The sequence below is a fragment of the Sinorhizobium sp. CB7 genome, assembly GCF_041357635.1.
GTDB lineage: Bacteria > Pseudomonadota > Alphaproteobacteria > Rhizobiales > Rhizobiaceae > Rhizobium.
The window spans coordinates 1-57,671 of record NZ_JAULLL010000009.1; the positions used below are offsets into that span (position 1 = coordinate 1).

General features: G+C 58.5%; 46 protein-coding genes, 1 tRNA gene and 1 pseudogene (1 of these 48 running past the window's edge). 35 read left to right on the forward strand and 13 right to left on the reverse strand.

Going from position 1 to position 57,671, the window contains the following annotated elements:
* Positions 1 to 407 precede the first annotated feature (407 nt).
* The 6 genes from AAE029_RS17610 (at position 408) to AAE029_RS17635 (ending at position 7,401) form a co-directional block, all read left to right on the forward strand.
* Positions 408 to 1,769 (forward strand): ABC transporter substrate-binding protein, encoded by a 1,362-nt coding sequence (locus AAE029_RS17610; protein ID WP_371074173.1) that lies wholly within the window; start codon positions 408 to 410, stop codon positions 1,767 to 1,769.
* Positions 1,770 to 1,926: 157 nt separating this feature from the next.
* Positions 1,927 to 2,940: a carbohydrate ABC transporter permease gene (locus tag AAE029_RS17615; RefSeq protein WP_371074174.1), complete on the forward strand. Its 1,014-nt coding sequence runs from the start codon at positions 1,927 to 1,929 to the stop codon at positions 2,938 to 2,940.
* Positions 2,941 to 4,101 (forward strand): carbohydrate ABC transporter permease, encoded by a 1,161-nt coding sequence (locus AAE029_RS17620; protein ID WP_371074175.1) that lies wholly within the window; start codon positions 2,941 to 2,943, stop codon positions 4,099 to 4,101.
* A 30-nt stretch (positions 4,102 to 4,131) separates the two neighbouring features.
* On the forward strand, positions 4,132 to 5,784 hold the full coding sequence (locus AAE029_RS17625; RefSeq protein ID WP_371074176.1) for an alpha-glucosidase: 1,653 nt from the start codon (positions 4,132 to 4,134) through the stop codon (positions 5,782 to 5,784).
* A 21-nt stretch (positions 5,785 to 5,805) separates the two neighbouring features.
* The gene (locus AAE029_RS17630; protein WP_371074177.1) at positions 5,806 to 6,894 is read left to right on the forward strand and encodes an ABC transporter ATP-binding protein; all 1,089 of its coding nucleotides are present in this window, start codon (positions 5,806 to 5,808) and stop codon (positions 6,892 to 6,894) included.
* A gap of 153 nt (positions 6,895 to 7,047) precedes the next feature.
* Positions 7,048 to 7,401 (forward strand): hypothetical protein, encoded by a 354-nt coding sequence (locus tag AAE029_RS17635; protein WP_371074450.1) that lies wholly within the window; start codon positions 7,048 to 7,050, stop codon positions 7,399 to 7,401.
* An 18-nt stretch (positions 7,402 to 7,419) separates the two neighbouring features.
* On the opposite strand, the pseudogene AAE029_RS17640 reads toward AAE029_RS17635, so the two are convergent.
* A pseudogene (locus AAE029_RS17640) lies at positions 7,420 to 7,680 on the reverse strand (PIN domain-containing protein); the annotation flags it as partial.
* Between the two features lie 148 nt (positions 7,681 to 7,828).
* On the opposite strand from AAE029_RS17640, the gene AAE029_RS17645 reads away from it, so the two are divergent.
* The 5 genes from AAE029_RS17645 to AAE029_RS17665 all read left to right on the forward strand — a co-directional run bounded on the left by AAE029_RS17645 (position 7,829) and on the right by AAE029_RS17665 (position 13,338).
* On the forward strand, positions 7,829 to 8,833 hold the full coding sequence (locus AAE029_RS17645) for a LacI family DNA-binding transcriptional regulator (RefSeq protein WP_371074178.1): 1,005 nt from the start codon (positions 7,829 to 7,831) through the stop codon (positions 8,831 to 8,833).
* A 63-nt stretch (positions 8,834 to 8,896) separates the two neighbouring features.
* Complete coding sequence (locus tag AAE029_RS17650; RefSeq protein WP_371074179.1) at positions 8,897 to 10,258, forward strand: sugar ABC transporter substrate-binding protein; 1,362 nt, start codon at positions 8,897 to 8,899, stop codon at positions 10,256 to 10,258.
* A 65-nt stretch (positions 10,259 to 10,323) separates the two neighbouring features.
* On the forward strand, positions 10,324 to 11,256 hold the full coding sequence (locus AAE029_RS17655) for a carbohydrate ABC transporter permease (RefSeq protein WP_371074451.1): 933 nt from the start codon (positions 10,324 to 10,326) through the stop codon (positions 11,254 to 11,256).
* Positions 11,249 to 12,097, forward strand: a complete 849-nt coding sequence (locus AAE029_RS17660) for a carbohydrate ABC transporter permease (RefSeq protein ID WP_371074180.1) — start codon at positions 11,249 to 11,251, stop codon at positions 12,095 to 12,097. Before AAE029_RS17655 ends, AAE029_RS17660 begins: the two co-directional genes overlap by 8 nt.
* A 26-nt stretch (positions 12,098 to 12,123) precedes the next feature.
* Positions 12,124 to 13,338 carry a glycoside hydrolase family 172 protein gene (locus AAE029_RS17665; RefSeq protein ID WP_371074181.1) on the forward strand — a complete coding sequence of 405 codons (1,215 nt, stop codon included), beginning with the start codon at positions 12,124 to 12,126 and terminating at the stop codon, positions 13,336 to 13,338.
* A 160-nt stretch (positions 13,339 to 13,498) separates the two neighbouring features.
* On the opposite strand, the gene edd is transcribed toward AAE029_RS17665, so the two are convergent.
* The 5 genes from edd to AAE029_RS17690 all read right to left on the reverse strand — a co-directional run bounded on the left by edd (position 13,499) and on the right by AAE029_RS17690 (position 20,448).
* Entirely contained in the window at positions 13,499 to 15,319 is a 1,821-nt protein-coding gene (gene edd, locus AAE029_RS17670; protein ID WP_371074182.1) for a phosphogluconate dehydratase, read from the reverse strand.
* A gap of 65 nt (positions 15,320 to 15,384) precedes the next feature.
* Entirely contained in the window at positions 15,385 to 16,083 is a 699-nt protein-coding gene (gene pgl, locus AAE029_RS17675) for a 6-phosphogluconolactonase (protein ID WP_371074183.1), read from the reverse strand.
* A 9-nt stretch (positions 16,084 to 16,092) separates the two neighbouring features.
* Positions 16,093 to 17,568 (reverse strand): glucose-6-phosphate dehydrogenase, encoded by a 1,476-nt coding sequence (zwf, locus tag AAE029_RS17680; protein WP_371074184.1) that lies wholly within the window; start codon positions 17,566 to 17,568, stop codon positions 16,093 to 16,095.
* Positions 17,569 to 17,702: 134 nt separating this feature from the next.
* Positions 17,703 to 19,001, reverse strand: coding sequence for an NAD(P)/FAD-dependent oxidoreductase (locus tag AAE029_RS17685; protein ID WP_371074185.1), 1,299 nt, complete (start codon positions 18,999 to 19,001; stop codon positions 17,703 to 17,705).
* A gap of 13 nt (positions 19,002 to 19,014) precedes the next feature.
* Complete coding sequence (locus AAE029_RS17690) at positions 19,015 to 20,448, reverse strand: glutamine synthetase family protein (protein ID WP_371074186.1); 1,434 nt, start codon at positions 20,446 to 20,448, stop codon at positions 19,015 to 19,017.
* A gap of 127 nt (positions 20,449 to 20,575) precedes the next feature.
* Here AAE029_RS17690 and AAE029_RS17695 point away from each other — a divergent pair, with 127 nt between their 5' ends.
* The 7 genes from AAE029_RS17695 to AAE029_RS17725 all read left to right on the forward strand — a co-directional run bounded on the left by AAE029_RS17695 (position 20,576) and on the right by AAE029_RS17725 (position 29,095).
* On the forward strand, positions 20,576 to 21,757 hold the full coding sequence (locus tag AAE029_RS17695) for an NAD(P)/FAD-dependent oxidoreductase (protein WP_371074187.1): 1,182 nt from the start codon (positions 20,576 to 20,578) through the stop codon (positions 21,755 to 21,757).
* 152 nt (positions 21,758 to 21,909) lie between these two features.
* Positions 21,910 to 22,053 carry a hypothetical protein gene (locus AAE029_RS17700; protein ID WP_371074188.1) on the forward strand — a complete coding sequence of 48 codons (144 nt, stop codon included), beginning with the start codon at positions 21,910 to 21,912 and terminating at the stop codon, positions 22,051 to 22,053.
* A gap of 317 nt (positions 22,054 to 22,370) precedes the next feature.
* Entirely contained in the window at positions 22,371 to 24,902 is a 2,532-nt protein-coding gene (locus tag AAE029_RS17705; protein WP_371074189.1) for a methyl-accepting chemotaxis protein, read from the forward strand.
* Between the two features lie 268 nt (positions 24,903 to 25,170).
* A complete protein-coding gene (locus tag AAE029_RS17710; protein WP_371074190.1) occupies positions 25,171 to 27,018 on the forward strand; it encodes a methyl-accepting chemotaxis protein in 1,848 nt (615 codons plus the stop codon).
* A 113-nt stretch (positions 27,019 to 27,131) separates the two neighbouring features.
* Positions 27,132 to 27,260 carry a hypothetical protein gene (locus AAE029_RS17715; RefSeq protein ID WP_371074191.1) on the forward strand — a complete coding sequence of 43 codons (129 nt, stop codon included), beginning with the start codon at positions 27,132 to 27,134 and terminating at the stop codon, positions 27,258 to 27,260.
* 68 nt (positions 27,261 to 27,328) lie between these two features.
* Positions 27,329 to 28,201: a LysR family transcriptional regulator gene (locus AAE029_RS17720; protein WP_371074192.1), complete on the forward strand. Its 873-nt coding sequence runs from the start codon at positions 27,329 to 27,331 to the stop codon at positions 28,199 to 28,201.
* A gap of 123 nt (positions 28,202 to 28,324) precedes the next feature.
* Complete coding sequence (locus AAE029_RS17725; protein WP_371074193.1) at positions 28,325 to 29,095, forward strand: indole-3-glycerol-phosphate synthase TrpC; 771 nt, start codon at positions 28,325 to 28,327, stop codon at positions 29,093 to 29,095.
* A gap of 43 nt (positions 29,096 to 29,138) precedes the next feature.
* Here the strand turns inward: AAE029_RS17725 and AAE029_RS17730 are convergent, their stop codons facing one another.
* From AAE029_RS17730 to aceA, 3 genes are all read right to left on the reverse strand, one after another.
* Entirely contained in the window at positions 29,139 to 30,245 is a 1,107-nt protein-coding gene (locus AAE029_RS17730; protein WP_371074194.1) for a helix-turn-helix transcriptional regulator, read from the reverse strand.
* A gap of 134 nt (positions 30,246 to 30,379) precedes the next feature.
* Entirely contained in the window at positions 30,380 to 30,616 is a 237-nt protein-coding gene (locus tag AAE029_RS17735; RefSeq protein ID WP_371074195.1) for a hypothetical protein, read from the reverse strand.
* A 28-nt stretch (positions 30,617 to 30,644) separates the two neighbouring features.
* Positions 30,645 to 31,934 (reverse strand): isocitrate lyase, encoded by a 1,290-nt coding sequence (aceA, locus tag AAE029_RS17740; RefSeq protein ID WP_371074196.1) that lies wholly within the window; start codon positions 31,932 to 31,934, stop codon positions 30,645 to 30,647.
* Positions 31,935 to 32,131: 197 nt separating this feature from the next.
* Between aceA and AAE029_RS17745 the strand changes: the two genes are divergently transcribed.
* From AAE029_RS17745 to AAE029_RS17765, 5 genes are all read left to right on the forward strand, one after another.
* Entirely contained in the window at positions 32,132 to 33,547 is a 1,416-nt protein-coding gene (locus tag AAE029_RS17745; protein ID WP_371074197.1) for a short-chain fatty acyl-CoA regulator family protein, read from the forward strand.
* A 128-nt stretch (positions 33,548 to 33,675) separates the two neighbouring features.
* Complete coding sequence (locus AAE029_RS17750) at positions 33,676 to 34,773, forward strand: polyamine ABC transporter substrate-binding protein (RefSeq protein ID WP_371074198.1); 1,098 nt, start codon at positions 33,676 to 33,678, stop codon at positions 34,771 to 34,773.
* Positions 34,774 to 34,871: 98 nt separating this feature from the next.
* Positions 34,872 to 36,014 (forward strand): ABC transporter ATP-binding protein, encoded by a 1,143-nt coding sequence (locus AAE029_RS17755; protein WP_371074199.1) that lies wholly within the window; start codon positions 34,872 to 34,874, stop codon positions 36,012 to 36,014.
* A 4-nt stretch (positions 36,015 to 36,018) separates the two neighbouring features.
* Complete coding sequence (locus AAE029_RS17760; RefSeq protein WP_371074200.1) at positions 36,019 to 36,930, forward strand: ABC transporter permease subunit; 912 nt, start codon at positions 36,019 to 36,021, stop codon at positions 36,928 to 36,930.
* A 3-nt stretch (positions 36,931 to 36,933) separates the two neighbouring features.
* Positions 36,934 to 37,752, forward strand: a complete 819-nt coding sequence (locus AAE029_RS17765) for an ABC transporter permease (RefSeq protein WP_371074201.1) — start codon at positions 36,934 to 36,936, stop codon at positions 37,750 to 37,752.
* Between the two features lie 36 nt (positions 37,753 to 37,788).
* Here the strand turns inward: AAE029_RS17765 and AAE029_RS17770 are convergent, their stop codons facing one another.
* Complete coding sequence (locus AAE029_RS17770) at positions 37,789 to 39,681, reverse strand: AsmA family protein (RefSeq protein WP_371074202.1); 1,893 nt, start codon at positions 39,679 to 39,681, stop codon at positions 37,789 to 37,791.
* 172 nt (positions 39,682 to 39,853) lie between these two features.
* Here AAE029_RS17770 and AAE029_RS17775 point away from each other — a divergent pair, with 172 nt between their 5' ends.
* Positions 39,854 to 41,797 (forward strand): acetoacetate--CoA ligase, encoded by a 1,944-nt coding sequence (locus AAE029_RS17775; protein WP_371074203.1) that lies wholly within the window; start codon positions 39,854 to 39,856, stop codon positions 41,795 to 41,797.
* A 60-nt stretch (positions 41,798 to 41,857) separates the two neighbouring features.
* Here the strand turns inward: AAE029_RS17775 and AAE029_RS17780 are convergent, their stop codons facing one another.
* On the reverse strand, positions 41,858 to 45,637 hold the full coding sequence (locus AAE029_RS17780; protein ID WP_371074204.1) for an ATP-binding protein: 3,780 nt from the start codon (positions 45,635 to 45,637) through the stop codon (positions 41,858 to 41,860).
* Between the two features lie 220 nt (positions 45,638 to 45,857).
* Between AAE029_RS17780 and AAE029_RS17785 the strand changes: the two genes are divergently transcribed.
* On the forward strand, positions 45,858 to 46,307 hold the full coding sequence (locus tag AAE029_RS17785; protein WP_371074205.1) for a phasin: 450 nt from the start codon (positions 45,858 to 45,860) through the stop codon (positions 46,305 to 46,307).
* Between the two features lie 120 nt (positions 46,308 to 46,427).
* Here AAE029_RS17785 and AAE029_RS17790 read toward each other — a convergent pair whose 3' ends face one another.
* Positions 46,428 to 47,744: a nucleotide sugar dehydrogenase gene (locus tag AAE029_RS17790; protein ID WP_371074452.1), complete on the reverse strand. Its 1,317-nt coding sequence runs from the start codon at positions 47,742 to 47,744 to the stop codon at positions 46,428 to 46,430.
* A gap of 201 nt (positions 47,745 to 47,945) precedes the next feature.
* On the opposite strand from AAE029_RS17790, the gene AAE029_RS17795 reads away from it, so the two are divergent.
* The 3 genes from AAE029_RS17795 (at position 47,946) to AAE029_RS17805 (ending at position 48,786) form a co-directional block, all read left to right on the forward strand.
* Positions 47,946 to 48,022, forward strand: a tRNA-His gene (locus AAE029_RS17795).
* A 117-nt stretch (positions 48,023 to 48,139) separates the two neighbouring features.
* Complete coding sequence (locus AAE029_RS17800; RefSeq protein ID WP_371074206.1) at positions 48,140 to 48,577, forward strand: DUF4174 domain-containing protein; 438 nt, start codon at positions 48,140 to 48,142, stop codon at positions 48,575 to 48,577.
* Between the two features lie 53 nt (positions 48,578 to 48,630).
* On the forward strand, positions 48,631 to 48,786 hold the full coding sequence (locus tag AAE029_RS17805) for a hypothetical protein (protein ID WP_371074207.1): 156 nt from the start codon (positions 48,631 to 48,633) through the stop codon (positions 48,784 to 48,786).
* A 91-nt stretch (positions 48,787 to 48,877) separates the two neighbouring features.
* On the opposite strand, the gene AAE029_RS17810 is transcribed toward AAE029_RS17805, so the two are convergent.
* Complete coding sequence (locus AAE029_RS17810; RefSeq protein WP_371074208.1) at positions 48,878 to 49,759, reverse strand: LysR family transcriptional regulator; 882 nt, start codon at positions 49,757 to 49,759, stop codon at positions 48,878 to 48,880.
* Positions 49,760 to 49,866: 107 nt separating this feature from the next.
* On the opposite strand from AAE029_RS17810, the gene AAE029_RS17815 reads away from it, so the two are divergent.
* The 7 genes from AAE029_RS17815 to AAE029_RS17845 form a co-directional block, all read left to right on the forward strand.
* A complete protein-coding gene (locus tag AAE029_RS17815; protein WP_371074209.1) occupies positions 49,867 to 51,363 on the forward strand; it encodes a CoA-acylating methylmalonate-semialdehyde dehydrogenase in 1,497 nt (498 codons plus the stop codon).
* A gap of 185 nt (positions 51,364 to 51,548) precedes the next feature.
* On the forward strand, positions 51,549 to 52,031 hold the full coding sequence (gene rirA / locus AAE029_RS17820) for an iron-responsive transcriptional regulator RirA (protein ID WP_371074210.1): 483 nt from the start codon (positions 51,549 to 51,551) through the stop codon (positions 52,029 to 52,031).
* A 296-nt stretch (positions 52,032 to 52,327) separates the two neighbouring features.
* Positions 52,328 to 53,923, forward strand: a complete 1,596-nt coding sequence (locus tag AAE029_RS17825; protein WP_371074211.1) for an ABC transporter substrate-binding protein — start codon at positions 52,328 to 52,330, stop codon at positions 53,921 to 53,923.
* Positions 53,924 to 54,010: 87 nt separating this feature from the next.
* Positions 54,011 to 55,015, forward strand: coding sequence for an ABC transporter permease subunit (locus AAE029_RS17830; RefSeq protein ID WP_371074212.1), 1,005 nt, complete (start codon positions 54,011 to 54,013; stop codon positions 55,013 to 55,015).
* 9 nt (positions 55,016 to 55,024) lie between these two features.
* Positions 55,025 to 55,915 (forward strand): ABC transporter permease subunit, encoded by an 891-nt coding sequence (locus tag AAE029_RS17835; protein ID WP_371074213.1) that lies wholly within the window; start codon positions 55,025 to 55,027, stop codon positions 55,913 to 55,915.
* Entirely contained in the window at positions 55,915 to 56,931 is a 1,017-nt protein-coding gene (locus AAE029_RS17840) for an ABC transporter ATP-binding protein (RefSeq protein ID WP_371074214.1), read from the forward strand. The genes AAE029_RS17835 and AAE029_RS17840 overlap by 1 nt, the downstream gene beginning before the upstream one ends.
* A protein-coding gene (locus AAE029_RS17845) for a peptide ABC transporter ATP-binding protein (RefSeq protein ID WP_371074215.1) crosses the window boundary here: on the forward strand, positions 56,928 to 57,671 show its 5' portion. The gene runs 210 nt beyond the window's last position; only the first 744 of its 954 coding nucleotides appear in the window; the start codon lies at positions 56,928 to 56,930; its stop codon lies off the right edge, out of view. Before AAE029_RS17840 ends, AAE029_RS17845 begins: the two co-directional genes overlap by 4 nt.

Sequence of the window (57,671 nt, forward strand, 5' to 3'; positions counted from 1 at the left end):
CGATGACGATCGCCATGCTGATGGCCAACACCGCCATCGCCGCCCATCGCAAGGCAGGCAGGACGCCGCCGACGTTTTGAACGGGCTTCAGATCTCCAGATGACCTAAAGCTGTCGCGTGAATCGCTCTTCACGCGGCAAGCTTTAGGTTGTTGTTTTTTCATGCATGTCGTTTCCTGCACACTTTTGCGCAACATGCATTCGCCCGCTCGCAAGCGATGCTTGACGCATAAAAAATTGTTCCTAGTTCCCACTTGGAGCAGGTTTGCAGCGGTTTCCGCTTGCAGCCTTAAGTTTTACAATTAACCTGACCCTGAGCGTCACGGGAAAGGATCCGTTGATAAGCGCTTTGGGAGGAGCGCTGTCGTATCGGATTTCGACGCCGGGGAGTTGTGGGAGGTCAATAGAATGAAGAAGCGATTTCTGATGAGCGCTGCCGTCATCCTGATGATGGCGGGGAGCGTTGCCGCTGCGGATCTGAAGTTCGCCCCTGGCCAAGATTCGCGGTTCAACTGGAAAAGTTATGATGACTTCAAGGCCGCCCATGCGGATCTGAAGGGCGAGACGATGACCATCTTCGGGCCATGGCGCGGTGAGGATGAAGCCCTCTTCCGCAGCGTGCTTGCCTATTTTACCGAAGCGACGGGCGTAGACGCCAAATATTCGTCCTCTGAGAACTATGAGCAGCAGATCGTGATCGATACCCAGGCCGGTTCTCCGCCAAACGTCGCGATCCTTCCGCAGCCGGGTCTTCTCGCCGATCTCGCCAGTAAAGGTCTGCTCGTCCCCCTCGGAGACGATGTCGAGAACTGGATCAAGGAAAATTACGGTGCCGGCCAGTCCTGGGTCGATCTCGGTATCTACAAGGGCAAGGATGGAAATCCTGCCTTTTTTGCCTTTCCCTATAAGGCGGACGTCAAGTCGCTGGTCTGGTATGTGCCGGAGAATTTCGAGGAGGCCGGCTACAAGGTGCCGACCACCATGGAGGAGCTCTTCAAGCTCACCGACCAGATCGTGGCTGATGGCGGCGTTCCCTGGTGCATCGGTCTCGGTTCGGGTGGAGCGACGGGCTGGCCTGCGACCGACTGGGTCGAGGATCTGATGCTGCGCATGCAGCCGCCGGAAGCCTACGACAAATGGACCAGAAACGAGCTGAAATTCAACGATCCGTCCGTGGTCGCAGCCATCGAGGAGTTCGGCAAATTCGCGAAGAACAAGGATTACGTCGACGGTGGCGTGGCGGCGGTTGCCTCTACCGATTTCCGCGACAGTCCGAAGGGTCTCTTCTCTGTGCCGCCGAAATGTTATCTGCACCATCAGGCATCCTTCATCCCGTCCTTCTTCCCGACGGATGTGAAGCTTGGAGAGGACGCCGACTTCTTCTACATGCCGACTTACGCGTCGCATCCCGAGCTCGGCAAGCCGGTTCTCGGCGCTGGAACGTTCGTCACGATCACCAAGGACTCGAAGCCCGCCCGTGCCTTCATCGATTTCCTCAAGACGCCGATCGCTCATGAAGTGTGGATGGCGCAATCGAGTTTCCTGACGCCGTACAAGGGGGTCAACGTCGACGCCTATGCCAATGATCAGCTCAAGAAGGAAGGCGAGATCCTTACGTCAGCGACGACTTTCCGCTTCGACGGCTCTGATCTCATGCCGGGTAAGATCGGCGCAGGGGCCTTCTGGAGCGGAATGGTCGATTTCGTTGGCGGCAAGTCCGCGCAGCAGGCCGCAGATGAGATCCAGAACGCCTGGGACGCAATCAAATAATCTTGCTCGACAGCCCGTACCGCCGGTCCGACCGGCGGTACGGGTGATCGCGAATGATCGGGTGGTATAAGCCCGGCCATGGCGAATGCCGTGGCATCGGCCGTCGACTGAAACTCACTGGTCCCGTCAATGGGAACAGAAGCGCGGGGAGAATTGCATGCTGGCGCAGATCGTTTCGGCCATCGCTGTCGTGGTCCTCGGTGTTTTCGCCTGTGCTGCCTATTACCTGCTTTCCAACAAGCTCCTGGATATCGTCTTTCCTGCGAAGGATGATGACATCAAGATCGCCTCGCGCAACCTTCGCCGTCGAGCCATGATCCGGCCATGGCTTTTTCTTGGCCCGGCCCTGTTCCTGCTCGTGGTCTATCTCGTCTATCCTGTCGTCGCGACCCTCATCCTCTCCTTTTATAATCGTGCCGGAAATGAGTTCGTCGGCCTTTCGAACTATGGCTGGGCGATCAATGACCGGGAGTTCCGCCAGTCGATCTTCAACAATATACTATGGCTCGCCGTTGCCCCTGCCGCATGCACATTTTTCGGTTTGGTCATCGCCGTTTTGACGGACCGCATCTGGTGGGGCAACATGGCCAAGAGCATCGTCTTCATGCCGATGGCGATCTCCTTCGTTGGCGCCTCCGTTATCTGGAAATTCATCTACGAATATCGCGGTCAGAGCGAGACGCAGATTGGGTTGCTGAACGCCATCGTCCAGTTCTTCGGCGGAACGCCTCAGGTCTGGTTATCCATACCCCTCTGGAACAACTTCTTCCTGATGGTCATCCTCATCTGGATTCAGACGGGTTTCGCGATGGTCATTCTCTCCGCGGCGCTGCGTGGCATTCCGGAGGAGACGATCGAGGCGGCCGTCCTCGACGGCGCCAATGGCTGGCAGATCTTCTGGAAGATCATGGTGCCGCAGATCTGGGGCACGATAGCGGTGGTCTGGACGACGATCACGATCCTCGTGCTGAAGGTCTTCGATATCGTCCTCACCATGACCAATGGCCAATGGGGAACCATGGTGCTGGCCAATCTGATGTTCGACTGGATGTTCCGCGGCGGCGGCGATTCGGGCCGCAGCGCCGTCATCGCCATCGTGATCCTTCTCGCCGTCACCCCCATCATGGTCTGGAACATCCGCAGGGCCAACCGGCAAATGGGAGAACGGTAGATGACGCTCGCACAACGTCTTTCCCGCATCGGCCCGGCGCGCCTCCTTGTCCATCTGGCAGTCCTCGTGATCGTCGTCATCTGGCTGGTTCCGACGCTTGGCATCTTCGTCAGCGCGGTGCGCGACAAGGATCAGATCGTGGCTTCCGGCTGGTGGACCGCCTTTGCAGGTTCGTCGCAGACCATCGCGGTGCGTCTGGCGCCGGCGGAACAGCAGAAACAGGAGGGTGGCAGCTCCGTCATTTCAGGTTCCGTCCTCGATGGCGGCAGCGGAAGGACCGTGCAGGCCTTCGGTGTCCGTGTCCAGCAACCATCGGCGTTCGGCGCAGGTGAAACAGCCGATATCGGCGACGGCGAGACGCTGACGATCAACGAGGATGGCAGCTACCGCTATATGAAGAATACGCCCTTCGAAGACACTCGCGGCAAACGCGTCTATCTAACCGTGTCGGCCCCGCCGCAATTTACGCTCGAAAATTACAGGACCGTCCTGACCGGTGAAGGCATAGGGCAGTCCTTCCTCAATTCGCTGACTGTCGCGATCCCCTCGACCATCATTCCGATCCTGATAGCCGCCTTCGCGGCCTATGCGCTGGCCTGGATGGATTTCCCCGGAAGGACGCTGCTGATCGCTCTGATCGTCGGCCTTCTCGTCGTACCCCTGCAAATGACGCTGATCCCGCTTCTGCGAATGTACAACGAGATCGGCACCTATTTCGGCGTTCCATCGAAGACCTATGCCGGCATATGGGCGGCGCATACCGCTTTCGGAATGCCTCTCGCCATCTACCTCCTGCGCAATTATATCGCCGGGCTGCCGAAGGAGATTATCGAATCCGCGCGCGTGGATGGCGCCGGCGACTTTGAGATCTTCGTTCGCATCGTTCTTCCTCTTTCCATCCCGGCGCTGGCGTCCTTCGCGATTTTCCAGTTCCTGTGGGTTTGGAACGATCTGCTTGTCGCCATTGTCTTCCTTGGCACGAACCGGGATCAGCTCGTGTTGACCGGCGCCCTTAACGCGCTCCTCGGTTCGCGCGGCGGCAACTGGGAAATCCTGACGGCATCGGCCTTCGTATCCATCATCGTGCCGCTATTCGTCTTCTTCGGTCTGCAGCGTTACCTTGTCCGCGGTCTTTTGGCCGGATCGGTCAAGGGTGGCTGACGATCTCTGACATGATAACAGGAAAAATGAATGAGCCTTGCTTCGCAATCCGTTTTGAGCCCCGACAAGGACTGGTGGCGTGGTGCGGTGATCTATCAGATCTATCCGCGTTCCTATCAGGATTCCAATGGTGACGGTGTCGGCGACCTGAGGGGCATCGCCGCGCGTATGCCCCATGTCGCAGCGCTCGGCGTCGATGCGATCTGGATATCGCCCTTCTTCACCTCGCCCATGCGTGATTTTGGCTACGATGTCGCAGATTATGAAAACGTCGACGCGCTTTTCGGCACGCTCGTGGATTTCGACACGCTGATCGTCGAAGCCCATCGTCTCGGCATTCGAGTGCTCATCGATCTGGTCATCTCGCACAGTTCTGATCAGCATCCCTGGTTTATCGAGAGCCGGTCCAGCAAGAACAATCCAAAGGCCGATTGGTATGTCTGGGCCGATGCCAAGCCCGACGGAACGCCCCCAAGCAACTGGCTGTCCATCTTCGGTGGCTCTGCCTGGGCATGGGATCCGACCCGCATGCAGTATTATCTGCACAACTTCCTGAGTTCACAGCCGGACCTCAACCTTCACAATCCGGAGGTTCAGGACCGCTTGCTGGAAATCGTGCGTTTCTGGCTGAATCGCGGCGTCGATGGCTTCCGCCTGGATACGATCAATTTCTATTTTCACGACAAGCTCTTGCGCGACAATCCGGCACTTGAGCCGGCACGGCGCAACGCTTCCACGGCTCCGGCCGTCAATCCCTATAATTTTCAGGAACATATCTACGACAAGAACAGACCTGAAAATCTCGAATTCCTGAAGCGTCTCCGTTCGGTTTTGGAAGAGTTTCCGGCGATCACCGCAGTCGGCGAGGTCGGCGACAGTCAGCGCGGGCTTGAGATCGTCGGCGAATACACGTCCGGAAACGACAAAATGCATATGTGCTATGCCTTTGAGTTTCTGGCGCCCGACCCGCTTACACCCGAGCGTGTGGAAGACGTGATGGAGGATTTCGCCGCTGCCGCGCCCGACGGTTGGGCCTGCTGGGCCTTTTCGAACCATGACGTCATACGCCATGTCAGCCGTTGGGGTACATTGGTCGCCGATCGGGACGCATTCGCCAAGCAGTATGCGGCACTTCTGATGACGCTGCGGGGCTCCGTCTGCCTCTTTCAGGGCGAGGAACTGGGGCTTACCGAGGCCGATCTCGCCTATCAGGATCTGCGGGATCCCTACGGCATTCAGTTCTGGCCGGAATACAAGGGGCGGGACGGTTGCCGCACGCCCATGGTCTGGGATGCGCAGGTCGCGCAGGGAGGCTTCTCGACCGTGACGCCATGGTTGCCGGTGCCGGTGGAACATATTCTGCGGGCAGTCAGCGTTCAGCAGGGTGACGAAAACTCGGTGCTGGAGCACTACCGACGTTTCATCGCTTTCCGCAAGCAGCATCCGGCGTTTGCAAAGGGAACGATCGAATTCGAGTACCCACAGGACGAGGTGCTGCTATTCAAGCGCGAATTCGCGGGCGAAAAGCTCCTTTGCGTTTTCAATATGAGCCCGGTTGAACGCAGTGTGGTCCTGCCGGCGGGAGATTGGCAGGCGCTTTCGGGTCACGGTTTCATCAGCGACAATTACGGCGACAGGATCGATATTCCGGCATGGGGCGCGTATTTCGCCCGGCTTGCCTGACATTTTGGTAGGAGCGATGAAATGACGGGCCTTGTTCTCAAAGATATTCGCAAATCCTACGGCTCAATGGAGGTGCTGCATGGGATCGACCTGGAGATAGGGCAGGGGGAGTTCATCGTCTTCGTCGGCCCCTCCGGCTGCGGCAAGTCAACCCTCCTGCGCATGATCGCCGGTCTTGAAAATATAACGGGCGGGCAGATGGTAATCGGCGGACAATTGGTCAACGATATCCCGCCGGCAAAGCGCGGCATCGCCATGGTCTTCCAGTCCTACGCGCTCTATCCCCATATGACCGTCTATGACAACATGGCTTTCGGCATGCGCATCGCGGGCGAAAGCAGGGACGAGATTGACCGGCGCGTCCGCGCGGCCGCCGAAACGCTCCAGCTCTCGCAATTTCTGGGGCGCCTGCCGCGAGCCCTTTCCGGCGGCCAGCGTCAGCGCGTGGCCATCGGCCGTGCCATTTGCCGCAATCCGAAGGTCTTTCTCTTCGATGAGCCTCTGTCGAATCTTGATGCGGCACTGCGTGTCGCCACCCGCATCGAGATCGCAAGGTTGAGTGAGTCGATGCCGGATACGACGATGATATACGTCACGCACGACCAGGTGGAGGCCATGACGCTCGCCGACCGCATCGTCGTGCTGTCGTCCGGCCGCATCGAGCAGGTCGGCGCGCCCTTGGAGCTTTACGAGCGCCCGGCCAATCTCTTTGTTGCGAAGTTCATCGGCTCTCCGGCGATGAACATCTTTCCGGCGACGATTACGCAGACTGGAGACGCAACGACGGTCGCGCTCGAAAGCGGCAGGTCTGTGATGCTCGACATTCCGACCGCAGCATCGGAACAGGGAAAGACTGTGAGCCTGGGTGTCCGGCCGGAGGATCTGCGAGTATCGACCGCGGAAGACTATCTTTTCGAGGGGGAGGTTTTGATCGTCGAGGCGCTGGGCGAAGTGACGATGCTCTATGTCGGTGGTGTGCTCCAGGGCGAGCCGGTCAGTGTGAAACTGCAGGGCATTGTCGATGCGAAGAAGCACCAGACGATGCGCTTTGCGGCAGACCGCAGCAAGCTGCATCTCTTCGATGCGGCAGGGCAGTCCTACCGCAAATAATCCCCCTTTTTTGGGCCGGCTTCGGCGCTCTGGAAAAGGGCGGCTTCTACTTTCTGTTAAATTTCACCTGCTAGTGTTTGGAGGGACAGGCAAGCATAAAGGAAGAGTATCATGGGCGCGTCCAGCCACTTTCTGAACAAGGAAGAGTCCTTCATGTACGACCGCGAGGGTCGGTTCAAGATGGAGGATACGATGAACGCGGCGCGCATCGAATACACGGAAAAGGGTGTCATGAACATGGCATCCCGGCGTTGCGATATCATCCGCATCTCGGTTAGCGGGGCGATCCTGGCGATCTTGACCCAGTTCAACCTGCCAAAGCAGTTCTATCTCGATATTCCGGATGCCCGCATCATGAAGGTCGGCTGCATGCTGATGAAGGTCAACGCCAACAATACGATCGAGGTGCGTTTCCTGCGTCTTTTGACGCAGAAGGAGATGAACAAGATCTTCGTCTACAGCACCCATCCGGCCCATCGCGACCGCGTTCTGGACATCCGCGCCTAGTCTAGGAAAAGGTCGAGGTTAACGCGATCTATCTGTGAACACTAACCTTCTTCCGTCCGTCCAGTCGTCTATCTTTAAAGGCTCTGAAACGAGAGCGAATGCCTTGTCCCGAGTGACGAGGATCGCGTCGGTTGCGACGGCATGAGCAGCAATCATCATGTCAAGGGGCGCCAGGGTAACTCCTTTCGCCTCACAGGCGGCTCGCAGATCGCCATAGGTTCGCGTGCCATCGCGATCCCAGGGGAGCACATCGACCCGCAGCAGGAATTGCCTGACCCGAACAAACGCGCACGTGGGCTTGCAGATTGTGACAGGTGTGAAGTCGCTGGACGGATCGACAGGTGCTGCCAGCCCGCCGCGCTAATTGTTGCAAATCGATTTGCAAAACGATTTGCACATCGATTTTTAATATGATTTTATTCGTTTCATGAGCACGATCGCAAAGGTAGCAAAAAGAGCAGGGGTGTCGCCGACCACGGTCTCGCACGTCCTCAACCACGCAGATAGGGTCTCTCATTCGCTTCGCGAACGCGTTCTGGCCGCCATAGACGAACTTGGATACGTACCGAACCCTCAGGCCCAGAGCCTGAGAACGGGACGCACCAATCTCGTCGCGATGCTAATCCCGGATATCCGCAACCCGTTTTATCCCGAGCTCGTCAAGACGGCTCAATCGGAGCTGGAGGCGGTCGGCCTGGATATGCTGATCTTCAACACCGACGTTCCCGGCGGGCACTCGCAGGAACACGGTCGCGAATACATGCGACAGATCCGCAACCGCCGGATCGATGGTCTGATCGTCGGCGATTTCGCGTTGCACGGAATGCATGACGCCTTGATTGACATCGATATTCCAACCGTCTTCATCGGCGACTTGCCAAATCAGGCAGTCGACAATCTGAAGCTCGACGATTTCGGCGGTGGTCGGCTGATGGGGGAATATCTTGCATCCAAGGGCCACAGGCGGGTAGCGCATGTGACCGGACCATCCTTCTTTGCCGAGGCGATGGCACGTGCTGCGGGCTTCGAACAAGGATTGCGCAACGGCGGCGTCGACCCGATCGACGACCTTCGATTCGAGGGGACTTACCTAGGCCCTTCGGGCCAGGCGGCGGTCGAGTGGCTTCTCGACCGTCATGCGGGCGCCTTGCCCTCAGTGGTGTTTTTTGCAAACTTCCTGATGGCTTCGGCCGCGCTCGCCGAATTTTATGACCGAGGGATCAGCATCCCCCGTGACATGGCGGTGGCCGTCTTCGGCGATCAGACGCAGCTCGAATATGTCAGGCCGAGGTTGACTCGGGTCGGTCGCTCGCCGTCGGCGCTGGCTGAGCGCGCCACCGCCATGCTGCTTGAGCGTCTTTCTGGAAGATATGACGGGCCCCCGCGCTCGGAGGTCATCTCCTGCAATCTTCAGCCCTTCGATACCGCATGAGGAATTGCTTCACGCGGGCCGGATGAGGAGCCGGATCCGCCAGGTCATTATGGGAGGAAAGAAATGACTGACACCAAGAACGAACGACATGGTATTTCGCGCCGCCAGCTGATCAAGCGAGGTGCGCTGCTCGCCGGAACCGGCGTCGCTGCCGGCCTAACCGGCTTTCCGCACATTAATCGACTGGTGGTGCGTGCCCAGGATGCACCCCTGAAGTTCTGGCAGTTCTACGCTCCGGGCGGTCAGGTTGCTAGCCAAGTCGACTGGTTCACGAAGATGATCGCTGATTGGAATGACAGCCACGATCAGAAGGTCGAACTCGAATACGTTCCGAATGCCGAATACATCAATGGCCCAAAGCTCGCGACATCCTTCGCCTCCGGCGAAGGGCCCGATGTCTTTCTCATCTCCCCCGGCGATTTCCTTCGCTATTACAACGGCGGCGTCCTGCAGGACCTGACGCCTCACATCGATGATGCGACAAAGGCGGACTTCCCTGAAAGCGTGATCGCCAACCGCATGGTCGACGGCAAGATCTACGGCATCCCGATGGAAGTCGAACCGATGGCCATGTACTACTCGGTCAAGGCATTCGAGGAAGCCGGGCTCAACGAGAACGACATCCCGAAGACCTGGGACGAATTGCTGGAAGTTGCCAAAAAGCTGACGACGCCAAATCGGTATGGCGTTCTGTTCGAAACCCAGCCGGGCTACTATCAGAACTTCACCTGGTACCCCTTCCTTTGGCAAGGCGGCGGTGAGTTCCAAGCAAAGGATGGCAAGAGCGCGTTTGACTCACCGGCGACTGTGCAGGCGCTCAAATTCTGGCAAGATGCCGTCAAGAGTGGCGCTGCGCCTCGCCAAGTCCTGGGGAACGGCGCAAACGACACCGTCGCCAACCTTGCCGCCGGTTATTGCGCTATTCAGAACGTCGGCATCTGGGGCATTTCGCAGTTGGCCGGAAATGCCAAGGATTTCGAATACGGAGTCTTCAGGCTGCCGACGCCGGCAAACGGCAAATATGTGACGGTCGGTGGCGGTTGGGCCTTTGTCGCCAATGCCAAGGGCAAGAACCCGGATGCAGCAGCGCAGTTCTGCGCCTGGGCGCTGGCGTCGATGGACAAGGGGTCGGTCCAGCGCGTCGCTGATTGGTGCACCAAGGCAAAATCCGATATGCCGCCGCGCAACACCGCACTCAAGGCAGGTGGCGATGCCTTCGAAAAGGGCAACATCGGAACCTTTGCAAAGAACATCCACCCCGGTACGCGGGCAGAACCACGGGTGCCACCGGAAGTCTACAAGATCATCTCCGACGCCATCCAGCAAACTCAGCTTGGCGGTGCGGATCCGCAGCAGACCGCCAGTGCGGCATCGCAGCAGCTTGACGCGTTCCTCGCTTCCTACAGTGGCGCCCCGATCCTCTAGTCGAACCGGAATCGTCGTGCCCCTTCAAGGCGCACGACGGCCCTGAAGGGATGTTAATGATGGATATGGACACCAAGACAAATCATCGCCGGTCCACGGCACACAAGGGGCTGTCGACCAGGCACCGCGAGTGGATCGCCGGCTACCTTTTCGTCGCGCCCGATGCGATTGGCCTGCTACTGTTTCTCGGGCTGCCGATGGCATTGTCCTTGCTTCTTGCAGTCTACGAGGTCAACGGCTTTGGTGGCTACCGCTTTGTCGGCATGGCGAATTTCGTCAGGATGGCCCACGATCCGCTGTTCTGGTTAGCCGCGCGGGTGACGGCCCTTTATGCGGCGATCCTGGTGCCGCTTCTCTATGGGTGCGGCCTCGGACTTGCGCTTTTGGTTCAAAAGACGAACCGTTTCAATGCGGTCATGCGCTCGATGTTCTTCGCCCCGCACATGGTGAGCCTGGTCGTCGTGGCGTTGGTCTGGCAGTTCATGGTGGTCGACAAGATCGGCGTCATCAACAAGCTCATTCCTTTCCTCGGGATTGGCGGCATTTCCTTTCTCGGCGACCCGCAGTTCGCCTTGCTGACCGTCGTCGTCGTCAGCCTCTGGTTCCTGATGGGCTTCTACATGCTGATCTTTCTCGGCGGCCTGCAGGACATACCTCGGGAATATTATGAGGCTGCGACGATCGACGGCGCTGGCCCGATTGCCTGCTTCTGGTACATCACCTTGCCACTTCTGAAGCCAACGAGTTTCTTCGTTATCATGGTTTCGATGGTCGCAGCCGTCGCCGGTTCGCAAGCCTTCGATATCATTTATGTCATGACCAAGGGCGGTCCGGCCAACTCGACGTCGGTTCTGATCGTCTACATCTATCAGCAGGCTTTTGCGTTCGGCGCATTCGGCTACGCCGCGGCGATGTCGTCGATCCTCGTCGTGGTTCTGATGCTTGTGACGGCAATCTTCTTCGCCATGACGAAGGGAGGGCGCTTCAACTATGAGTAAGGACAGCGGGCACAGCTATTTCTCTCGTTCTCAGGTGACGCTCGTGCACATGGTCTGGATGGCCGTGACGGCGGTGCTGGCACTCATGACGCTCTTTCCTCTTCTATGGATGGTATCGATTGCCTTCAAGACGCCAGCTGAGTCCTTCTCGGCAAACCTTATTCCGTCTCAGCCGACACTCGAAAATTTCACCTATGTGCTGACCGGTGTTCCCTTCGTGCGCTACATGCTGAACAGCTTCTTCGTCTCGGCAACGGTGACTGTCGTTGCGTTGTTCTTCCACACGATGGCCGGTTACGCCCTTGCTCGGTTGCGGTTCCCGGGCCGCGAGATTATCTTCCTTGCGATCTTCTCGACCTTCCTGGTCTCCTTGCCTGTCATCATCGTGCCTTTGTTCGTCATTGTTCGCACGTTGGGCATGCTCAACACCTATGCGGGCCTGATTGTGCCGGCGATCTTCAACGCTTTCGGAATCTTCCTGTTGAGGCAGTACTACCTTTCGCTGCCGCGCGAGATCGAGGAAGCCGCCGTTGTCGATGGCGCCGGTTACTGGCGCATCTATTGGAGCATCATTCTACCGCTTAGCCGCCCGATCATGTCGGCATTGGCGATCCTCTTCTTCCTGGCAAACTGGAATGCCTTCTTGTGGCCGCTGACGATAGCCTCCAAGCCGGATCTCTGGGTCGTTCAGGTTGGCATCGCAAATTTCAAGAGCCAGTATTCCGCCTCGTGGAACTACATGATGGCGGCATCAACCATCGTGGCCATTCCGACACTCGTCCTCTTCATCGTCTTCCAGCGACAGATAATGGATTCGCTGAAGACGAGCGGCCTCAAATAGCTTTTTTATTCTAAAAGGAGACTTCAATGACCCAAGCCGGCATCTCGCCGCTCCGCGGCCTTGCGAAACTGAGAAAGGCCAAAACGCGGCGATTTTCGAGCTATGATCGAACGGGCGGAAACGACGACAGGCTGCATATCGAGCCGGGAAGAACGGTGGTGATCGCGGAGCATGCCGGCGCAGGGATCATTACGCATATCTGGGCAACGCTGGCCTGCGAAAGCGAAAGCTTCCTGCGCAAGATCGTCCTGCGCGCCTATTGGGACGGTGAAACAGATCCGAGCATCGAGGCGCCGATCGGCGACTTCTTTGGCATGGGTCATGGACGGACCGCTAACTATGCCAGCCTGCCGATGCAGGCGAGCCCCGAGGACGGCAAGGCGTTCAATTGCTATTTCCCCATGCCCTTCGCGAGCCACATGAAGTTCACCGTGACGAATGAAGCCGAGGATGATCTACTCTTCTACTACTACGTCGACCTGGAACTGCACGACGAGTTGGAAGAGGGGTTGGGGCGATTCCATGCCCAGTACCGGCAGGCAAGGCCGGAAGGGGAAAGCGAAAGCGGCCTCACCAACGAACAGTTTCTGTTTGGCGGGGAGACGACTGATGGCAAAAGGAACTACACCATTCTCGACGCAGAAGGCCAGGGCCATTATGTCGGCGTGCTCTTCAGCGTCTATTCCCGCCGCCGCTCGGATGTCTGGGATTGGTATGGTGAAGGCGACGACATGATCTTCATTGACGGTGAGCCGGGTATGTCCGTGCCCGACACTATTAGAAAACCGGATCCGCGGATCGGGCCGAAAGCAACGTTGATCGAGCCGCGCGACGTCACTTCGACTGGTGCCAACGATGCCTGGCCACCAACGCTTCACGGAACGGGGACGGAGGATTACTTCAACACGGCCTGGTGCCCGACGCAAGAATACAGTGCACCCTATCACGGCATCATTGCCGCCGGCGGACCGAACTGGACGGAGCCGGTGACGCTCTATCGCTGGCACATTGAAGATCCCGCAATCTTTCAGAAGCAGATCCGTGTGACGATCGAACACGGCCATGCCAACCGGCGGTCGGATGACATTTCTTCCGTAGCCTTCTGGTATCAATCCGAGCCACATATGCCCTTCGAAACGTTGCCAGCCGTCGAAGAGCGTGTGCCGACGTTCCGCCGCCCCTATCAGAACTGGGCCGCGGCTGCGGTGAAAGCTAAAGGTGATGCCGGCTCAGACGCCTAGACCAGAGCAATTCCAGGAAAAATGCGCAGCGGTTTTCCGTCCGCAATTGCGTAAGTCAAAAAGGACAGAAGTGGTTCCGCGGTAAAAAGCTGATCCAGACTGCGTAAAAGAAAACCCCGCGCACTCGATGCTGCGTAGGGTTTTCGTGTGACGCGACGGCCTACTGGAAAAGCACGCTCGCGCCGTGATCGGCAGGGCCTGCCACATGGCGGAACGGGGCGAAGAGTTCGCGTCCCATGCCGAATTCATTCTCCGAAAGATCGGCTTTCACCGGCTCCCGCTCGGCAAGCTCAGCAGCGTCGATCAGCAGTTCCAGCGTTCCCGCCACCGCGTCCAGGCGGATCATATCGCCATCCTGAATCCGGGCGATCGGCCCGCCCTCGACTGCTTCCGGCGTAACGTGAATGGCGGCGGGCACTTTGCCCGAGGCGCCCGACATGCGGCCGTCGGTCAAAAGCGCCACCCGGAAGCCGCGATCCTGCAGCACACCGAGCGATGGCGTCAGCTTGTGCAGCTCCGGCATGCCGTTCGCCTTCGGTCCCTGGAAGCGCACGACGGCAACGAAGTCGCGGTTGAGTTTACCTTGCTTGAAGGCGTCCTGCAGTTCCTGTTGACTATGGAAGACGATTGCCGGCGCCTCTATGACGTGGCGTTCCGGCTTGACCGCCGAAATCTTGATGACGGCTCTGCCGAGATTGCCCCGCAGCATCTTCAGGCCGCCATTTGCCTGGAACGGCTGCTCGATGCTGGCTAGAACCTTGGGATCGGCGCTTTTTTCCGGCGCCGGCTCGCGCAGCACCGTGCCGTTCTCGCCAAGCTTGATATCGACCGTATAGGCTTCGAGACCCTGACCGAAGACGGTGCGCACATCGTCGTGCAGCAGGCCTTGCTTCAGCAGTTCTTTGATCAGAAAGCCCATTCCGCCGGCCGCATGGAAATGGTTCACGTCGGCAAGCCCGTTCGGATAAACGCGGGCGAGCAGCGGCACGATCTCCGACAGCTCGGCAATATCCTGCCATGTCAGGACGATCCCTGCCGCCCGCGCCATGGCGACAAGGTGCAGCGTGTGGTTGGTGGAGCCGCCGGTGGCATGCAGGCCGACGACGCCGTTGACGACCGAGCGTTCGTCGATCATTTCGCCCGCGGGCGTGAATTCATTGCCCATCGCGGTAATGGCGAGCGCACGCTTGGCAGCTTCGCGGGTCAGTGCTTCGCGCAGCGGCGTGCCTGGATTGACGAAGGACGCGCCGGGCAGATGGAAGCCCATGATCTCCATCAGCATCTGGTTCGAGTTCGCCGTGCCGTAGAACGTGCAGGTGCCCGGACCGTGATAGGATTTGGATTCGGCTTCGAGCAGTTCGTCGCGTCCGACCTTGCCTTCGGCATAGAGCTGGCGCACGCGCGATTTCTCGTCGTTAGCAAGGCCCGAGGTCATTGGACCGGCGGGAACGAAGACGGCAGGCAGATGGCCGAAGGAGAGCGCCGCAATGACGAGACCGGGCACGATCTTGTCGCAGACCCCGAGAAAGACGGCTGCATCGAACATGTTGTGCGAGAGGCCGACCCCGGCCGCCATTGCGATCAGATCACGGGAAAAGAGCGAAAGCTCCATGCCCGGCTGGCCCTGGGTCACGCCGTCGCACATCGCGGGAACGCCGCCAGCAACCTGCGCCACGCCGCCGGCTTCATGCGCCGCCTCGCGTATGATTGCCGGATAGGTCTCGAACGGCTGGTGGGCCGAGAGCATGTCGTTGTAGGCGGTGATGATGCCGAGATTGGGGATGTGGTCACCGGCGAGCGCATCCTTCTCGGCGGGGGAACAGATGGCAAATCCGTGCGCGAGATTGGCGCAGCCGAGAACCGAGCGGTGCACACCCTTGGCTGCAGCGTTGCGGACACGTTCGACATAGCGCTCACGCGTTGGTTTCGAGCGTTCGACGATGCGTTTTGTAATCGCGGAAATGCGGGCGTCAGCGGACATGGCAAATCCTGCCTTCTCTTTTTCGCTTGGTATCTGGTTATGGTCGGGCTGGTCCTGAAGCGACGTCAGGGAGCCCAGTAAATCTCGACCGGAGAGGCAGCCCTGCGCAACACGGCGCGGATCGGCATCTCTGTCTCGTCTCCTGCGGCTTCGGCCTTTTCCAGGACGTCCTTCTTGCTCTCGCCCTCGATATGGAGCACGAGCAGTCTTGCATCCTGGAGGCTGGAGAATGTAAAGGTCAGCCGCTCTTCGCCGGCCCCTTCCGCTTCCATCGTGATGACGCCGCGGGGCGTCTTCGAATCGAGCGCAATCCTGAGATTGTTGCCGCCCGGGAAGAAGGACGCCGTGTGGCCGTCTCCACCCATGCCGAGGATCACGACATCGAAGGGGTCGCCGACTTCCTTCGTCTTCTCCGTGGCAAGTACCGCGGCATCCTCGACCGAAGCCACACCATGATAGAGCGGCACGAAGCGTGCGGCTTTCGCGTTCTCCTGCAACAGATTGGTGTCGACCAGAAGGTGGTTTGACCGAGGATTGTCGGCGGGAACGAAACGTTCGTCGACAAGTGTGATCGTCACCTTATTCCAGTCAAGCGGGCGGGTCGAAAGGTCCTGGAAGAAGACTTTCGGTGTCGAACCGCCCGAGACGGCAATACTCGCAGCACCGCGTGCAGCAATAGCGGCCGAAAGAGCTTCGGCCACCCGATCTGCCAGACTGCGCGCCAGTTCCGCACCATTGGCAAAAGCATGCATATTCGCCACCATGATCTTATCCTAAACGTCGTCGTGCCAGGTGCGGCCGTCCCGCTCTATGAGCGCGATGGCCTGGCTTGGACCCCAGGTGCCGGCCGTATAGCCCTGCACCTGTTGGCCGGCCTCCTCCCATCCCTTCAGAATGGGATCGATCCACTCCCATGCGGCCTCCACCTCGTCCCGGCGCATGAACAGCGTCTGGTTGGATCGGATCACGTCCAGCAAAAGCCGCTCATAGGCATCCGGATTGCGGACGGCGAAGGATTGAGCAAAGCTCATGTCCAGCGAGACGTTGCGCAGGCGCATGCCGCCCGGACCCGGGTCCTTGATCATGAGGGACTGCTTGACGCCTTCATCCGGCTGCAGGCGGATGATGAGCTGGTTCGCGACGATACGGCCGGCGGCCTGATCGAAAATCGAATGCGGGATCGGCTTGAAGGTGATGACGATTTCCGAGACGCGTGCTGCGAGCCGCTTGCCGGTGCGGATATAGAAGGGAACGCCCGCCCAGCGCCAGTTGCCGATCTCCGCCTTGATGGCGACGAAGGTCTCGGTATTGGAGGCGCCACCTTCAAGCTCGTCGAGGTACCCCTTGACCGCTCCGCCCGCCGAGGCGCCGGCGCGATATTGACCGCGCACCGTCATCTGCTCCACGTTTCTGCCGTTGATCGGCTTGAGCGCCCGCAGAACCTTGAGTTTTTCATCGCGGACGGCTTCGGAATCCATGGACGATGGTACTTCCATCGCGACCAGGCAGAGGAGCTGCATGATGTGGTTCTGAACCATGTCACGCAGCGCGCCGGCCGTATCGTAATAGCCGGCGCGGCCCTCAAGGCCGACCGATTCTGCAACCGTGATCTGCACGTGATCGATGTGGTTTGCATTCCAGAGCGGCTCATAGAGCGCATTCGCGAAGCGCAGCGCCATCAGGTTCTGCACCGTCTCCTTGCCGAGGTAATGGTCGATGCGGAAAATCTGATCTTCGTGGAAAACTCTGCCGATCGTATCGTTGAGGACTCCGGCGGAAGCGAGATCGCGGCCGATCGGCTTTTCGACGACAATGCGGGTCGATTTCGTAATGAGCTTGTGGTCGCGGATCTTGTCCGAAATTGCTCCGAAAAGGGCAGGCGCGACGGCGAGATAAAAGGCGCGGACACGATCCTTTCCGTCGTCCAGGGTTTTCTTCAGGTCGTCCCAGCCCTGATCGGATCGCGCGTCCACGGATACATAGGAAAGCCGGCCGCAGAATTTTTCGACCTCAGCCTCGTCATATTCGCCTTTCTTGAGGTGCTCCTTGAGCGCGTCCTTGGCGAACTTGCGGTATTCCTCGTTGGAAAGAGTGCTGCGCGAGGCGCCGATGATACGGGTCGGCTCAGTGAACTGGCCCTCGGCCTGACGATGGTAGAGCGCTGGCAGAAGCTTTCTTTCGGCAAGATCTCCACTGCCGCCGAAAACGACGTAATCAAACGGCTCAACAGGAATGAACTGGCTGCTCATGCGGGTTTCTCTCAATCATCTTGGTTGGTGGCCGTTTTAATCTAATCGATTTAAAAAAGCCAGTGTGCATCGCAATGAATCTCGTCCCGTCCGGTTTTAGAGCGAAATTCCGCGAGAGGAAATCCGCCATTTCATCAAAACTTGTCGCGCAGCGCAAACCAGGACAACGCGAGGAAAAGCAGCGGCGTGCGCAGGCGTGCTCCCCCCGGAAACGGCGGCACGTCGAGAGCCTTGAAGAGATCAAGATCCGCGCTCTTTCCGAGAACCGTTTCGGCGTAGAGCTTGCCACAGTAATTTGACAGCATGACGCCATGGCCGGAATAACCGCCGATCGAGGTGACACCTGGCCTGACCTCGCGCACGAAAGGCTGGCGCGGCATGGTGATACCGACCGTGCCGCCCCAGGCATGCGTGATTTCAATGTCCTTCAATGCCGGATAGATCTCGCGGATCTGACGACGAATGTGCTCAGATATGTCGCGTGGATTATCGGCCGTATAGGCCTCTCGCCCGCCGAAGAGCAGGCGGCCGTCCTTCGATTTGCGAAAATAGCGCACCACGAACCGGGAGTCGGCAACCGCTTCGCAGCCAGGCAGTACCTGCGGATACCGGTAGAGCGGAATAGTCGCTCCGATGAACGAGCGGATCGGCATGACATGATTAGCCGTCACGGGCTCGAGATCGCCAATATGGCCGTTGCAGGCGATCAGCGCCCGATCCGCCGTGATCGTTCCGCGATTGGTGTCGATCGTGACCTTTCCTGCCGATTGGCCGATGGAGACCGCCTTCGTCATTTCGAACAGCCTGGCGCCCGCGTGATCGGCCACGCGTGCGAGCCCAATCAGCAGCTTCAGCGGTTGGATATGGCCGGTCCCCACGTCCCGCACGCCGCAAAAATAGCGCTTTGAGCCAAGCCTCTCATGCGTTTCGGCCTCGTCCATGAAGCGCAGATGCGGATAATTGTAGCGCAGAGCCGCAATCTCCGCGTTTTCGACATAGGCGCGCTTGTAACCCGGCTTGTGCGCCACATTCATCTGGCCGGGCACGTATTCGATGTCGATCTGGTGTTGCGTGGCGAAATCGAGAAGATAGCGTTTGGCGCGTTCGGCGAGATCGAAGAGGGCCTTGGAGCGCTCGTAGCCGAGCGTCTCCTCCATCTCCTCAGGCCACCAGCGCTGCCCCGTCCCGAGCTGGCCGCCGTTGCGTCCCGAAGCCCCGTCGCCAAATCGGTTGGCATCGATGAGCACGACGTCTACGCCGGCTGCGGCGAGGTGGTAAGCCGCCTGCAGACCGGTGTAGCCGCCGCCGATGATGGCGACATCGGCGCTGCGCGAGCCCTCCAGCGAGGGATAGGTCGGCCGCTCGCCGACCGTTGCCTGGTACCAGGATACGCCCGGTGCAATCGGGCTCTGCCAGGTCTTCTGCAAGGTCATGCGCGGCGCTCCTTCACACGTTGAGCAGAAGGAATTCCCGCTCCCAGGGACTGATCACCTGCATGAAAGTCTCGAATTCGCCGCGTTTGACGCCGGCATAGATGTCGATGAAATCCTTGCCGAACATCTCCTCGAAGGCGTCCTCATCCTCCATGAGCGCAATTGCTTCCAGAAGTCCGCGCGGCAGATCGATCGATCCCTCATTGGCGGCCTCCTCCGTCGGCGCGGTCGGCTCGATCTCCTTCATGATGCCGAGAAGGCCGGAGGCAAGCGAGGCCGCGAGCGCCAGATAGGGATTGGCGTCCGAGCTCGGCAGCCGGTTTTCGACCCGGCGGGCCTGGGGATCGGACACCGGCACGCGGAAAGCGGTGGTTCGGTTGTCGTAACCCCAGGCGTTGTTGACCGGGCAGGACATGTCCGGCGTCAGTCGGCGATAGGAGTTGACATAGGGCGCAAGCATGGAAAGCGCGCTCGGTACATATTTCTGCATGCCGCCGATGAAATGGAAGAACTCGCGCGAAGCCGATCCGTCTGGGTTGGAAAAGACATTCTTTCCCGTCTCGATATTCACCACGGACTGGTGGATATGCATCGCTGAGCCGGGCTGGCCCTGCATCGGCTTGGCCATGAAGGTTGCGTAAATGTCGTGCTTCAGGGCGGCCTCGCGAATGGTGCGCTTGAAGAGGAAGACCTGGTCGGCGAGTTCGATGGGATCGCCATGGCGCAGATTGATTTCGAGCTGTGCAGGGCCCTCTTCGTGGATCAGTGTGTCGATCTCCAGGCCCTGCTTTTCCGAAAAGTGATAGATGTCGTCTATCAGTTCGTCGAATTCGTTGATACCGGCAATCGAATATCCCTGTCCGCCCAGGATGGATCGGCCGGAGCGCCCTTTCGGAGGGCGCAGCGGATAGTCGGGATCGTCGTTCTTGGCGACCAGATAGAATTCGATCTCCGGTGCGACGACCGGCTTCCAGCCGCGCGCGCGGTAGAGCGACATGACGTGCTTCAGCACATTGCGCGGTGTGTAGGGCACTTCCTTGCCCTCGGAATTGACGACGTCGCAGATGACCTGCGCCGTCGGGTCGGTTTCCCACGGTACCACCGAAAGCGTGGAAAGATCGGGCATGAGCTTCAGGTCGCTGTCGCGCGGTTCGTAGCGGAAGCTTTCCGTCTCTTCCGGGTATTCGCCGGAAATCGTATGCCTGTAGATCGCAGAAGGCAGGGCAAGTGACGTGTTGGAGGTGAACTTCGACGTCGGCATCATTTTGCCGCGCGGCACGCCCGCAAGGTCCGGCGTGATGCACTCTATGTCCTCGATGCCGCGCGCGCGCAGCCATTGCGCTGCTTCCTTCCAGCTTGCCACGCCGCGTGCGGATCCGGGGTCCGGGGGTATCAGCGATTTGGCGAGAGTTCTGGCAGGCTTCAGCGTCGTTTTTTTCGGAGACATAAAACACCGATTTGCGTTGATCGTAATCGCCATCATAGCCGGAGTTTGGCAATTGGCGAGGGGAGGCGTCGTTGACTTTCACGGTTCGATAGAAAAGAAAGCGCCGTTTGCATGAAGGAAATGCGTTTTGATCAAGAGAAGCGATGTGATCGTCATCGGCGCGGGCGCCGCAGGCATGATGTGCGCCATTCGCGCGGGTAAGCGCGGGCGTTCCGTTACTGTCATCGATCATGCCGAGGCCCCGGGAGAAAAGATCCGCATTTCCGGGGGCGGCCGCTGCAACTTCACCAACATCCATACAAATCCGAAAAGCTTCCTTTCCGACAATCCGCATTTCTGCAAATCGGCATTGGCACGCTACACGCCGAAGGACTTCATTGCCCTTGTGGACCGTCATGGCATCGCCTGGCATGAAAAGACGCTTGGTCAGCTCTTTTGCGACAACAGTGCCAGGGACATCATCCGCATGCTCACCGACGAAATGCGGGCGGCAGGTGCGGCCCTTGCTCTGCGGACGAACGTCGAGACCGTGGAAAAGAGTGTCGACGGCTTTCGCGTGATGACATCGCAGGGGATCTACGAGTCCACATCGCTGGTGATCGCGACCGGCGGCAAGTCGATACCCAAGATGGGCGCCACCGGGTTTGCCTATCGCATCGCCGAACAGTTTTCCTTGTCACTCGTCGAGACGCGGCCCGGCCTGGTGCCGTTGACGCTCGAGCCGACATTGCTGCAGCGTCTGGCACCGCTCGCAGGCATTGCTGCATCGGCCGAGATCCGCCATGGCAAGACGGCCTTTCGGGAAGCGCTGCTTTTCACGCATCGCGGATTGAGCGGTCCGGCCATCCTTCAGATTTCGTCCTATTGGCGGGAAGGTGATGCGATCTCAATCTCCATCGAGCCCGAGCTCGACCTGTTCTCGCTGCTGAGGTCGGCGCGGCAGGCGAATGGTCGTCAATCGGTACAGACCGTGCTCGCCGAAACTCTGCCGAAGCGTCTCGCCCAATATTTCGTCGAAGGCGGTTCGGTTTCCGGCAATCTGGCCGATCAGCCGGACAAGGTCCTGCAACGGGTGGCGGCGGCCGTGCAGGACTGGTCGATCAAGCCCTCCGGGTCGGAAGGCTACCGCACGGCGGAGGTGACGCTTGGCGGGGTCGACACCGGCTGCCTCGATTCGCGCACGATGGAGGCTAAAGCCGTTCCAGGTCTCTTTTTTGTCGGCGAATGCATCGATGTGACGGGCTGGCTCGGTGGCTACAATTTCCAATGGGCGTGGTCGTCGGGATTCGTCGCCGGAGAATCTTTGTAAAAAGACACAAACTTCATTTTGAATATTCAAGACTTCTTAATAGAGCTGCGCCATCGTGTCTCAATGCCGGTGGTTTTTATCCTTCCTATATTAGTGCCATCGGCAGCCATTTGGACGGCATGTCGTAGTGAATTTTGAGTGAGATAAAGCAGATGAACAGGAATACTCGTCGCGCCCGCGCCATCGCAATTGCTGCAACACAGTCGAATGTAAAAGTCGCGATGTACCGTTTCCTGATGCTCGCGACGGGTGCGACCGCTGCCTGCATCGCCTTCCTTGCTCTTCGCGCAGTCTAATCGCCGACGCTTGTTTCGAGCCCGTGAACCATTTCGGTTCCGGGCGCGCTTGATCCCTGCAAGCTTGCGTTGTTCGAACGCGTTTGGCCGGACTTTGAAGTCTTCATTTCCCGCTACAATCGCTTATCTGAATATTAAGATATCCCCATCAGAATCCATGTCGAATAATCGGGCGACCTGACAATCAGGTCGACTGGCAATGACTGCCGCCTGACGTCAGGCCCCGATCTGGAAAATCATAGGTTGAGGAATTATGCACTCGGTCTGGGTCTATCGGACGCCGGAGGAGGAGTGGTGTCTGAAAGGCCATAACTGCGATGTTCATCGACAAGATTCTGTCCCGCTTCAAGATCAAGACGAAGGTGCTGATTTTTGTGGCGCCTTTCGTCGTCAGCATTTCCGCTGTCGGGCTCACCGGTCTTTATGCTTCAGGGCTCTTGCAGGGGCGGATGGAAATTTCCAACAGCGTGCTGCAGTCGCTGAGCGGGTTCAAGGATCTCTACTCGTCCATGGACGACTTTCTCCAGGTGACCAACGAGGAAGCCAGGGACAAGCTCTATGGCGATCTGAAGACGCAGAACGGCGTTCTCGATGCCACGCTGGCGCAGATCGGCACCGATGCTGCCGGCCGCGAGAGCCTTTCCGAGGCTTCCAGTCGCACGAAGAACATTTCCGATGTCGTGGGCAAGCTGTGGACGCTTCATGAGCAGGAAGTCGCACTCAACAAATCCATTGATGACCAGCAGAAGATTCTGATCGGCGGGCGGTTCAATCTCGATTTCGAGACAGAACAGCTTCAGGAATCGGTCCGCACCGATCAGGGCGCTGCAACGTCGAGCCTGAGATCCGCAGATCGCCTCCTGAAGGGCGGAGATCTTTTGGCAGCGGTTGCCGATGGCTATGACAAGGCTGGCACCGTCGCCGACAAGATGAGCCTCATCAAGCAGCAGCTGCCCGATATCGTGAAAACGCAGCGAACGATGACAAGCTTGCTTCCGAACACCCAGAAGACCATCAAGGACGCGTTCGTTTCCGGGGTCAAAAATCTGAAGACACTTTCCGAAACGCCGGAGCCGTCAGATGTTACGATGGCCCAGATTGCCGGCGTGCTGGCGGATTTCCGTCAGATCTCCGAAGCGGCCGAAAAGGCGGCAATCCAGAAGATGCGCGAGGCCACGCAGGCATTTGCCGTTCTTGATGCTCGGGTTATCCAGACAAACACCGTGATCGAGGATCGCCGACGCGTCGAGGAAGCCGTCTACACGCTTCAGCTCGTCCTCGCCGACTTCAAGGCCAAGCCCGACAAGAATAATCTGATCCGCCTGACCCAGGAAGTCCGCAGGCTGAATCAGAACCTGTCGATCATGCGCACCAGCGCGAACGGCATGGATTTCGCACCGCGCATCGCCGACACCATCCAGCCGGCCATCGATCGGATGCTGAGTGATGGCACGAAAGTCGTTGAGGCGATCAAACAGCGGGTAAGCGCCTATGCATCCGCTCGGCAGGAACTCGACACTATCTGGGCCAAGCTCACCGAGTTTGCCGAACTGCAGAAGCAGACGGCCGGCACCGAGCGGGTACAGGCCAATTCCATCTCCGTTCTCGCCACCGCAATCGGCATCGTCCTGTCGATCATCGGCGGCATCGCGCTGGTCCTCACGCTGCAGCGTCCGATCGGTCAGATTACCGGTGCAATGCGCCGTATTGCCGACGGCCTTCTGGAGACCTCGATTTCCGGCGAGCAGCGCCGCGATGAAATCGGAGACATCGCCCGTGCCTTGGGCGTCTTCAAGGAAAATGCGCTCGCCAAGATCCGCATCGAAGAAGAGAGCGAGGAGGAGCGCACCGCCGCAGACCATGAACGTCAGCGCAACGATGCGGAAAAGCGCGATCTCGATCGCCAGATCGATTTCGCCGTCAATCAGCTGGCAGCAGGCCTCGATCGCCTCGCACAGGGTGACATTTCCGTCACGATCGAAACACCTTTCACAGGCCGGCTGGAGCGGCTGCGGCAGGACTTCAACAGCTCGATGTCGCGTCTGCAGGGGACGATGCGACAGATCCGCGGCAACGTGGAAATGATCCAGGGCAACGGCAATCAGATGGCGCAGTCCGCCGAAGACCTGTCACGCCGCACCGAGCAGCAGGCTGCCTCGCTCGAGGAGACCGCCGCCGCCGTCGACCAGATCACCGTCACGGTTCGCTCGTCCGCCGAACGTGCCAAGGATGCCGATGTGATCGTTCGCGAGGCCAAGCGCAGTGCCGATGACTCCTCCTCCGTCGTAAGCAACGCGGTCGAAGCGATGGGGCGCATCGAGGAAGCTTCCCGTCAGATCGAGCAGATCATCGGCGTGATCGATGAAATCGCCTTCCAGACCAACCTGCTGGCGCTCAATGCCGGTATCGAGGCCGCACGCGCCGGTGAGGCCGGAAAGGGCTTTGCCGTCGTTGCCATGGAAGTGCGCGAACTGGCGCAGCGCTCCGCCGCTGCCGCCCAGGAGATCAAGGGGCTGATCAACAAGTCCAGCCGCGAAGTGACCTCCGGCTCTCAGTTCGTCCAGGAGGCGGGTACGGTTCTCGCGCATATCAGCCAGCAGATCGTCACCATCAGCCAGCATGTCGAGATGATTTCGCGCGCAAGCCAGGATCAGTCGAGCGCGCTGCAGGAGGTCAATGCCAGCGTCAACCAGATGGACCAGATGACCCAGAAGAACGCAGCCATGGTCGAGGAAACCACGGCTGCGAGCCGTGAACTCGCGGGCGAAGCCGATGCTCTCCTGGCGCTCATCCAGCAGTTCAGGATCGACGGTGATGGCGAGGATACGTCCTTCTATCGGGCGGCATAGATGCAGGCACCCCGCATCAAGTGAATTGACTTGGACGCAGCGGTCTGGCCGCTTTTGTATCAGGATCAAATAGATGACGGCTCCGGACATCCGGAGCCGTTGCTATATATAGACATCCGCTCGATGAATAAAACGAGTTTGCCAAAGTCTCGGAAAGCATGGCTGAACAACAGGATCCTTGATATATTTAAGGAGATCCTTTTGAAAGAAAATATTCCTTAACGCTTTCTCTTTAGTATGCATTAACTGACTTTGCTAAGGGAAAAATATGCGGCATTTTCTTTCGGGATCCATCGTGCGCCAAATCGTTGCGATTACGCTCGCCCTGCTCGTAATCAGCACGGCAGCCATCGTCGCCGTAACCTATTACAAACTCAGCGCCTATGTGATGGAAAGCGCGGTCTCCGATGCACGTGATGCAAGCCGCAGCATGGCGGTTCTCTATACGGCGGAAAATCAGGACGCCAAGCTCGAGATCCGCGACAACGTGCTTTCCGCTGTAACGGAAGAAAAGATTCCGACTTTTGCCAATCATTCGTTGGTTGATCGGACTGCCTTGTCGATTGCAGGCGTAGCCACGGTCTTCGAGAAGCAGGGCAATGATTACGTCCGCATGTCGACAAACCTCAAAAAGGAAAATGGCGACCGTGCCACGGGGACCAAGCTCGCCCCCGACCATCCTGCCCAAGCCGTGCTTGCGAGGGGAGACGCCTATTACGGTCCCGCGGATCTCTTCGGGCGCAAATACATGACCGGCTATTTCCCGCTCAAGAATGCAGCGGGTGCCAATACCGGCATTCTGTTCATCGGCATTCCGATGGAGGTCTATTTCGAGCGGCTGACCCATCTTCAGGTCATGGTGATTGGTGCAGGCATCAGCGTCATGCTTCTTGTCTGTCTCCTTGGCTTCTTTGCGATCCGCGCCTCCATCAGACCGCTCGGGGTGCTGACCGGAACCGTAAACCGGATGGCCGCAGGGGATCTTTCAAGCGATATTCCCTATACCGGAAAGCGGAACGAATTCGGCGACATCGCCCGCGCCCTCTCGCTGTTTCGCGACAACGCGCAAGCCAAGCTGGAGATCGAGGCCCGCAGCGCCGCTCAGCGTCTCGAAGCCGATGAAGAGCGCGCCCGCAACGATGCCGAAAAGCAGTCGCTCGACGACCAAATCAACTTCGCGGTCGGTCAGCTGGGCGCGGGTCTTAAACGGCTGGCGCATGGCGATCTCTCGGAGACCATCGATACGCCCTTTGCCGGCCGGCTGGAGCAATTGCGCTCGGACTTCAACGGTTCGCTCCTGCGCCTTCAGGATAGCCTCGGCCGCATTCGCGAGAACGCCCGCTCGATCCAGGACAACAGCGGCGAGATGCTGAATTCGGCCGCCGAACTGTCGAAGCGCACCGAGGCTCAGGCGGCCTCGCTGGAAGAGACTGCAGCCGCCGTAGACGAGATCACCGCCACTGTCCGATCTTCGGCCGGGCGTGCCCGTGAAGCCAATGACGCGGTTGCCGCCACCAAGAAGACGGCTGACAATTCGGGTACGGTTGTCGGCAAGGCCGTCGACGCGATGAACCGTATCGAAGAGGCGTCGCAGAAGATCGAGCAGATCATCGAGGTGATCGACGACATCGCTTTCCAGACCAACCTGTTGGCGCTGAATGCAGGCATCGAAGCTGCCCGCGCTGGTGAGGCGGGCAAGGGCTTCGCGGTCGTGGCCCAGGAGGTGCGCGAACTGGCGCAGCGCTCCGCCGAAGCCGCCCGCGAGATCAAGGACCTCATCAATCGCTCGACCGCCGAGGTGACCGCCGGATCCGAGCTGGTTCGCGAAACCGGCAGCGTGCTTGCATCGATCAGCAATGAGATCACCGCTGTCAGCAAGCACGTCGAAACCATCGCAACGGCAAGCCACGACCAGTCGGCGGCCCTGCAGGAGATCAACGGATCCGTGAATGCCATGGATCAGATGACGCAGAAGAACGCCTCGATGGTGGAGCAGACGACGGAGGCAAGCCGCCGGCTCGCGAGCGATGCGGATGCCCTGATGACTCTGGTAGCGCAGTTCCGATTGCAGGCGTCATCGAATTCCTATGTCCGACGGGCAAGTGCTGCAGCCTGATCACAGCGCGAGCAGCAATCTTCGCTGCTTCGTTGAAGAAGCTTCGCTGCGCCCCGTCGGAGGCGCCCCCACGCGAGCAGGCGATTCAAAGCTGAGCGGTAGAGTAACGCGAGATGCGGTTCGCCGAAATCCTCGTAGAAGGCATCGTCACTTTTTTGCCAGCGGCTCTGGGCGATATGGTGCTGCAATTGCATGAGCTGGAGAAACATGAGCTGATCAAACATGGGATGTCCTTTTTTTGAGACATCTCTCCAACTACACATCAAAATCGTATTTATAAACGCTGAAAATCGCGCTACCTTTTTCAGAAATGAAAAGCGCAGATTGGGATCTTTATCAACTGTTCATGGCGGTTGCGCGCGGCGGCGGGCTGTCAGCCGCAGCATCAATGAGCGGCCCCAGCCCGGCGACCGTCGGTCGACGCATGCTCGACCTCGAGCAACAGATCGGACGTCCGCTCTTTCTGCGCAGCCAGACCGGCTACCGCCTCACCAGAGACGGGCAAGCCCTGTTTGATCAACTGCTTGAAATGGAGGCGGCAGCCCGCAGGATCGATGCATGGCAGCGGGGCGCATCCGGTTCGGCGATCGTGCGCATCGCCACGGGAACATGGGTCGGCTGGCTGCTCAGCCAGAACATGCCGGCAATCTGCTCCGAGCGTGACGACTTCCGCCTGGATCTCTTTCTTGCCGAACGCCGGGCACTTCTGGCCCATCGCGAAAGCGATATCGGCATTCGCGCTTTCGAACCGGAAGAAACCAATCTCGCTTCAGTCAAGACAGGCGACGTTGCCTATGCCGCATATCGAGCCCGCAATTCAAGACCGGCCGGCGAAGAGCGATGGATCGCCGTGAGCGAGGACGAGGCGATATCAGCTTATCTGCGCTGGCCATACGAAAACCGTCGCAATCAGATGGCGCTGACCGTCAATCGGCCCCGCTCCCTGCGTGACCTCGTCCTCGCCGGTGGGGGCGTTGCGGTGCTGCCTTGCTTTGTGGGTGATATCGAGCCGCGGCTGGAGTGCGCAGGAGAGGAGATTGCCAGCCTCCGTCACCAGCAATGGATCGTGACGAACAACGAGGATCGGCACCGACGCGAAATCAGGACGGTGCTCGACCGCATGACAAAGCTCCTGAAAAGCTATGCCGATCTATTTGCCGGAAAGCGCCCGAATCCGAGTTGAATCCGTTTCCTGCTCCTGCCGTTTGTTATGGCCGTAACCAAATGGCAGCCTCTTGTAAGACAGCGATAATCCTGCGGGCGATAGATCAAAGCTCGGTGGATTGGTTAGAGGGCGGGCATCTCGATGATGACAGGTCTCAATGAGGCTAAGGCATTCTGGTCCAAACGCATCGCCGATGCGAAAGCACGCATAAGCGGTGATGAATTGAAGGAGCGCGTCAGCGACTACCCTGCTCCCCTGGAATTTCTTGCGCGCTTGCAGTCAAAACAAGACAAAGACGGGTTTGCGGTGATCGGTGAGATCGGTAAACCCGATATAGCGATATCGCTGTTCGACCCCACGGAACTGGCAAGGGCCTATGAATTAGGCGGGGCGGCCGGCCTTGCAATCATCTCGGATTGTGCAACGAGCGAGCGTGACCTGTGGCAACTGCAGTTGGCGAGAGGGGCGACCAGGCTCCCCGTCTTGTGCGGTGATCTCATGCTTGATCCCTATCAGATTTACCAGGCGCGTAGTTGGGGCGCTGATTGCATTTGCCTCAACGTGGATGCTGTCGCTGATCCCGTTGCACAACTCCTCGAGCGGGAAGCCCGTGACCTTGCAATGGAAATTATTGTCGAAATAAGCAATCAGCAGGGCCTGGCTCGTGCCGTGCAGCTGGGCGCGCGCCTGCTATGCATCAATCAAGTGGACCTCGCGGTTTCGGAGCGCCTGACCAAGGACGCGCCAAGCCGCTTCTTCGTCGTGAGCAGGGGAGCGAACTACAACCACATGGGCTGCCTGCGTCTAGCGCAGTCCGATATCGGCGCGATTGTGATGAACGAGAGCCGTGCACTTCCGCGCGATGCCGCAATCGCAATGGAAAGGGTAATTCAGGGTCATCTGGCCGGCTGAATGCGATGGCGCCGTGTGTCTTGCAAGGCGCACCAAGATCGTCTCAGGAAATCAGCAGCCGCACGAGACCGACCTGGCTGTTGACGCCGAGTTTGCCATAGGCGCTCTTCAATTGGGAGCGAGCCGTTTCGTAGCTGACTTCGTTGGCGATGGCGATTTCGCGCAGGGAAAGCCCCGCGGCGATACCGGAGGCGACCCGGATCTCGGCGGCCGTAAGCCGATATCGCTGTGCGAGATTATGCTCCTGCTGTGGGGACACGCATCCGCTCATGGGCTCGATAATGAGGGCCACGGTCGGTCCCTCGATGAAATCCAGGATCAGATCCGACTGCAGCCTGACGAGCGTGCATTTGAAAGCGCCCTTTATGCCTTTGACGATCTCGGTCAGCAAGCCTGAGGTCCTCGGCGCTGTCCGCGATGTCAGTGCTGCCAGGGCCGCATTGATAGTCTCGTTGCGAAATATCAGGCGGTTCGTCTGCGTGATCGTGACGTCGGTCAGCACAGGAAGCAATTGCTGAGCGGCCGCATTCATCGAACGGATCTTCTGCTCCTCGGTAAGGTAGACCAGACCGACGCCGATCGCGTCGAACAGGGCGCTGCCCATTTCGCAGCTCTGCGACGCGTTCCTATCCTCACGCAGAAAATTGAAGGCGCGCCTCAAATGCGGCGCCAGGTCGGATAGAAGCTCCGCATTGACGCGGTTGAATTCCAGGTCGTTTGAGGATGTGAGGACCGCCAGATTGAAGGAGCGGGCCTGCTCGCGCATGACCGTGACGCCGACGCTGTTTTCGCAGCCGATGCCTCGGATGAAATCCTGATAGAACTCGGTCTTGGTAAGAGCCTTCCGATCAAGCATCTGCTCGGCGATGACACCAACTCCGATCGGGCGTACAGCCGCACGCGGCATCCAGGGATTAAGCCTGTAATAGTATTGGTTGTAGTTTTCGACATCCTCGGGTTCAAAGCCGGACGTCAAGGAGAGGCCGCCTGCCTGCGCAACAGAATCATGAAAGAAAAGCGTCGATTTTCCGTTCGGCATCGTGGCGGTGAGCGCATCGAGAAAATGCTGCCAGGTGGTTTCGCCGAACAATGCGCTATAGATCAGATCCTTCAGCGGTTCGAACTGTTCATCGGATGAAATTGCCGACATGCCCTGCGCCCCCTGGGCCATAATGACCGCAGGAGTAGAACTATATCATTTGGCTGACACTTTGTCGCTCGGGCTGCGCGAAACTTTGCCTCTGATCGGGCGGTTGCCCGCCCGATCAATAGCGCAGGACGCGATCAACGCGTGTGGGTTACAATCACCGGCACCAGCAGATCACCCCAGTTACCGTCGCCGCCGTGGTGTCGGGCAGAGCGAATGAGCTCCACGGAGACACCGGCCTCGACAGCCTTCATGACCGACTGGTTGAGCCGGTGAAGATCGTTGGCGAGCATGCGGACCATTGTCTGCTGATCCGCGTTCATGCTGGTTGCCTGCTCTTCCGTGCGTTCCTTGACTCTGACGATGGATGTCATGGTCGTTCTCCTCTCATGGATTCCGGCACTACTCCGCAGCCGGTTTGAATTGGGTATGCTCGGTGGATTCAGTCATGGCTGTCGTCGAGGACAGGCCGCCGGTAATGGCAAGCGAGACCGCATCGAAATAGCCGGTGCCGACCTCCCGCTGATGCCGCGTTGCCGTGTAGCCATTGGCTTCGGCGGCGAATTCGGCTTCCTGCAGCTCGGAATAGGCCGCCATCTGCCGGCTCCGGTAGCCGCGTGCCAGTTCGAACATGCCGTAGTTCAGCTGGTGGAAGCCGGCGAGCGTGATGAACTGGAACTTGTAGCCCATGGCGCCGAGCTCCCGCTGGAACTTGGCGATGGTCGCGTCGTCCAGATTTTTCTTCCAGTTGAAGGAGGGCGAGCAATTATAGGCGAGCAGCTTGCCGGGATAGGCCTTGCGCACACCCTCTGCAAACCTGCGCGCCTGCTGCAGATCCGGCTTCGACGTTTCGCACCAGATGAGATCGCAATGCGGCGCATAGGCGATGGCGCGGGCAATGCAGGGCTCCAGACCATTTCGGACCCGATAGAAGCCCTCAACCGTGCGCCCTGCATCATAATCGACGAAAGGCTGGTCACGCTCGTCGATGTCGGAGGTCAGCAGCTTTGCGGCCTCCGCATCGGTGCGGGCGACGACGAGTGTCGGCACGCCCATGACATCGGCAGCAAGCCGCGCGGCGTTGAGATTGCGGATATGAGCAGCGGTCGAGATCAGTACCTTGCCACCGAGATGGCCGCACTTCTTCTCCGAAGCAAGCTGATCCTCGAAGTGAACGCCGGCCGCACCCGCCTCGATATAGGCCTTCATGATCTCGAAGGCATTGAGCGGGCCGCCGAAACCTGCTTCGGCGTCGGCAACGATCGGCGCAAACCAGGTTTCGACCGAAAGGCCACCGCCCTCCGCCGTCTCGATCTGGTCGGCGCGCTGCAGCGTGCGGTTGATGCGCCTGGCAAGCTCGGGGCCGGCATTGGCCGGATAGAGCGATTGATCCGGATACATCGCAGACGCCGTGTTGGCGTCGGCCGCGACCTGCCAGCCGGAGAGATAGATGGCTTTCAGGCCGGCACGAACCATCTGCATCGCCTGATTGCCGGAGAGGGCTCCGAGCGCGTTGACGAAATCCTCTTGGTGAACGAGCTCCCAGAGCCGATTTGCACCCATTTCCGCAAGCGAATGGCGCAGTTCCACCGATCCGCGCAGCCGCTTCACGTCCTCGGCTGTATAGGGACGTTCGATGCCGTCAAAACGTCCGGCGGGAGCAGTCGGTATCAGTTTGTAAAAATCTGTCATTCGGCTCGTTCCTCACTAAGTGGAGCAGGAATATTGCTGTGACTGAATTTACAAAACTGAATGCGCAGAGGCTAGGGAAAGCTCAGGTCTCGCGGATATAAAAGGGTTAGCATGTATTGAGTTTTACGAGGCTGCTGTGTAAATTTGTAAAAGATGTAAAAGCACCAGCTCGATCACGTTTGTAAAAGGAATGACAGATGGTGGAGCGCAAAATATTTGCTGGGCCGCGTATCCGGCACATAAGAAGGACCCTCGGCCTGACGCAGACGACAATGGCCGAGGCGCTCGCCATCTCGCCTTCCTACCTTAATCTGATTGAACGCAACCAGCGTCCGCTGACGGTGCAGCTTCTGCTCAAGCTTTCCTCCGTCTACAGGATTGATCCGGATGAACTGCAGGAAGAGTCGCTCGGCAATGTCGGCCGCTTGCGTGAGATTTTCGCCGATCCGCTGCTCGCTGGCGAAATATCCGGAGACCAGGAACTGCTTGAAATGACGGAGGCAGTGCCGAACGCCGCGCGCGCCATGGTCAAGCTCTACAGTGCCTATCGCGAGCAGGCGGCCCGGCTGAAGGACCTGACCGAGCTTCTGGTGAGGGAAGGGCGGGCGCCCCTCCTTTCAGGCGCGAGGCTCCCTATGGACGAGGTCCGGGAGAAATTCGAGGGACGGCCGAATTTCTTCTCCCGCCTTGAGGATGCCGCCGAAAGCTTCATCGAAAAACTGTCGCCCGGCGACGAATTGGCGACCGCGCTGAAAGCCTGGCTGCGGAGCGAACACGGGATTGCGATGCGCATATTGCCGGTTCATGCGATGCCAACCCTGCGTCGCCGCTTCGATCGTCACTCCATGCGGCTTTTTCTCTCCGAGAGGCTTTCGGCTGCCGATCAGCTTCACGAAATGGCGGTGGAAATCGCTCTCCTCGCATTTCGAGACGAAATCGCCGCGGAACTGGAGGCGCTGGTTCTGACGACTCCCGAGGCAAAGCGCATCGCCCGCTTCGAGCTGGCGCGCTATGCCGCCCATGCGCTGGTCATGCCCTATGGCGTCTTCCTGGCGGCCGCTCAGCGCACGCATTACGATATCGATGTCTTGCGATCGCGCTTTTCCTCCTCCTTCGAGCGGGTGGCAAGCAGGCTCGTCGCGCTGCAACGGCCGGGCAGCGCCGGCATACCGTTCTTCGTGATGGAAATTGATGCTGCCGGAAACAGGCTGAGGAAAGCCGGCGCTGAAGGGTTTCCGCAGATACGCTTTGGCGGCGGCTGCCCTAAATTGAATATTCATACGGCCTTCGCCGAGCCCGGGCAGGTTCTCGTCGACGCGGTGGAAATGCCCGACGGCGACAGTTTTATCATCCTGTCCCGTACGATCGAAGGACCCATGGCAGGTTTCGGTGAGAGAGTGCGCCGGAAGGCTTTGCTGCTCGGCTGCGATATCGGCTTTCGCGACGATATCGTCTATGGCGCGGCCGTTGCCGGCCGTTTGCCTGTCGGCATCGGCGCCTCCTGTCGCCTGTGCGAAAGGCAGGGCTGTCTAGCCCGGGCGGAGCCGCCTGTCACCCGGCCCCTGGGGCTCGGCGAAGCGCCCGCAGGACTGAGCGAATTTGATTTTCAATGAACGTGTAAAACCTGTCGGCATCAGGATTTTTTTCCTTGTCGGTACCGAAAATCCTTTCTAGTCTGCAAGAAAAAAACAGCGGGAATGTTCTCAAGCGTCGCACGGCTTGAGACGGAACAGGAGATAAGATGAAACCCCTTATTGCTCGCTTTGCGGTCACGGCTCTGGCCGCCGTCTCGTTTGCCGTTTCGGCATCGGCGCAGGAACGCGTGGTCAATGTTTATAACTGGTCGGATTATATCGACGATTCCATTCTTGCCGATTTCACCAAGGAAACCGGGATCAAGGTTGTCTACGATACTTTCGACTCCAACGAGACGCTGGAGACCAAGCTTCTCGCCGGTGGCACGGGTTATGACGTCGTCGTTCCGACAGCGGACTTCCTGCAGCGTCAGATCCAGGCGGGTGTTTTCCAGAAGCTCGACAAGTCCAAATTGCCGAACATTTCCAACATGTGGGACTTGGTTCAGGAACGTACTGCGCAGTACGATCCCGGCAACCAGTATGCGGTCGATTATATGTGGGGCACGAACGGCATCGGTTATAATGTCGCCAAGCTGAAAGAAATCCTCGGGACCGATGCCAGCCCCGGCTTGGAGATAATCTTCGATCCCAAGGTGGCCGCGAAATTCAAGGATTGCGGTATCTACGTCCTGGACGCTCCCAAGGATGTTATTCCTTCTGCGCTCACCTATTTGGGCCTCGACCCAAATTCGACATCGCAGGAGGACTTCAAGAAGGCGGAAGATCTGCTGACCTCCATTCGGCCCTATGTCCGAAAGTTCCATTCCTCCGAATACATCAACGCGCTCGCCAACGGCGATATCTGCGTCGCCTTTGGATATTCCGGCGACCTCCTTCAGGCACGCGACCGCGCAGAGGAAGCCAATAACGGTGTGGAAATCAAGTATTCGATCCCGCCTCAGGGTGCGCAGATGTGGTTCGACATGATGGCTATCCCCGCCGATGCACCGCATGTCGAGGAGGCGCACCAGTTTCTCAATTATCTCATGAAGCCCGAGGTCATCGCCAAGGCCAGCAACTCCGTCTTCTACGCGAACGGCAACAAGGCATCGCAGCAGTTCGTCGACAAGGAAGTGCTTGACGATCCGTCCATTTATCCAACCGAGGATGTGATGAAGAAGCTTTACAGCGTAAAGCCCTGGGATCCGAAGACGCAGCGAATAGCGACACGACTTTGGACCAAAGTGGTCACAGGTCAATAAGACGACAGCTAAGCCCGGACTTCGGTTCGGGCTTTTCCTTGACGGGAGCCGGTGATCGGGAAAGCATCGGCGAAGATTGCTTCTTTCGGGGATCAGTGATGAAGTCTCTCGGCAATATCCGGCGTTCCTTTGCGCCTTGGGCGGACGCGACTGCCAAGCCATTCATTTCTTTCAAGAGCGTGACCAAGAAGTTCGGTGATTTCACCGCCGTGAACGATCTTTCGCTGGACATTTATCATCGCGAGTTCTTTGCGCTTCTCGGCGCTTCCGGTTGCGGCAAATCCACCTTGTTGCGCATGCTGGCCGGTTTCGAGCAGCCGACCGCGGGAGAAATTGTCCTCGACGGCCAGGATCTTGCAGGCACCCCGCCCTACAGGCGCCCGGTGAACATGATGTTTCAATCCTACGCGCTCTTCCCGCATATGACGGTGGAGAAAAACATCGCCTTCGGCCTCAAGCAGGACGGCATGCCGAAGGACGAGATGGCGGACCGTGTCGCCCAAATGCTGAAACTGGTGAAGCTGGAGCAATTTGCGTCCCGCAAGCCCAACCAGCTTTCCGGCGGCCAAAGACAGCGCGTGGCGCTCGCGCGCTCACTTGCCAAGCGCCCCAAGGTGCTTCTGCTCGATGAGCCGCTCGGTGCGCTCGACAAGAAGCTGCGCGAGGAGACGCAGTTTGAATTGATGGACCTTCAACAGAACCTCGGCCTTACCTTCGTGGTTGTCACCCATGACCAGGAAGAGGCGATGACCATGGCCGACCGCATTGCCGTCATGAGCCATGGGAAGGTGGTGCAGGTTGCCACACCCGCCGAAATCTATGAGGCGCCGAACTGCCGTTTCGTCGCCGATTTCATTGGCGACGTGAATATTCTGGACGGCAACGTCGCCGCCATGAAGCCAGATGCCGTCGAAATCGCCGTGGATAGCGGTTTTACACTGCGTGTTGCGACGGCCGAGGCGCCGGCGGTCGGAAGTCGCGCCGGTTTTGCCATCCGCCCGGAAAAGCTGCGGGTTACACGTCGCGCGCCGGCCGATCCGTCCGCTAACGCAGCTCAGGGCGAGCTCTGGGATATCGGCTATCTTGGCGATATGACCATCTTTCACGTAAAGCTGAAAAGCGGACAGGTGGTAAAGGCGTCGTCTTTGAACGCCGTTCGCGCGGTTGAAGATCCATTCACCTACGACGAAGAAGTTTGGGTTTCCTTCGACGAAAATGCCGGCGTTCTCTTGAAGGACTGAGACCATGCGATCCCTCGGCTCCTTCCTCTACCAGCGTATCGTGATCATCGTCCCCTATGCGTGGTTGCTGCTTTTCTTTCTCATACCATTCTTCATCGTCTTCCGGATCTCGCTGTCGACGACGGCGATCGCCATGCCGCCCTACACGCCCCTCTTTTCCTTTGCCGACGGCTGGTCTGGCCTATGGAGCAAGCTTGGAGAGCTCTCCTTCGACAATTACAGCTATCTCATCGATGACCCGCTTTATTTCAACGCCTATGTATCCAGTGTCGTCATCGCGGCCATCTCGACCTTTCTGACCCTGCTCGTCGCCTATCCGATCGCCTACGGTATGGCGCAAGCCCCGCGCAGCATCCGTCCGACGCTGCTGATGCTGGTCATACTTCCGTTCTGGACGAGCTTTCTAATCCGCGTTTACGCATGGATCGCGATCCTGAAACCCGAAGGATTGCTCAATCAGCTTCTGCTTTCCATCGGCGTCATTCATGAGCCCTTGGTCATCCTCAACACCACGACGGCCGTCTACATCGGCATCGTCTATTCCTACCTGCCGTTCATGGTGCTGCCGCTCTATTCGTCGCTCGAGAAAATGGACGGTTCTTTGATCGAGGCCGCCCAGGATCTCGGCTGCACGCCGATCAAGGCCTTTTGGCGTGTGACATTTCCCCTGTCTCTCCCAGGGGTCGTTGCCGGCTGCATGCTGGTTTTCATTCCGGCCGTTGGCGAGTTCGTCATTCCGGACCTGCTCGGCGGGTCGCAAACGCTCATGATCGGTAAGACGCTGTGGAACGAATTCAATTCAAACCGTGATTGGCCGGTGTCCTCGGCGGTGGCGATCATTCTGCTCCTGATCCTCGTCATCCCGATCGTGTATTTCCAGAACGTGCAGGCCAAAGCCGATGGCGAAGGGAAATAAGCCATGCTGAAATGGACGCGCTTCAATATTGTTTCCATCACCCTCGGCTTCGCTTTCCTCTATTTGCCGATCGTTCTTCTCGTCATCTATTCCTTCAATCAATCGAAGCTTGTAACGGTCTGGGGCGGCTTCTCGACCCATTGGTATGTTCAGCTCCTGCAAAACCAGGCCCTGCTCGACGCAGCCTGGGTGACGATCCGGGTCGCTCTCCTCTCGGCGACGGTTGCCACCGTCCTCGGCACGATGGCGGCGCTAACGCTGGTGCGGTACACGCGTTTTCGTGGCCGTATGCTGTTTTCCGGGATGATTTACGCGCCGCTCGTCATGCCGGAGGTCATCACCGGCCTGTCGATGCTGCTTCTATTCGTGGCGATGGGCATTGACCGCGGATTCTGGACGATCACGCTGGCCCACATAACCTTCACCATGTGCTTCGTCGCGGTTGTGGTGCGCTCGCGGCTCCTGAGTTTCGATCGCTCAATCGAAGAGGCGGCGATGGATCTCGGCGCTCCGCCGGTTCGCACCTTCTTCGAGGTGACGCTGCCGATCATTGCGCCGGCGGTTTTTTCCGGCTGGATTCTGGCCTTCACCCTGTCGCTCGATGATCTTGTGATTACGAGCTTTACCTCAGGTCCGGGCGCGACCACACTGCCGATGAAAATCTACAGTCAGGTGCGTCTCGGCGTGACGCCTGAAATCAACGCCGTATCGACAATTCTGATCGCGATCGTCACGATCGGTGTCATATGCGCATCGATCATTACCAATCGCCAGGAATTGCAGCGTGAAAGGGACGAACGGGCCGCCGCGGCTAACGCTTAAAATAATCCCCGCTCTGCACTGAAAAGGCGAGTGGGCTTACTGCGCCGCGGGCTTCTGCAGGATTCCCGAAAGCGAGGATATGACTGGATCAGGCCAGGAGCCGCCGATGAAGAAGGGCAGAAGCGGCAGTTCGTCGGCCCTGGAATCGTCCGTTGCTTCGAGCGCGCCCGAAAGAGCCAGTCCGTTCGTTCGGTAAGGAATGACGCCCGAAAGCACCATCGTCTCATCACGGCCCTGGACGCGCGCCGTGCGGACTTCGGCCGAGCCGTTCGCCACACGTGCATCAACAGCGATGCTGTCGAAATCGAAGGGCCGGCTCCCCGCCTCACTCAAGGGGAAAAAATCCTTCTGGGTCGCAAGCGTACGCAGTGCAGTTAGATCGAAATTCCGCAATGAGCCGGGTCCGGCGGAAAACCGGACACTGCCGGTTACGTCGCCGGCACCTGCCGCCCATATCGGCTTGGACGTGCTGAGCGACAGTTCGAGGGAACCCGCGTTGGTGAGCGGCAGCGGACCCTGCAGTTTCAGTTGATCGATCAAGCGCGCGAAATCGGCATTTTGAATGGAAACCTGCAATTTCCCGCCGGCATCAAAGTCTCTGTCGGTGACCTGGAGACGGGCATTGAGATCTCCACCTTCGAACTGGCTGTCGCTGATATCGAATTTTGCCTGGCCGGCTGAAACAAGAACGCTGGCCGCCACGTCGTCGAGGTGAAACGGTGTGAAATCGGCCTGCTTGGCCGAAAACCGCAAATCCAGCTCCAACCGTTGCAGTAGATCGCCTTGCGAAACCTGCGGCGTTTTCTCGTCTGCCGCAAGGCGCAGCGAGAAAGCTGCCCAGACCGGGCTGAGGTTCATCCGGTCAAAAGCCAGTGTTCCTCCTACCTTCGGCTTGCCGGAAGCGGTGTAACTCAAATCCATGTAGCCGGTAGCACTTGCGTCATTGAGAGTGAAATTGAGGTCGTTGAAGCGCAGACCATAGTCTGCGGTGATCACATCCGCATCCAGCGAAACATTCTTCAGATCGCGTGCGACCGGCAGATGCTTGCCACTCCACGCCAGCAGGGCTGGTACATCGGGGGCGTTGAGCTCCAGCCGGCCGGACATCGTGGACACGTTCGAAATGTTCGCATTTCCCGTGAAGCTTGAATTAATCAGTTTCGACGTTAGCGTCGCCTTGACGTCGGCATTCTTGCCGGCAAACAGGAGCAGTGGTTGAGCCGATGCGAAGTCGAGTTTCAGATCCTGCTGGTTGAGACGGGCGATCACAACCGCACTGAGTGCCTGCGAAAGCCGTGGCCAGGTGATATCGGCGGTAATGCCGTCGAGCCTGTAGACATTCCCGCTTGCCTGGTCAGTCAGATCGAGCATGCCGTCTTCGACGGTAAGGGAGCCGATCTCCGCATCAAGTTTTGTATTCAGCGTTTCTCCCGGTCCGGCGGCCCGGGCTTCGCCAATGGCCTTGGCCAACTGCCCCTGATTGGTCCAGTCGATCAGCCCCTTGTCGTCGCGTATCAGATGGAGGTTCGGACGGATGAAATGAAATTCGTGAAAAACGGCCTGTCCCCGCAAGGCGGCGACAAGGCTGAAATCGGCCGAAAGACTATCGACTTGGCCAAGCACCGTATCGCCATTTGGCGAAGGCCGGCGGATGGTAACCTGATTGAGCGTTATGCGTGGAGTCGGCCAGAACTCGAGGGTGGGAGTACCTTCGATATTGGCCTGATATCCGGTCCATTTTGATAGCACATCCTCGATGCCGGAGCGTACCAGCCCCGTCGAAATCAGGAAGGGAGCCGCGACGCGGAAGGCCACGAAAATGGCAACGGCGGTCGCCACGATATAAGCGGAAATACGTGCGGTGGGCGGAAGCCAACGAGAGACGTCCCGTAATGCCCGCCGCCATCTTCTGTTGCGTGACGCTCTCATGATTTCCGTCGATGTTTCTTCCGATTGCGCAGCATTTTTCCCGCGACTTGCCGGATATAGGAAATGCCGCGCAGATGCAAATGCGCGAGCCGATCAGCGTGCTATTGGTTCTGCTTTATAATGCATTGCAGCATGATATACAGGCCAAGCCGGAAAAACAGTGGAGGAACGAATGCAGGATAAGGAACCGCTCTGGACACCCACGGACACGTCGATCCGAAACAGTCCGATGTATCTCTTCATGCAAGAATGCAACCGCGACTTCAACCTCTCCCTTTCCGGTTTCGGAGACCTTCATTCCTGGTCGATCGCACATCGGGAGGAATTCTGGACCGCTTTGTGGGATTTTTGCGGCGTCAAAGGCAGCCGGGGAGAGCGCATCCTTGTTGACGGCGATAACATGCTTGCGGCCCGGTTCTTTCCGGATGCCACGCTGAACTTTGCGGAGAATCTGCTGTCGCGCGGCGGGACCGGCGATGCCATCGTCTTCTGGGGGGAGGACAAAGTAAAGGATCGCTGGTCCTGGGATCGACTTTCCGCGCTGGTGTCGCAGTTGCAACAGGCCTATAGGACCCTTGGCATCGGTGAGGGCGATCGCATCGCCGCCATGATGCCCAATATGCCGGAAACAATCGCCTGCATGCTTGCCGCCGCATCGATCGGGGCCATCTGGTCGTCCTGTTCGCCTGATTTCGGTGAGCAGGGAGCGCTCGACCGCTTCGGACAGATTGCTCCCAAGCTCTTCATTGCTTGCGATGGTTACTGGTATGGCGGCAAGCTGCAGGATGTGACGGAAAAGGTCGGTGCGATTGCCCGGCACCTCGGCGTACCCTCCGTGATCGTTCCCTATGCCGGAAATGGGCAAGTCGCGTCAGAGGGAGCAAAGGCACTTGCGAATTTCATCGCCCCCTATGCCGCAAGGCCCGTCGAATATACGCCTCTGTCGTTTTCGCATCCTCTTTATATCCTGTTTTCCTCGGGAACCACGGGTGTACCGAAATGCATCGTACATTCCGCCGGCGGCACGTTGCTGCAGCATTTGAAGGAGCACCGCCTGCATTGCGGAGTAAGACCCGGAGAAAAGCTCTTCTATTTCACCACCTGCGGCTGGATGATGTGGAATTGGCTGGTCAGCGGGCTTGCTTCCGGGGTGACGCTCTGCCTCTATGACGGCTCGCCCTTCGCCCCCGATGGCAATGTGCTGTTCGACTATGCCCAGGCAGAAAAATTTGCCGTTTTCGGCACCTCGGCGAAATATATCGACGCGGTGCGCAAGAGCGGCCTGACGCCGATTGCGACCCACGACCTTTCGAGCCTGAGGCTGATGACCTCCACCGGCTCGCCGCTTTCTCCGGAAGGCTTTTCCTTCGTTTACGAAGGGATCAAAAGCGACGTCCAACTGGCTTCTATCTCAGGGGGAACGGATATCGTCTCATGTTTTGTGCTCGGCAATCCGCTGCAACCGGTTTGGCGCGGTGAGATCCAGGGACCGGGTCTTGCGCTTGCCATGGACGTTTGGGACGATGACGGCAAACCGATCCGCGGTGAAAAGGGCGAACTGGTTTGCACCAAGGCCTTCCCTTCCATGCCCGTCATGTTCTGGAACGACCCGGATGGTGCCAAATATCGCGCCGCCTACTTCGAACGTTTCGAGAATGTCTGGTGCCATGGCGATTTCGCGGAATGGACGGAGCATGGCGGCCTCATCATCCACGGCCGGTCCGATGCGACGCTCAATCCCGGCGGCGTGCGTATCGGCACGGCGGAAATCTATAACCAGGTCGAACAGATGCCCGAAGTGGCGGAGGCAATCTGCATCGGACAGGACTGGGACAACGATGTGCGGGTCATCCTTTTCGTCCGTCTCGCACCTGGCGCGACACTGAGCGAGGATCTCCTGAAGGCGATCAAGGCCCGCATTCGCACCGGCGCATCCCCGCGTCATGTCCCTGCCAAGATCATCGCTGTCACCGATATTCCCCGAACGAAGTCCGGCAAGATCGTTGAGCTCGCGGTTCGCGAGGTGGTGCATGGGCGGCCCGTCAAGAACAAGGAGGCGCTGGCCAATCCCGAGGCGCTCGAACTCTTTGCAGACCTGGAAGAACTTCAGAGCTGACAGCAAGAAGGCTTCAACGGAAGCCTTCTTGAGATTGCACTGTTGTTAGCCTCTATCGGATCAATCTGCCAGCACGCGCTGGGAGGGGAAGGTGATCTCCACCAGCGTTCCTTCATTCGGTGCTGAATGGATGGCGAAAACCGCTCTGTTCGCATCCACCATCGCTTTTGTGAGCGGCAGGCCGAGACCGGTACCGTCCCCGCGATGATGGGTGTGCGTTGCAACCTGCCGGAAGGGCTTCATCGCCTGCTCCAGCTCCGTGCGCGTCATGCCGATGCCGGTGTCGCGGACACGCAGGACGACGCTTCCATTCGCCTCATAGGAGGTCGACACGACGATCTGTCCGCCAGAGGGCGTGAAGCGGATGGCGTTGGACAGGATATTCAGTGCGATCTGCTTGATGGAACGCAGGTCGGCAACGACATTGGGAACCGATTGCGACAGCGCCGTGCGAATGATGACGCGTTGACCGTTTGCCTGCGGCTGAACGAGGGAGACCGCTTCCGAAATCGCCTCATTGAGCCCGACGGAGGAGAATTCCAGATCCATCTCGCCGGCTTCGATCTTGGAAATATCCAGCAGATCGTTGACGATATCGAGCACGTGGCGTCCGGAGCGGCCGATGTCGTTGGCATATTCGATGTAGCGTGAATGCCCGATCGGTCCAAAGCGCTCGCTCGCCATGATGTCGGAAAAGCCGATGATGGCATTGAGCGGGGTGCGGATTTCGTGGCTGACGCGCGCAAGAAAGTCGGTCTTGTGCGCATTTGCAGTTTCCGCGGACCGCTTGGCATTGCGCAACTCTTCCTCAGTCCGCTTCCACTGTGTGATGTCGCGGATGACAGCGCAATAGCCATTCGAGGAAGTCAGCCGGCCCATCGTCATAAAGAGCGGCACGAAACCACCGGAGGCTTCGCGGCCGATCACTTCGCGGCCGTCATTCAGCACGCTGGCAACACCATGTCCGGAAAGTCCGTTCAGATAATCGAGCACAGCCTTCTGGCTTTCATGGGCAAAAAGCATGACGAAGGGTTTGCCGCGCGTTTCGCTCTCGTCATAGTTAAAAAGGGCGCTCGCGGAGCGGTTCATCGAGCGGATGTCGCCTTCCGAACCGATGATGACCACGCCATCTGTCGCGGTTTCCAGGATGGATTGGAGCTCCTCCACTTCCACTTGCAGTTTGGCAACCTTTTCGATCATGCGGTCGCCGCGCTGTGCGGCAGGCAGGCTTTCATGCTCGGAGGTCGCGACTGTGCGGCGGCTATCGACAGGCATCAACGCCAGCATCAGGGCATTCGTCTCTTCCCATCGGATCGACTGCAACCGTGCGGTCACCGGCAGCAGGCTGTCGTCGGCCCGGACCACCATCATCGTCGTGCCGGGATGATCGGTCTTATCCTCGAGGTCGTGCCGTTGCAACAGTGCATCGAGCCCGCCGACTTCCGCCAGCGCATCCAGCGAGCGATAGCCGGTTATGCGCAGGAACTCGGCATTGGCGTGAATGAGTGCGTCACCGGTATGGATCACGATAGCGACCGGCAACTGGTCGATAACCTCAGGCGATAGCCCGTTCGTCATTTTAACGCGCGGAGGAATGGCGGTCGTCAGGACTTCCAGGGGATTGAAATGCTCTTCTGGTTCGCTGACCGCTTCCGGTTCTTTGGTGCTCGGTTCGCCCTCTTCGCCGTCTGCATCCGGGGCTTGATTTTCCACAACGGGCTCCGCTTCCACGTCCGGCGTATGATCGGATACCGCAACTTCCGTCACATCGGGCGTGGTTTCGCCGGCGGTGAGGTTCTCCAACTGGTCCTGGGAGATCGGCTCCGCAGCAACGACATCCGGCTCTTCATTTCTCTGCCCGAAAGGTGCGAGCCGTTTGGCGATTTCCTGAAATGCCGCCTGTTCGGATGCAGAGAGACCCTCTCCAAGGCTGAGGCGACGTTCATGGAGCTGAATGATCTTGTCGGAAAGGCGTCGGTTGGGCGTTTCTGCAAAGCGCAGCGGTGGACGGTCGTCGAAGGGCGCATCCGCAACGTCGTCAGCTGCAATATCCGCAGGCTCGGCTTCTGTCTCCGCGGAAGACGTCTCCTGCGACGGCACCTCGTGCTTATCCGTCGTCGGCGCCTCTTCTTCCACATAAGGCGCAGGTTCGGGTTCAGATCCGATGGCGATTTCGGCTTTGTCGACAACCGCTTCCGATGCCGTCTCATCCTTCGGCTTAGGTGCGCCGAGTGTCAGCCCGAGCCGCAGGGGGTCTTCCGTCGCATCCGCCAGCCGCACGACACCAAAACCCCGGAAACCATCGAATTCGCGTGATCGCGTATAGGTCGGCAGGGCGGCCAGATCGACGGGCACCATGAGGGTGGTCCCTTCCACCGGCCAGTGGATGGTCTTGCCCGACCATGTGTCGCGCTTTGCCAGCAGCTCCGCGATCTTGCCTTCCGGATCCAGATTGAAGCGTGTGGCGATATCGGCGAAGGCGACGCCGATCACTTTCGTGGCGTGCGGACCGACAGCCTCGGCAAATTCATGGGAGACTTCACTGAAGCATCCCTGAGCGTCGATTTTCCAGACGAAGCGTGTTGCCCGGCCCGTCGGCCGGAACACGAAGTCGCTGTCTGTCCCGGGAACCTGCTCCACCGGTTTATCCGATATCGCGGCGATCGCTTCCGAAGGAGTTACTTCGGACAACCCGTTCCTCGCAGCTTCAGCTTTTTCCGGAATGGCCGTTTCCTGCGGATTTTCGGCGACTTCCGCGTCGGCGGAAATCGATGTTTCCGCACTTACACCGTCTTCTTCATGGATGTCGACGTCCAGCTTACTTTCCTGGTCCCCGACGGCAGGCGCCGGCGGCTCTGCTTCAGTAGCGGTGACTGACGCTTCATCGGACGGAGTAACGCCCTGCGGAGGATCATGCCTGAAGGATTGATCCTCGTAACCGGCATGCTGCTGGCTGTCGGTCGGTTCCGGGTCGCCCGCCTCCTCGACGAGCTCATCCGGGGCCTCCTCGACCTCCTCGATCCCGGTCATGGCATCGATGACCAGAGAATAATCCGGCACGGGAGCGACGGTCATTCCGGACCGCTCGCGGTCGATATCTTGAGGCGGGATCAACGGCGCGGCGGGTGCGATTACCTCTTCGTCCTCCTCAAAATCTTCCACGGAATCGGGATGATCGACAACCGTTTCCACCGCAAAGAGGAGATTGAGGTCCTCCGAAAGCTTGCCGACGGCGGCGGGCAGATAGCCCTTTCCGGTCGAGACCGGTCGCTTCACCAATCTGTCCGGATGAGCGGTCGCCATGGTCACCAGCATCTTAGCGGTCTGCTGCGTCATCTCGAGGGAGGCGAAGCGCGCCGAGGAAGCGAGGATTTCCCCGTCGGCGCCGATGACAGCCATATGGATATCGGGATCATCAAAGCCTTGCAGCATGCGCGCGGCGCATTTTTCGATGGCAAGCGGCTTGCTGGAAACCGGCGCCGAGAAAAGAATCGCGTCCACGCCGGGATGCACACGAATGATTTCGACGGACGCCTGTACTGTCACCCGTTGGAAGCCGGAGGTGATGCGGATCAGAAAGGTCCGGCGGCCGTCGCTGGCGGAAGCGAGCTGGCGTGCAGCCGTCTCAATCTGCCGGAAGGAAACATCGCTACGATTTACGCCTTGATCGAGAAAATCATAAATCGCGTCATGGCCGAAAAGCTCCGCGCCCGCACCGTTTGCCCAGAGCACGCGTTCCATGTCCGCCGAAAAGAGCACCATGGCCTCGCCGCGTGCGAAGCGCTCCCGGACACGCGCATGCACGGCGATATCGATAAACGGATACTGGATCGCGGGCATTTTCCAACCTGTCGTTCGGGATAAGGTCTCTCAACGATTTAACATTTTATTAATAACGGGGCGTTGACAGCAGGTCCAGAACGAGCCCGGCGCTTTTGCTTCGGAAGGTTAATCTTGTGCATCGCACAAAACATGTTGCAATGCACAATAAATTGCCCTATATAAGCATCATCCAATGAACCGGCGCCGGTGAAGAGCCCGCCCCCTAAGGAGTGCTGACATGGCTACCATAAAGACAGACGACGTTTTTTCAATGGCCTCTTTCGACCCGGCCAAATTCACTGAAACCTTCCGCGAGTTCACGGAAAAGGGCGTACAGCAGTCGAAGGACGCCTATGCCAAATTGAAGGTCGCAACTGAAGAGGCAGGCAAGACGGTCGAAGCCACCGTGCAGAACGCCCAGGCCGGTTCGGTGGAAATCGGCCTCAAGGCGATCGATGCCCTTCGCACCAACGCTGAAAACTCGCTTTCCCACATGGAAGCGCTGTTGGGCGTCAAGTCCGTCGCCGAACTCTTCGAGCTTCAGACGACCTTCTTCCGCAAGCAGGCCGAGCTGACTGTCGAACAGGCAAAGTCCATGCAGGAAACGTCCCGCAAGGTTGTCGAGACGCTGGCAAAGCCCGCAAAGGACGCCGCCGAAAAGGCCATGGCCTCCTTCAAGGCAGCCTAACGTCAATTACCCATTGCAAGATGGAGGCCGGGTACTTGCCCGGCCTTTGTTTTTTGGCCCCTAGGGATGCGGGCGGAAAATCGCACGGTTTCTCTCATCCCACTCCAGTGGAATTGAAGGTCACAGACCCCAGACCAGATGGTCCTGCAGTCGGGAGTCGGAGGCTTTCAGCACTGATTTCACATCGATCACGACACCTGGGTCCTTTAGCAGGCCGAGGATGAAACCTGCATCGTCGATCAGGTAATGCTTGTGTGGGACAGCGAGGACGACTGCATCGAGCGCATCGAATTCATCGAGTGGGACAAGCCTGACGCCGTATTCCTTCTGTGCCTCAATCGGAGAGGCCATTGGATCATGAACCAATGGATCAATACCGAATTGCTGCAATTCACGGATAACATCCGGTACCCGGCTGTTGCGCAGGTCCGGCACATTTTCCTTAAAAGTCAGGCCGAATATTCCAACCCTGGCGGTATCTAAGGATTTGCCCGCGGCAACGAGCATTTTGACGAGTTTCTGGCCAATAAAGCTTCCCATTCCATCATTAATTCGCCGCCCGGACAGAATGACCTCTGGGTGGTAGCCAAGTGCTTCAGCCTTCGCTGTCAGATAATATGGATCGACGCCAATGCAGTGCCCGCCGACGAGACCCGGCGTGAAAGACAAGAAGTTCCACTTCGTCCTGGCGGCAGCCAGGACATCGGCCGTCCGGATGTTCATCCGTTCAAAAATGATGGAAAGTTCATTCATCAGCGCGATGTTCACGTCGCGCTGGGTATTTTCAATGACCTTGGCTGCTTCGGCGACCTTGATGCTCGGTGCCCTGTAAATCCCAGCCTTCACAACGGCGCCGTATATGGCGGCGATCTCGTCCAAAACCTCTGGGGTGTCACCCGCAACAACCTTGATGATGTTTTCGAATGTATGTTCAGAGTCGCCGGGATTGATTCGCTCGGGCGAGTAGCCAAGGTGAAAGTCTTCGCCTTGTCTAAGACCTGAGGCTTCCGCAAGAACTGGACCGCAAATTTCCTCCGTTACGCCGGGGAAGACCGTTGACTCGTAAACAACGATAGCCCCTCTTTTCAGCACTCCGCCCACTGTCTGCGACGCTGAGATAAGAGGTTTCAAATCGGGTTGATGCTTGTCATCGATTGGCGTCGGTACAGCAACGATGAAAAAATCGCGATCCGTCAGATCCTGTGTGTTGCTCGAAAATCTGAGAGTTGTTTGCTGAAGTCGGTCTGCTGAAACTTCCAGCGTCTCGTCATGCCCGGCCTCAAGTGCGGCAACACGAGATTCCTTGATATCGAAGCCAATGATGTCGGGAAACTTCTCCGCTAACGCGATGGCAACAGGTAATCCGACATAACCCAAGCCGATTACTGCTATCTTGCTCACAAGAAACCTCAACCACCAAAATTTTGATATCAGCATGTAGATGTCGAGCCGCGACTTGTGAAGGTGCCGGTTGCGGATGAAACGCAAAATCGCATCGCGTTGAGTTGTCCCGGCTTACGCGCCGAGAAGGCTAAGACTGGACTGTAGCCCCAGCCTTTTTGTATATTGCAGGGATTGGGACTTGAAAAAAATCTGAAGTCCCCGTATGTGACCCCCGTCGCGTCAAGCGCGGTTCGTGCGGTTGTAGCTCAGTTGGTTAGAGCGCAGGTTTGTGGCACCTGAGGTCGGTGGTTCGAGACCACCCAACCGTACCATTTCTCTCCTTCATAAATAACACGGGCTCAGGCGAAGCTTTCGCCAGATCAAACGGCACATTTCAATGGAACCTGCGCCGTTGCGAAGCCGTTTGGCCATTGACGGGAGATTGCCTCATGACCAAATCGCTTCTTTATGGTGCGACCAAAGTGGACGAGACGAACGCAGCCTATGCCCCAGCGGCGAGCCTTGAGCAATTTCAGTGGAAGAATCGCGTCTTTGCGGTCTTTTCGGATGCAGATAATGCCCGCGCTGCGCGGCAGGAAAATCAGCTGCTAAGCGACCGTTCGGCACTTGGCGAACGCGATATGGTCGTTCTGCGGGTCAGAGGCGATGAAATCAGCGCGCTTTTCGGCGCGGGTGAGAATCTGAACGCCGATGAGATCCGCAAGGATCTAGAGGGACCGGAAGTCGGCGAGTTCGCTGCGGTTCTCCTCGGAAAGGACGGGACGGTCAAACTGCGTGTTAGCGAGCCCATTGCCGCCGGCGAGCTCTTCGCGCTTATCGACAGTATGCCGGTTCGCGCCGCAGAAGCGCTGAAGCCGGATGTCTGAGCTTCCCGATATTTCAACGGTCCCTCGTTCAACGAAATAGAAAAGGAGTGATCATGTCCGTGCCGAACGAGCCCATCCCCGATCAGCCGCCGATGCCTCCCGACTGGAAGCCGGAACCGCCGATCAAGGAGCCGGAGCCGGATACACTGCCGGATGAGACGCCGCTACCCAATCCAGACGAGAATGACGAACCGCCGAAGCATAGTTAAGGAGTACGCTGATCAGAGGCAGGAACCGCTTTAGCTTTTATTTTTTCGCAATTCCGAACGGAAAACCGCTTCGCACTTTCCTGGAATTGCTTCAGAGAAAGATCTGCCGCGCTTCGCCGACAAGTTCCTGTAGAAAGTCGATGACGGTGCGCACGCGCACGAGATCGCGGGCGCTTTCATGATAGGTCGTCCAATAGGCTCGTCGGATGGAGACATCCGGCAGGATGCGGGTGAGTTCCGGATATTGCCGGGCGATATAGTCGTGAAGGATGCCGATGCCCGCACCGGATCTGACGGCCTCCGTCTGTCCAATGGCGGTCGATATTTCGAAGGAAGCGTCCCAGTTGCGCATCACTTCGCCGGAAAAGTTCAGGGAAGCGGTAAAAATCAGATCCTCGACATAGCCGATGCGCGGATGTGCCTTCAACGCATCGACATCGGCAGGGATCCCCCGAGAAGCGAGATAATCTTTCGAGGCATAGAGGCCGAGCGTATAATCGGTGAGTTTCGAAGAGACGAGGCGCCCTTGCTCGGGGCGCTCCAGCGTAATGGCGATATCGGCTTCGCGCTGTGAAAGGGAGAAGGAGCGCGGCACGGGAACGAGCTGGATCCTGAGTTCGGGGTAGCGCCGCACGAGCTGTCCGAGCCTCGGCGCAAGAAAAGAGACGCCGAATCCGTCCGGCGCACCGATGCGGACAGTCCCGCCGACCATGCTGTCGACATGGCCGACGCTCGCCTGTGCCCGCAGCATCTCGGTCTCCATGCGTTCGGCGGCATGCAGGAAGATTTCTCCTTCGGCTGTCAATTCGCAACCGTTGGTGCGGCGGACTAGGAGGCGGGTCTTGAGGCGTTCTTCGAGTGTGGTGACCCGTCGGCTGAGCGTGGCGTGGTTAACGCCAAGCCGCTTCGAGGCCGCGAGTATCTGTCCCGTGCGCGCGACGGCCAGAAACATACGGACATCATCCCAATCCATTTGCAATTCCGAACTTTAATTTACGCACAACGGTTTCTTATATCGGCTCATTGATTTGTGCAAATTGAAGTGCGAAGCTGCATCATCGAAAAAGAGGAGGCACATCCATGCGTGAGATCGGTCATTTCATCGGCGGTAAACACGTCGCAGGCACCAGCGGACGCACAAGCAACGTCTTCAATCCGGCAACCGGCGAAGTGCAGGCGACGGTGGCGCTTGCCGGCGCCGAGGAGATTCGCGCCGCCGTCGAGAGCGCCAAGGCCGCTCAGCCGAAATGGGCCGCCACCAATCCGCAGCGTCGCGCCCGAGTTTTCTTCAAGTTCGTCGAGCTTCTGAACAAGCACATGGACGAACTGGCCGAAATGCTGTCCAGGGAGCATGGCAAGACCGTCGAGGACTCCAAAGGCGACGTCGTGCGTGGTTTGGAAGTCTGCGAATTCGTCTGCGGCATTCCGCACCTGCAGAAGGGTGAATTCACGGAAGGCGCGGGCCCGGCAATCGACATGTATTCGCTGCGCCAACCGGTCGGTATCGGCGCCGGCATTACGCCCTTCAATTTTCCGGCCATGATCCCGATGTGGATGTTCGCCCCGGCAATCGCCTGTGGCAACGCCTTTATCCTCAAACCTTCGGAGCGCGATCCCTCCGTTCCGATCCGGCTTGCCGAATTGATGATCGAAGCCGGCCTGCCGGCAGGCATCCTCAATGTCGTCAACGGCGACAAGGGCGCAGTTGATGCGATCCTTACCGATCCCGATATCGCCGCTGTCTCCTTCGTGGGTTCGACCCCGATCGCCCGCTATGTGTATGGGACGGCCGCAATGAACGGCAAACGCGCCCAGTGCTTCGGCGGTGCCAAGAACCACATGGTCATCATGCCCGATGCCGACATGGATCAGGCCGTCAACGCGCTGATGGGCGCAGGCTATGGTTCGGCCGGCGAACGCTGCATGGCGATCTCGGTTGCGGTTCCGGTCGGCGAGGAAACGGCCAACCGGCTCGTCGAGAAGCTGACGCCCAGGATCGAGTCGCTGCGCATCGGTCCCTATACGGATGAAAAGGCTGATATGGGCCCGGTCGTCACTAGGGACGCCTATAACCGCATCAAGAGCCTGATCGACCGAGGCGTGGAGCAGGGCGCCAAGCTCGTCGTCGACGGCCGCGATTTCAAGCTGCAGGGCTATGAGGACGGCTACTTCGTTGGCGGTTGCCTGTTCGACCATGTGACGCCGGACATGGACATCTACAAGACCGAAATCTTCGGGCCGGTTCTTTCCGTGGTTCGCGCTAAGAACTATGAACAAGCGCTTGATCTCCCGATGAAGCACGAATACGGCAACGGCGTTGCGATCTACACCCGTGACGGCGACGCTGCCCGCGACTTCGCCTCACGCATCAACATCGGCATGATCGGCGTAAACGTCCCGATCCCGGTCCCGCTTGCCTATCATTCCTTCGGCGGATGGAAGGCATCGAGCTTCGGCGATCTCAATCAGCATGGCACGGACTCGATCAAATTCTGGACCAGGACCAAGACGATTACCGCCCGCTGGCCATCGGGCATCAAGGATGGCGCGGAATTCGTCATGCCGACGATGAGATAAGTGCTGACTGCTCCTATCCAACTGTCTTCAGCGGGCGTCCCTTGCGGGCGCCCGCAGGCGCTTCTGAACTATGCCTTCATTGACGTTCATAACGTGAATGTGAATTTCATCTTTTGGAATTGTTCAAAACTACGAAAGGCACTATATAGCGTTTCAGAACAGCCATGACTCGCAGGGAGATCGGCATGCGTTTGACGAAGCAGACCAACTATGCGGTACGCATGTTGATGTATTGTGCTGCCAATGAAGGCCATTTGAGCCGGATTCCGGAGATCGCCAAGGCCTATGGCGTTTCCGAGCTTTTCCTTTTCAAGATCCTGCAGCCCTTGAACAAGGCGGGTCTTGTCGAAACTGTGCGCGGCCGCAATGGCGGGGTGCGTCTCGGTAAGCCGGCGACCGATATCAGCCTCTTCGATGTGGTCAAGGTCACCGAGGATAGTTTCGCGATGGCGGAATGCTTCGAGGATGACGGCATGGTCGAATGCCCGCTCGTCGATAGCTGCGGTTTGAATTCGGCATTGCGGAAGGCTTTGAATGCCTTCTTCAACGTGCTGACGGAATATTCGATCGACGACCTCGTGAAGGCGCGGCCGCAGATTAATTTCCTGCTCGGCCTTTCCGGAAAAGATGCCTTCGAGAAGCCGGCGATCAGCGCTCCGGCCGCCTGATAGCAGCAAAGAAATGCGAAACCGCGGCCGCAATATTGGGCCGCGGTTTCTTTTTGTCTTGACGGGACATTGTATGGAACATCGTGCTGTTTCCCGCAAAAATCCCTGGGGCCGCGCTCGATTCTTTCCAATTTCGCGGTATTTTTGTGCTAAAGTTTCAAAAGTTGTCCAGATGGAAAAATTTTCTTCGAGGCCCGTTGCTTTCGCAGGATAAATGTCGTTCCATCTGGCGCCGATCCGGGAGGGTAACTTCGGGGTCTCACAACTTTAAAAAGACAAATCTGGGAAACGACATCATGAAAAAGATCTCTGTCCTGCTGGCAGCGACCGCTTTGGCTTCGGTCATGGCAACGTCCGCCTGGTCCAAAACCCTTGTCTATTGCTCCGAGGGCTCTCCGGAAGGTTTCGACCCCTCCATCTACACCGCCGGCACGACGTTTGACGCCAGCTCGCGCACCGTCTACAGCCGCCTGGTCGAATTCAAGCATGGCAAGACGGAAGTTGAGCCGGGCCTGGCTGAAAGCTGGACGGTCTCCGACGACGGCAAGGAATACACCTTCAAGCTGCGTCCGGGTGTAAAGTTCCAGACAACCGACTTCTTCACGCCGACGCGCGATCTTACCGCCGACGATGTCGTGTTCTCCTTCCAGCGTCAGCTTCAGAAGGATCATCCGTGGCATGCGTATGTCGAGGGTGCCTCCTACGAATACGCAGCCGGCATGGGCTTTCCTGACCTCATCAAGTCGGTGGAAAAGGTCGATGACCTCACGGTCAAGTTCGTCCTGAACCACCCGGAAGCTCCGTTCCTGGCCGATCTCGCCATGGACTTCGCGTCCGTCGTGTCGAAGGAATATGCCGACAAGCTCGCGGCCGACGGCAACATGGCGCAGCTGAACCAGATGCCGCTCGGCACCGGCCCGTTCACCTTCGTCGCCTACCAGCCGGATGCCGTCATCCGCTACAAGGCCAATGACGCCTACTTCAAGGGCAAGGAAAAGATCGACGATCTCGTCTTCGCAATCACGCCCGATGCTTCCGTTCGCGCGCAGAAGCTCAAGGCCGGCGAGTGCCACATCATGCCCTATCCGAATGCTGCCGACGTTCCGGATCTGAAGGCGGATTCGAACCTCAACGTTCTCGAACAGCCGGGCCTGAACGTCGCATACCTCGCCTACAACACCTTGGTGCCTCCTTTCGACAAGACTGAAGTGCGCAAGGCGCTCAACATGGCGATCAACAAGCAGGCAATCGTCGACGCCGTCTTCCAGGGTGCGGCACAGGTCGCCAAGAACCCGATCCCGCCGACCATGTGGTCCTATAACGACGCGGTTGTCGACGACAAATACGATCCGGACGCGGCCAAGAAGATGCTTGCTGACGCTGGCGTCAAGGATCTGAGCATGAAGATCTGGGCAATGCCGGTTTCGCGTCCATACATGTTGAACGCACGCCGCGCCGCCGAACTGATGCAGGCCGACCTTGCCAAAATCGGTGTCAAGGTCGAGATCGTCACGCATGAGTGGGCCGAATATCTGAAGCTTTCGTCCGCCAAGGATCGTGACGGCGCCGCTATTCTCGGCTGGACTGGTGATAACGGCGACCCGGATAACTTCATGGATACGCTCCTTGGTTGCGATGCTGTCGGCGGTAACAACCGCGCTCAGTGGTGCAACAAGGAGTTCGATGATCTGATGACCAAGGCCAAGCAGTCATCGGACCTCGCAGAGCGCACAAAGCTCTATCAGGAAGCTCAGGTCATCTTCAAGAAAGAGGCTCCCTGGGCAACGCTCGACCACTCCACGGAATTCGTCCCGACGAGCAAGAAGGTCTCCGGTTTCGTACAGGACCCGGTCGGCGTTCATCGCTTTGACGGCGTCGATATCGCCGAGTAAAAGCAAAATGTAAGAGTATCCGGCCAAGGCCGGCTTGACCGGCGGTCAGGTCTTCACCTGACCGCCGGCAAGATATTGGAAACTGCCATGTTGCGATTTTTCATCGGGCGCCTTGCGGTCCTGATCCCAACATTCCTGGGCGTATCGCTGATCGCCTTCTCCTTCATCCGACTTCTTCCCGGCGACCCCGTCATGTTGATGTCCGGCGAGCGCGTTATGGCGCCGGAACGCCATGCCCAGATCATGCACGATCTCGGCTATGACCGGCCGATCATCGTCCAGTATTTCAGCTACCTCGGCAATGTGCTGCAGGGCGATCTGGGCAGGTCGATCGTCACCAAGAGACCGGTGCTGGGCGAGTTTTTGTCGCTCTTCCCGGCTACCCTGGAGCTGTCGTTCTGCGCAATCATCGTGGCGATCTGTCTTGGCATACCTGCCGGCGTTTTCGCGGCAGTCAAACGAGGGACCTGGTTCGATCAAGGCGTGATGGGCGTGGCTCTGGTCGGTTATTCCATGCCGATCTTCTGGTGGGGGCTCCTGCTCATCATCTTCTTTTCCGGTTATCTCGGCTGGACGCCCGTTTCGGGCCGCATTTCGCTCATGTATTTCTTCAAGCCCGTCACGGGCTTCATGCTGATCGACAGCCTGCTTTCCGGACAGGCCGGGGCCTTCAGGTCAGCAGTCAGCTACCTCATCCTGCCGACAATCGTTCTTGCGACGATCCCGCTTGCCGTCATTGCGCGGCAGACCCGGTCAGCCATGCTGGAAGTGCTCGGCGAGGACTATGTGCGCACAGCGCGGTCGAAAGGGCTGATGCCGTTCCGGGTCATCGGTGTGCACGCTCTTCGCAACGCCATGATTCCTGTCGTCACGACGATTGGTCTGCAGATCGGTGTCCTGCTCGCAGGTGCCATTCTCACGGAAACGATCTTCTCGTGGCCCGGAATTGGCAAGTGGATGGTCGATTCAGTCTTCAAGCGCGACTATGCGGTAGTGCAGGGCGGACTTCTGTTGATTGCCGGCGTCATTATGCTGGTCAATCTGATAGTCGATGTCCTTTACGGCTTCATCAATCCGCGCATTCGTCACTAGGAGCGGCTTATGAGCACGGCAAATGTCAAAACCGGCCAGCCCTCCGCGCTTGCGGAATTCTGGTACTATTTCTCCCGCAACAAGGGCGCCGTCCTCGGTCTTGTTGTCTTCGTTCTCATTGTGCTTCTGGCAGCTTTTGCGCCGTTTTTTGCACCGCATAGTCCAAGCGAGCAAAACCGGCAGATGCTTTTGCTTCCGCCGTTCTGGATGCAGAACGGCACCTTGTCTTATCCGCTCGGTACGGACGCCGTCGGCCGTGATATCCTTTCGCGATTGATCTATGGCGCCCGTTTCTCGCTCTTCATCGGTGTGGTCGTCGTAACCCTGTCGGTGATTGCGGGTGTTCTGATCGGTCTCGTTGCAGGCTATTTCCGCGGTCGCATCGATATCGTCATCATGCGTCTCATGGATATCATCCTTGCCTTTCCGTCGCTGCTGCTCGCGCTCGTGCTGGTGGCGGTTCTCGGACCGGGCCTGCTCAATGCGATGATTGCGATCTCGATCGTCAACCAGCCGCATTTCGTACGTCTGACGCGCGCATCTGTCATGACCGAGCGCGAAAAGGAATATGTCATCGCATCGCGTGTCGCGGGTGCCGGCACATTCCGGCTGATGTTCAAGACGATCCTGCCGAACTGTCTTGGGCCGCTGATCGTCCAGGCGACGCTCGCCTTTTCCGCAGCAATCCTCGATGCGGCGGCTCTGGGCTTTCTCGGCATGGGCGCCCAGCCCCCAACGCCGGAGTGGGGTACGATGCTCGCCGAAGCGCGCGAATTCATCCAGCGCGCCTGGTGGGTCGTGACATTTCCGGGTCTTGCCATTCTCATCACCGTGCTTGCCATCAATCTGATGGGCGATGGTTTGCGCGATGCGCTCGACCCCAAGCTGAAGAGGTCGTGATGCCGCTTCTCGATATTGAAAATCTTACCGTCGAATTCCAGACCTCTTCCGGTCTCTTCCGGGCCGTCGACGGCGTTTCGCTCGCCTGCGACAAGGGTGAGATCCTTTCGATTGTCGGGGAATCCGGATCCGGCAAGTCCGTGTCGATGCTTGCCTTGATGGGCCTGCTTCCCTGGACGGCTAGGATTACTGCCGACCGCATGATGTTCGACGGCAAGGACCTGCGCGGGATTTCCCCGCGCCAGCGCCGCAAGATTATCGGCAAGGACATGGCGATGATCTTTCAGGAGCCGATGTCGAGCCTCAATCCCTGCTTCACCGTCGGCTTCCAGCTGGCGGAGACGCTGCGCATCCATATGGGCTTGAACCGTAAGGAGCGCCGCGAACGTTCGATCGAATTGCTCGATCTGGTTGGCATTCCGGCGCCGGCCGAGCGTCTTTCGGTTTTTCCGCACCAGCTTTCCGGCGGCATGAGCCAGCGCGTCATGATCGCAATGGCGCTCGCCTGCAATCCGAAGCTTCTGATCGCCGACGAGCCGACGACCGCACTTGATGTGACCATCCAGGCGCAGATTCTCGATCTGCTCGTCCGGCTGCAGCGGGAACAAGGTATGGCGCTTGTGCTCATCACCCATGACATGGGCGTGGTGGCAGAGACAGCCGAGCGGGTTCAGGTGCAATATGCCGGTCAGAAGGTCGAGGAGCAGCCAGTCAAGGCGCTCTTCCGCGATCCGCACCATCCTTATACGGCGGCGCTGCTGTCGGCTCTCCCGGAGCGGGCGGAAGTCGGCCAGCGGCTGCCTTCGATCGCCGGCGTCGTGCCGGGTCAGCATGACAGGCCCTCGGGCTGTCTCTTTGCCCCGCGTTGCGCCTTCGCCACGGTCGAATGCGACCGCGGCGTGAAACGCCAGGGCAGCGAGCTCGGCCTTGCCCTTTGCAACTATCCTCTGAAGAACGGCAAGCCCTTGGGTCATCCGAGCCTTGCCGAAACGGAATCCGCAGGAGGCCTCGCATGACGAGCGCTGTTCTCGAGGGCAAGGATCTTGCCCGCTTCTACACCGTCAATCGTGGCATGTTCAAACCGGAGGCGACCGTCAAGGCACTGAACGGCGTCAGCTTCAGCCTCTATTCCGGCAAAACGCTCGCAGTCGTCGGTGAATCCGGCTGCGGCAAGTCCACGCTTGCCCGCCTCGTCACCATGATCGAGGATCCGACGGCGGGCGAACTGCTGATCGACGGTAAGCCCGCCCATGTCGGTGATCGCAGCCTGCGCAGCCAGGTGCAGATCGTCTTTCAAAATCCTTACGGGTCGCTCAATCCGCGCCAGAAGGTCGGCGCAATCCTCGAGGAGCCGTTGAAGATCAACACCGATGACGACGCAGCGACACGCCGCCGCAAGGCGGAGGAGATGATGGCGCGAGTTGGCCTGAGGCCGGAACATTATGATCGCTATCCGCACATGTTCTCCGGCGGCCAGCGCCAGCGCATTGCCATTGCCCGTGCCCTTATGCTGCGGCCGAAGGTATTGGTGCTCGACGAGCCGGTTTCCGCGCTCGATCTTTCCATCCAAGCACAGGTGCTGAACCTGCTGATGGAGCTTCAGAAGGAAATGGGCCTCGCCTATCTCTTCATTTCTCACGGGCTTTCAGTCGTACGTCACATCGCAGACGACGTGATGGTGATGTACCTTGGACGTCCGATCGAGACCGGTCCGGCGGCTGAGGTTTTTGCCAGACCGCGGCACCCCTACACGGCC

What these genes read in the sequence shown, in the direction of transcription:
- zwf (WP_371074184.1), bottom strand. Translation starts at nt 17,568, where the DNA reads ATGAGCAGCCAGTTCATTCCTGTTGAGCCGTTTGATTACGTCGTTTTC.
- aceA (WP_371074196.1), bottom strand. Translation starts at nt 31,934, where the DNA reads ATGACAGATTTTTACAAACTGATACCGACTGCTCCCGCCGGACGTTTT.
- AAE029_RS17745 (WP_371074197.1), top strand. Translation starts at nt 32,132, where the DNA reads ATGGTGGAGCGCAAAATATTTGCTGGGCCGCGTATCCGGCACATAAGA.
- AAE029_RS17645 (WP_371074178.1), top strand. Translation starts at nt 7,829, where the DNA reads ATGAGCACGATCGCAAAGGTAGCAAAAAGAGCAGGGGTGTCGCCGACC.
- AAE029_RS17655 (WP_371074451.1), top strand. Translation starts at nt 10,324, where the DNA reads ATGGACACCAAGACAAATCATCGCCGGTCCACGGCACACAAGGGGCTG.
- AAE029_RS17800 (WP_371074206.1), top strand. Translation starts at nt 48,140, where the DNA reads ATGACCAAATCGCTTCTTTATGGTGCGACCAAAGTGGACGAGACGAAC.
- AAE029_RS17760 (WP_371074200.1), top strand. Translation starts at nt 36,019, where the DNA reads ATGCGATCCCTCGGCTCCTTCCTCTACCAGCGTATCGTGATCATCGTC.
- AAE029_RS17685 (WP_371074185.1), bottom strand. Translation starts at nt 19,001, where the DNA reads ATGACCTTGCAGAAGACCTGGCAGAGCCCGATTGCACCGGGCGTATCC.
- AAE029_RS17635 (WP_371074450.1), top strand. Translation starts at nt 7,048, where the DNA reads ATGTACGACCGCGAGGGTCGGTTCAAGATGGAGGATACGATGAACGCG.
- AAE029_RS17665 (WP_371074181.1), top strand. Translation starts at nt 12,124, where the DNA reads ATGACCCAAGCCGGCATCTCGCCGCTCCGCGGCCTTGCGAAACTGAGA.
- edd (WP_371074182.1), bottom strand. Translation starts at nt 15,319, where the DNA reads ATGTCCGCTGACGCCCGCATTTCCGCGATTACAAAACGCATCGTCGAA.
- AAE029_RS17705 (WP_371074189.1), top strand. Translation starts at nt 22,371, where the DNA reads ATGTTCATCGACAAGATTCTGTCCCGCTTCAAGATCAAGACGAAGGTG.
- AAE029_RS17650 (WP_371074179.1), top strand. Translation starts at nt 8,897, where the DNA reads ATGACTGACACCAAGAACGAACGACATGGTATTTCGCGCCGCCAGCTG.
- AAE029_RS17690 (WP_371074186.1), bottom strand. Translation starts at nt 20,448, where the DNA reads ATGTCTCCGAAAAAAACGACGCTGAAGCCTGCCAGAACTCTCGCCAAA.
- AAE029_RS17700 (WP_371074188.1), top strand. Translation starts at nt 21,910, where the DNA reads ATGAACAGGAATACTCGTCGCGCCCGCGCCATCGCAATTGCTGCAACA.
- AAE029_RS17750 (WP_371074198.1), top strand. Translation starts at nt 33,676, where the DNA reads ATGAAACCCCTTATTGCTCGCTTTGCGGTCACGGCTCTGGCCGCCGTC.
- AAE029_RS17755 (WP_371074199.1), top strand. Translation starts at nt 34,872, where the DNA reads ATGAAGTCTCTCGGCAATATCCGGCGTTCCTTTGCGCCTTGGGCGGAC.
- pgl (WP_371074183.1), bottom strand. Translation starts at nt 16,083, where the DNA reads ATGGTGGCGAATATGCATGCTTTTGCCAATGGTGCGGAACTGGCGCGC.
- AAE029_RS17715 (WP_371074191.1), top strand. Translation starts at nt 27,132, where the DNA reads ATGCGGTTCGCCGAAATCCTCGTAGAAGGCATCGTCACTTTTTTGCCA.
- AAE029_RS17815 (WP_371074209.1), top strand. Translation starts at nt 49,867, where the DNA reads ATGCGTGAGATCGGTCATTTCATCGGCGGTAAACACGTCGCAGGCACC.
- AAE029_RS17660 (WP_371074180.1), top strand. Translation starts at nt 11,249, where the DNA reads ATGAGTAAGGACAGCGGGCACAGCTATTTCTCTCGTTCTCAGGTGACG.
- AAE029_RS17785 (WP_371074205.1), top strand. Translation starts at nt 45,858, where the DNA reads ATGGCTACCATAAAGACAGACGACGTTTTTTCAATGGCCTCTTTCGAC.
- AAE029_RS17835 (WP_371074213.1), top strand. Translation starts at nt 55,025, where the DNA reads ATGAGCACGGCAAATGTCAAAACCGGCCAGCCCTCCGCGCTTGCGGAA.
- AAE029_RS17830 (WP_371074212.1), top strand. Translation starts at nt 54,011, where the DNA reads ATGTTGCGATTTTTCATCGGGCGCCTTGCGGTCCTGATCCCAACATTC.
- AAE029_RS17630 (WP_371074177.1), top strand. Translation starts at nt 5,806, where the DNA reads ATGACGGGCCTTGTTCTCAAAGATATTCGCAAATCCTACGGCTCAATG.
- AAE029_RS17615 (WP_371074174.1), top strand. Translation starts at nt 1,927, where the DNA reads ATGCTGGCGCAGATCGTTTCGGCCATCGCTGTCGTGGTCCTCGGTGTT.
- AAE029_RS17710 (WP_371074190.1), top strand. Translation starts at nt 25,171, where the DNA reads ATGCGGCATTTTCTTTCGGGATCCATCGTGCGCCAAATCGTTGCGATT.
- AAE029_RS17625 (WP_371074176.1), top strand. Translation starts at nt 4,132, where the DNA reads ATGAGCCTTGCTTCGCAATCCGTTTTGAGCCCCGACAAGGACTGGTGG.
- AAE029_RS17805 (WP_371074207.1), top strand. Translation starts at nt 48,631, where the DNA reads ATGTCCGTGCCGAACGAGCCCATCCCCGATCAGCCGCCGATGCCTCCC.
- AAE029_RS17730 (WP_371074194.1), bottom strand. Translation starts at nt 30,245, where the DNA reads ATGTCGGCAATTTCATCCGATGAACAGTTCGAACCGCTGAAGGATCTG.
- AAE029_RS17725 (WP_371074193.1), top strand. Translation starts at nt 28,325, where the DNA reads ATGATGACAGGTCTCAATGAGGCTAAGGCATTCTGGTCCAAACGCATC.
- AAE029_RS17780 (WP_371074204.1), bottom strand. Translation starts at nt 45,637, where the DNA reads ATGCCCGCGATCCAGTATCCGTTTATCGATATCGCCGTGCATGCGCGT.
- AAE029_RS17840 (WP_371074214.1), top strand. Translation starts at nt 55,915, where the DNA reads ATGCCGCTTCTCGATATTGAAAATCTTACCGTCGAATTCCAGACCTCT.
- AAE029_RS17720 (WP_371074192.1), top strand. Translation starts at nt 27,329, where the DNA reads ATGAAAAGCGCAGATTGGGATCTTTATCAACTGTTCATGGCGGTTGCG.
- AAE029_RS17765 (WP_371074201.1), top strand. Translation starts at nt 36,934, where the DNA reads ATGCTGAAATGGACGCGCTTCAATATTGTTTCCATCACCCTCGGCTTC.
- AAE029_RS17775 (WP_371074203.1), top strand. Translation starts at nt 39,854, where the DNA reads ATGCAGGATAAGGAACCGCTCTGGACACCCACGGACACGTCGATCCGA.
- AAE029_RS17770 (WP_371074202.1), bottom strand. Translation starts at nt 39,681, where the DNA reads ATGAGAGCGTCACGCAACAGAAGATGGCGGCGGGCATTACGGGACGTC.
- AAE029_RS17620 (WP_371074175.1), top strand. Translation starts at nt 2,941, where the DNA reads ATGACGCTCGCACAACGTCTTTCCCGCATCGGCCCGGCGCGCCTCCTT.
- rirA (WP_371074210.1), top strand. Translation starts at nt 51,549, where the DNA reads ATGCGTTTGACGAAGCAGACCAACTATGCGGTACGCATGTTGATGTAT.
- AAE029_RS17810 (WP_371074208.1), bottom strand. Translation starts at nt 49,759, where the DNA reads ATGGATTGGGATGATGTCCGTATGTTTCTGGCCGTCGCGCGCACGGGA.
- AAE029_RS17825 (WP_371074211.1), top strand. Translation starts at nt 52,328, where the DNA reads ATGAAAAAGATCTCTGTCCTGCTGGCAGCGACCGCTTTGGCTTCGGTC.
- AAE029_RS17790 (WP_371074452.1), bottom strand. Translation starts at nt 47,744, where the DNA reads ATGCTGATATCAAAATTTTGGTGGTTGAGGTTTCTTGTGAGCAAGATA.
- AAE029_RS17610 (WP_371074173.1), top strand. Translation starts at nt 408, where the DNA reads ATGAAGAAGCGATTTCTGATGAGCGCTGCCGTCATCCTGATGATGGCG.
- AAE029_RS17735 (WP_371074195.1), bottom strand. Translation starts at nt 30,616, where the DNA reads ATGACATCCATCGTCAGAGTCAAGGAACGCACGGAAGAGCAGGCAACC.